Annotated in this window: 56 protein-coding genes (2 of these 56 only partly in view); 39 read left to right on the top strand and 17 right to left on the bottom strand. The window is 68.4% G+C overall.

Annotation, left to right across the window (positions count from 1 at the left end; genetic code table 11):
* From ACODR1_RS15485 to ACODR1_RS15455, 7 genes are all read left to right on the top strand, one after another.
* A protein-coding gene (locus ACODR1_RS15485; RefSeq protein WP_488881244.1) for a ribonuclease J crosses the window boundary here: on the top strand, positions 1-125 show its 3' end. Its footprint begins 1,555 nt before the window's first position; 125 of the gene's 1,680 nt are visible here — the last part of the coding sequence; the start codon falls outside the window, past its left edge; its stop codon occupies positions 123-125.
* A 7-nt stretch (positions 126-132) separates the two neighbouring features.
* On the top strand, positions 133-867 hold the full coding sequence (locus tag ACODR1_RS15480; protein ID WP_488881243.1) for a rhomboid family intramembrane serine protease: 735 nt from the start codon (positions 133-135) through the stop codon (positions 865-867).
* Between the two features lie 62 nt (positions 868-929).
* On the top strand, positions 930-1,349 hold the full coding sequence (mce, locus tag ACODR1_RS15475; protein WP_101719833.1) for a methylmalonyl-CoA epimerase: 420 nt from the start codon (positions 930-932) through the stop codon (positions 1,347-1,349).
* Positions 1,349-1,609 (top strand): DUF1467 family protein, encoded by a 261-nt coding sequence (locus ACODR1_RS15470; RefSeq protein WP_488881242.1) that lies wholly within the window; start codon positions 1,349-1,351, stop codon positions 1,607-1,609. The genes mce and ACODR1_RS15470 overlap by 1 nt, the downstream gene beginning before the upstream one ends.
* A 416-nt stretch (positions 1,610-2,025) precedes the next feature.
* Entirely contained in the window at positions 2,026-3,351 is a 1,326-nt protein-coding gene (gene proS / locus ACODR1_RS15465; RefSeq protein ID WP_101719831.1) for a proline--tRNA ligase, read from the top strand.
* Positions 3,351-4,625: a lipoprotein-releasing ABC transporter permease subunit gene (locus ACODR1_RS15460; RefSeq protein WP_488881241.1), complete on the top strand. Its 1,275-nt coding sequence runs from the start codon at positions 3,351-3,353 to the stop codon at positions 4,623-4,625. Before proS ends, ACODR1_RS15460 begins: the two co-directional genes overlap by 1 nt.
* The gene (locus tag ACODR1_RS15455; protein ID WP_488881240.1) at positions 4,618-5,304 is read left to right on the top strand and encodes an ABC transporter ATP-binding protein; all 687 of its coding nucleotides are present in this window, start codon (positions 4,618-4,620) and stop codon (positions 5,302-5,304) included. Before ACODR1_RS15460 ends, ACODR1_RS15455 begins: the two co-directional genes overlap by 8 nt.
* Positions 5,305-5,516: 212 nt before the next feature.
* Here ACODR1_RS15455 and ACODR1_RS15450 read toward each other — a convergent pair whose 3' ends face one another.
* The gene (locus ACODR1_RS15450; RefSeq protein WP_488881239.1) at positions 5,517-6,473 is read right to left on the bottom strand and encodes a nucleoside hydrolase; all 957 of its coding nucleotides are present in this window, start codon (positions 6,471-6,473) and stop codon (positions 5,517-5,519) included.
* On the opposite strand from ACODR1_RS15450, the gene sidA reads away from it, so the two are divergent.
* The 3 genes from sidA to ACODR1_RS15435 all read left to right on the top strand — a co-directional run bounded on the left by sidA (position 6,376) and on the right by ACODR1_RS15435 (position 10,869).
* Positions 6,376-6,735 (top strand): cell division inhibitor SidA, encoded by a 360-nt coding sequence (sidA, locus tag ACODR1_RS15445; RefSeq protein WP_488881238.1) that lies wholly within the window; start codon positions 6,376-6,378, stop codon positions 6,733-6,735. The genes ACODR1_RS15450 and sidA overlap by 98 nt on opposite strands.
* 25 nt (positions 6,736-6,760) lie before the next feature.
* On the top strand, positions 6,761-10,192 hold the full coding sequence (dnaE, locus tag ACODR1_RS15440) for a DNA polymerase III subunit alpha (protein ID WP_488881237.1): 3,432 nt from the start codon (positions 6,761-6,763) through the stop codon (positions 10,190-10,192).
* Between the two features lie 326 nt (positions 10,193-10,518).
* Positions 10,519-10,869: a GFA family protein gene (locus ACODR1_RS15435; RefSeq protein WP_116489572.1), complete on the top strand. Its 351-nt coding sequence runs from the start codon at positions 10,519-10,521 to the stop codon at positions 10,867-10,869.
* 434 nt (positions 10,870-11,303) lie between these two features.
* Here ACODR1_RS15435 and ACODR1_RS15430 read toward each other — a convergent pair whose 3' ends face one another.
* On the bottom strand, positions 11,304-12,059 hold the full coding sequence (locus ACODR1_RS15430) for a sigma factor-like helix-turn-helix DNA-binding protein (protein ID WP_488881236.1): 756 nt from the start codon (positions 12,057-12,059) through the stop codon (positions 11,304-11,306).
* Positions 12,060-12,519: 460 nt separating this feature from the next.
* Between ACODR1_RS15430 and rpsB the strand changes: the two genes are divergently transcribed.
* The 19 genes from rpsB to ACODR1_RS15335 all read left to right on the top strand — a co-directional run bounded on the left by rpsB (position 12,520) and on the right by ACODR1_RS15335 (position 30,934).
* Positions 12,520-13,353 (top strand): 30S ribosomal protein S2, encoded by an 834-nt coding sequence (gene rpsB / locus ACODR1_RS15425; protein WP_488881235.1) that lies wholly within the window; start codon positions 12,520-12,522, stop codon positions 13,351-13,353.
* Between the two features lie 112 nt (positions 13,354-13,465).
* Positions 13,466-14,407, top strand: a complete 942-nt coding sequence (gene tsf, locus ACODR1_RS15420; RefSeq protein WP_488881234.1) for a translation elongation factor Ts — start codon at positions 13,466-13,468, stop codon at positions 14,405-14,407.
* 202 nt (positions 14,408-14,609) lie between these two features.
* Positions 14,610-15,341 (top strand): UMP kinase, encoded by a 732-nt coding sequence (pyrH, locus tag ACODR1_RS15415; RefSeq protein ID WP_488881233.1) that lies wholly within the window; start codon positions 14,610-14,612, stop codon positions 15,339-15,341.
* Between the two features lie 27 nt (positions 15,342-15,368).
* Entirely contained in the window at positions 15,369-15,935 is a 567-nt protein-coding gene (gene frr, locus ACODR1_RS15410; protein ID WP_109455051.1) for a ribosome recycling factor, read from the top strand.
* Between the two features lie 51 nt (positions 15,936-15,986).
* Positions 15,987-16,763, top strand: a complete 777-nt coding sequence (gene uppS / locus ACODR1_RS15405) for a polyprenyl diphosphate synthase (RefSeq protein WP_488881232.1) — start codon at positions 15,987-15,989, stop codon at positions 16,761-16,763.
* Positions 16,741-17,589 (top strand): phosphatidate cytidylyltransferase, encoded by an 849-nt coding sequence (locus ACODR1_RS15400; protein WP_488881231.1) that lies wholly within the window; start codon positions 16,741-16,743, stop codon positions 17,587-17,589. Before uppS ends, ACODR1_RS15400 begins: the two co-directional genes overlap by 23 nt.
* Positions 17,577-18,767, top strand: a complete 1,191-nt coding sequence (gene dxr / locus ACODR1_RS15395; protein ID WP_488881230.1) for a 1-deoxy-D-xylulose-5-phosphate reductoisomerase — start codon at positions 17,577-17,579, stop codon at positions 18,765-18,767. Before ACODR1_RS15400 ends, dxr begins: the two co-directional genes overlap by 13 nt.
* A 31-nt stretch (positions 18,768-18,798) precedes the next feature.
* Positions 18,799-19,995 (top strand): M50 family metallopeptidase, encoded by a 1,197-nt coding sequence (locus ACODR1_RS15390; protein ID WP_488881229.1) that lies wholly within the window; start codon positions 18,799-18,801, stop codon positions 19,993-19,995.
* A 17-nt stretch (positions 19,996-20,012) separates the two neighbouring features.
* A complete protein-coding gene (gene bamA, locus ACODR1_RS15385) occupies positions 20,013-22,379 on the top strand; it encodes an outer membrane protein assembly factor BamA (RefSeq protein WP_488881257.1) in 2,367 nt (788 codons plus the stop codon).
* Between the two features lie 22 nt (positions 22,380-22,401).
* Positions 22,402-23,070, top strand: a complete 669-nt coding sequence (locus ACODR1_RS15380) for an OmpH family outer membrane protein (RefSeq protein WP_488881228.1) — start codon at positions 22,402-22,404, stop codon at positions 23,068-23,070.
* 138 nt (positions 23,071-23,208) lie between these two features.
* Entirely contained in the window at positions 23,209-24,234 is a 1,026-nt protein-coding gene (lpxD, locus tag ACODR1_RS15375; protein ID WP_488881227.1) for a UDP-3-O-(3-hydroxymyristoyl)glucosamine N-acyltransferase, read from the top strand.
* Entirely contained in the window at positions 24,231-24,707 is a 477-nt protein-coding gene (gene fabZ, locus ACODR1_RS15370) for a 3-hydroxyacyl-ACP dehydratase FabZ (RefSeq protein WP_101712959.1), read from the top strand. The genes lpxD and fabZ overlap by 4 nt, the downstream gene beginning before the upstream one ends.
* Complete coding sequence (lpxA, locus tag ACODR1_RS15365; RefSeq protein WP_488881226.1) at positions 24,704-25,498, top strand: acyl-ACP--UDP-N-acetylglucosamine O-acyltransferase; 795 nt, start codon at positions 24,704-24,706, stop codon at positions 25,496-25,498. The genes fabZ and lpxA overlap by 4 nt, the downstream gene beginning before the upstream one ends.
* A 2-nt stretch (positions 25,499-25,500) precedes the next feature.
* Positions 25,501-26,334, top strand: coding sequence for a UDP-2,3-diacylglucosamine diphosphatase (gene lpxI, locus ACODR1_RS15360; RefSeq protein ID WP_488881225.1), 834 nt, complete (start codon positions 25,501-25,503; stop codon positions 26,332-26,334).
* Positions 26,334-27,518, top strand: a complete 1,185-nt coding sequence (gene lpxB / locus ACODR1_RS15355) for a lipid-A-disaccharide synthase (protein ID WP_488881224.1) — start codon at positions 26,334-26,336, stop codon at positions 27,516-27,518. The genes lpxI and lpxB overlap by 1 nt, the downstream gene beginning before the upstream one ends.
* 70 nt (positions 27,519-27,588) lie before the next feature.
* Entirely contained in the window at positions 27,589-29,244 is a 1,656-nt protein-coding gene (gene fliK, locus ACODR1_RS15350) for a flagellar hook-length control protein FliK (RefSeq protein ID WP_488881223.1), read from the top strand.
* A complete protein-coding gene (locus ACODR1_RS15345; RefSeq protein ID WP_488881222.1) occupies positions 29,241-29,504 on the top strand; it encodes an EscU/YscU/HrcU family type III secretion system export apparatus switch protein in 264 nt (87 codons plus the stop codon). The genes fliK and ACODR1_RS15345 overlap by 4 nt, the downstream gene beginning before the upstream one ends.
* 79 nt (positions 29,505-29,583) lie before the next feature.
* Positions 29,584-30,288, top strand: a complete 705-nt coding sequence (locus tag ACODR1_RS15340) for a glutathione S-transferase N-terminal domain-containing protein (protein WP_488881221.1) — start codon at positions 29,584-29,586, stop codon at positions 30,286-30,288.
* A gap of 76 nt (positions 30,289-30,364) precedes the next feature.
* The gene (locus tag ACODR1_RS15335; RefSeq protein ID WP_488881220.1) at positions 30,365-30,934 is read left to right on the top strand and encodes a 2'-5' RNA ligase family protein; all 570 of its coding nucleotides are present in this window, start codon (positions 30,365-30,367) and stop codon (positions 30,932-30,934) included.
* A 1-nt stretch (position 30,935) separates the two neighbouring features.
* Here ACODR1_RS15335 and ACODR1_RS15330 read toward each other — a convergent pair whose 3' ends face one another.
* The 3 genes from ACODR1_RS15330 to ACODR1_RS15320 form a co-directional block, all read right to left on the bottom strand.
* Positions 30,936-31,130, bottom strand: a complete 195-nt coding sequence (locus ACODR1_RS15330; protein WP_058346397.1) for a hypothetical protein — start codon at positions 31,128-31,130, stop codon at positions 30,936-30,938.
* Positions 31,131-31,201: 71 nt separating this feature from the next.
* The gene (locus ACODR1_RS15325; protein ID WP_488881219.1) at positions 31,202-31,648 is read right to left on the bottom strand and encodes a YbaN family protein; all 447 of its coding nucleotides are present in this window, start codon (positions 31,646-31,648) and stop codon (positions 31,202-31,204) included.
* Positions 31,626-32,225: a biliverdin-producing heme oxygenase gene (locus ACODR1_RS15320; protein ID WP_488881218.1), complete on the bottom strand. Its 600-nt coding sequence runs from the start codon at positions 32,223-32,225 to the stop codon at positions 31,626-31,628. The genes ACODR1_RS15325 and ACODR1_RS15320 overlap by 23 nt, the downstream gene beginning before the upstream one ends.
* Positions 32,226-32,354: 129 nt before the next feature.
* Between ACODR1_RS15320 and ACODR1_RS15315 the strand changes: the two genes are divergently transcribed.
* From ACODR1_RS15315 to der, 9 genes are all read left to right on the top strand, one after another.
* Entirely contained in the window at positions 32,355-32,702 is a 348-nt protein-coding gene (locus ACODR1_RS15315) for an ArsC family reductase (RefSeq protein ID WP_488881217.1), read from the top strand.
* A gap of 123 nt (positions 32,703-32,825) precedes the next feature.
* Positions 32,826-33,497: an HAD hydrolase-like protein gene (locus ACODR1_RS15310; protein ID WP_488881216.1), complete on the top strand. Its 672-nt coding sequence runs from the start codon at positions 32,826-32,828 to the stop codon at positions 33,495-33,497.
* Between the two features lie 117 nt (positions 33,498-33,614).
* The gene (locus tag ACODR1_RS15305; RefSeq protein ID WP_116564607.1) at positions 33,615-34,013 is read left to right on the top strand and encodes a DUF6249 domain-containing protein; all 399 of its coding nucleotides are present in this window, start codon (positions 33,615-33,617) and stop codon (positions 34,011-34,013) included.
* Positions 34,014-34,046: 33 nt separating this feature from the next.
* On the top strand, positions 34,047-34,622 hold the full coding sequence (locus ACODR1_RS15300; protein WP_488881215.1) for an RNA polymerase sigma factor: 576 nt from the start codon (positions 34,047-34,049) through the stop codon (positions 34,620-34,622).
* The gene (locus tag ACODR1_RS15295) at positions 34,615-34,995 is read left to right on the top strand and encodes a hypothetical protein (RefSeq protein WP_488881214.1); all 381 of its coding nucleotides are present in this window, start codon (positions 34,615-34,617) and stop codon (positions 34,993-34,995) included. The genes ACODR1_RS15300 and ACODR1_RS15295 overlap by 8 nt, the downstream gene beginning before the upstream one ends.
* Before the next feature lie 55 nt (positions 34,996-35,050).
* Entirely contained in the window at positions 35,051-35,878 is an 828-nt protein-coding gene (panB, locus tag ACODR1_RS15290; protein ID WP_488881213.1) for a 3-methyl-2-oxobutanoate hydroxymethyltransferase, read from the top strand.
* A 299-nt stretch (positions 35,879-36,177) separates the two neighbouring features.
* Positions 36,178-36,927 (top strand): tetratricopeptide repeat protein, encoded by a 750-nt coding sequence (locus ACODR1_RS15285; protein WP_488881212.1) that lies wholly within the window; start codon positions 36,178-36,180, stop codon positions 36,925-36,927.
* A gap of 11 nt (positions 36,928-36,938) precedes the next feature.
* Positions 36,939-38,351: a PQQ-like beta-propeller repeat protein gene (locus tag ACODR1_RS15280; RefSeq protein WP_488881211.1), complete on the top strand. Its 1,413-nt coding sequence runs from the start codon at positions 36,939-36,941 to the stop codon at positions 38,349-38,351.
* Positions 38,352-38,473: 122 nt separating this feature from the next.
* On the top strand, positions 38,474-40,261 hold the full coding sequence (der, locus tag ACODR1_RS15275) for a ribosome biogenesis GTPase Der (RefSeq protein ID WP_488881210.1): 1,788 nt from the start codon (positions 38,474-38,476) through the stop codon (positions 40,259-40,261).
* Positions 40,262-40,279: 18 nt separating this feature from the next.
* On the opposite strand, the gene ACODR1_RS15270 is transcribed toward der, so the two are convergent.
* From ACODR1_RS15270 to radA, 6 genes are all read right to left on the bottom strand, one after another.
* Positions 40,280-41,779, bottom strand: coding sequence for a methyl-accepting chemotaxis protein (locus ACODR1_RS15270; RefSeq protein WP_488881209.1), 1,500 nt, complete (start codon positions 41,777-41,779; stop codon positions 40,280-40,282).
* 267 nt (positions 41,780-42,046) lie between these two features.
* Positions 42,047-42,799 carry an SDR family NAD(P)-dependent oxidoreductase gene (locus ACODR1_RS15265; RefSeq protein WP_488881208.1) on the bottom strand — a complete coding sequence of 251 codons (753 nt, stop codon included), beginning with the start codon at positions 42,797-42,799 and terminating at the stop codon, positions 42,047-42,049.
* 43 nt (positions 42,800-42,842) lie between these two features.
* Positions 42,843-43,829, bottom strand: a complete 987-nt coding sequence (locus ACODR1_RS15260) for a bile acid:sodium symporter family protein (protein ID WP_488881207.1) — start codon at positions 43,827-43,829, stop codon at positions 42,843-42,845.
* Between the two features lie 139 nt (positions 43,830-43,968).
* Positions 43,969-45,474, bottom strand: a complete 1,506-nt coding sequence (purF, locus tag ACODR1_RS15255; RefSeq protein ID WP_488881206.1) for an amidophosphoribosyltransferase — start codon at positions 45,472-45,474, stop codon at positions 43,969-43,971.
* Positions 45,471-46,094, bottom strand: a complete 624-nt coding sequence (locus ACODR1_RS15250) for a CvpA family protein (protein ID WP_488881205.1) — start codon at positions 46,092-46,094, stop codon at positions 45,471-45,473. The genes purF and ACODR1_RS15250 overlap by 4 nt, the downstream gene beginning before the upstream one ends.
* Entirely contained in the window at positions 46,091-47,473 is a 1,383-nt protein-coding gene (gene radA, locus ACODR1_RS15245; protein WP_488881204.1) for a DNA repair protein RadA, read from the bottom strand. Before radA ends, ACODR1_RS15250 begins: the two co-directional genes overlap by 4 nt.
* Positions 47,474-47,644: 171 nt before the next feature.
* On the opposite strand from radA, the gene ACODR1_RS15240 reads away from it, so the two are divergent.
* Positions 47,645-48,835 (top strand): Yip1 family protein, encoded by a 1,191-nt coding sequence (locus tag ACODR1_RS15240; protein WP_488881203.1) that lies wholly within the window; start codon positions 47,645-47,647, stop codon positions 48,833-48,835.
* Positions 48,836-48,854: 19 nt separating this feature from the next.
* Here ACODR1_RS15240 and alr read toward each other — a convergent pair whose 3' ends face one another.
* The 6 genes from alr to rpsR all read right to left on the bottom strand — a co-directional run.
* Positions 48,855-49,937, bottom strand: a complete 1,083-nt coding sequence (alr, locus tag ACODR1_RS15235) for an alanine racemase (RefSeq protein WP_488881202.1) — start codon at positions 49,935-49,937, stop codon at positions 48,855-48,857.
* Positions 49,938-49,997: 60 nt separating this feature from the next.
* Positions 49,998-50,684: a MarC family protein gene (locus tag ACODR1_RS15230; protein ID WP_488881201.1), complete on the bottom strand. Its 687-nt coding sequence runs from the start codon at positions 50,682-50,684 to the stop codon at positions 49,998-50,000.
* 72 nt (positions 50,685-50,756) lie between these two features.
* Entirely contained in the window at positions 50,757-52,277 is a 1,521-nt protein-coding gene (locus ACODR1_RS15225; RefSeq protein ID WP_488881200.1) for a replicative DNA helicase, read from the bottom strand.
* A gap of 146 nt (positions 52,278-52,423) precedes the next feature.
* Positions 52,424-54,832, bottom strand: a complete 2,409-nt coding sequence (locus ACODR1_RS15220) for a TonB-dependent receptor plug domain-containing protein (protein WP_488881199.1) — start codon at positions 54,830-54,832, stop codon at positions 52,424-52,426.
* Positions 54,833-55,025: 193 nt separating this feature from the next.
* A complete protein-coding gene (rplI, locus tag ACODR1_RS15215) occupies positions 55,026-55,607 on the bottom strand; it encodes a 50S ribosomal protein L9 (RefSeq protein ID WP_058346419.1) in 582 nt (193 codons plus the stop codon).
* Between the two features lie 13 nt (positions 55,608-55,620).
* On the bottom strand, positions 55,621-55,807 hold the 3' portion of the coding sequence (gene rpsR / locus ACODR1_RS15210; RefSeq protein WP_109101895.1) for a 30S ribosomal protein S18. It continues 95 nt past the right edge of the window; only the last 187 of its 282 coding nucleotides appear in the window; its start codon lies off the right edge, out of view; it ends in the stop codon at positions 55,621-55,623.

Here is a 55,807-nt window from a genome sequence, read left to right as displayed (position 1 = left end):
TGTCGGGCGACGATCGCGAGATCGACGAGACGATCGAGAACGCCATCTCGCGCGCGGTGAAGAAGGCCGCTTTCCGCATCTGGGAACGCAAGCCGGTCGTCGAGACGACCGTCCTGCGGCTCTGACGCCCGCATGAGCATCGACGACCAGGTCCCTACCGAGCCCCCCGAGCCGCCGCCTGCGCGGCGCGAGGGGATCTTCGGCCAGGGCCCGGCCGTGATCTGGTTCGAGGCCTGGCCGGTCCTGGTGACCCTGGGCCTGATCTGGATCGTCTTCGCCGCCCAGCTGGCCAGTGCGCCGCTGGGGCTGGAGGAGCGGATGCTCAGCTACGGCGCCTTTCACCCCGGCAATTTCCGGGACGGTCTCTGGTGGACGCCGCTGACCTCGATGTTCCTGCATGCGGGCTGGCTGCACGTGGTCATGAACTCGGCGGCCCTGGTCGCCCTGGGGCCGGGCATCGCCCAGCGCCTGGGACGCGACGCGTTCGGCGGCCTGCTGTTCGGCGGTCTCTATGTCGGCTGCGGCCTGGCCGGCGTGGCGCTGGCCGGGCTGCTGATGCCCGACGCCTGGCTGCTGGGGGCGTCCGGCGCCATCTGCGGCCTGTGGGGCGCGGGCGCGCGCCTGGTCGGGCCGGGCAGGGACGAGCTTCATCCGATCCTGTCCAAGGCCGTGGGCCGGTCGGCCCTGTCCTTCGGCGTGATGAACCTGATCGTCGTGGTCGCCGCCGGCGCCTACGGCCTAGCCAGCCAGCAGGGCCTGATCCTCGTTTCCTGGCAGGCGCATCTGGGCGGCTTCGTGCTGGGCCTGCTGCTGATCGGCGTGCTGCCGGCGCGCTTCCACTGGCTCAAGGGCCTTCGCGGCGCTTGACTGCCGTGACCGGAGGCGCGGTTAGTTGGGCTCCAACTCCGCACCAGCCCGGGACAGGAACCATGATCGGCAGGCTCAATCACATCGGCGTCGCCACGCCCTCCATCGACGAGTCGGTGAAGATGTACCGCGAGCTGCTGGGCGCCACCTCGGTGACCGAGAAGTGGGCCATGCCCGAGCAGGGCGTCTGGGTCTGCTTCGTCAACCTGCCCAACAGCCAGATCGAGCTGATCGAGCCCTATGGCGAGAAATCCCCGATCCACGCCTTCCTGGCCAAGAACCCCAAGGGCGGCCAGCATCACGTCTGCTTCGAGGTCGAGAACATCTACGAGGCCCGCGACGCTCTGGTCGCCAAGGGCGCGACCGTGCTAGGCGAGCCCAGGATCGGCGCCCATGGAACGCTGATCATCTTCGTTCACCCCAAGGACATGGGCGGCATGCTCGTGGAATTGATGGAAAGCCCCAAGGACGCGCATCACTGATGGGACCGATCACCAGCGTCGCGATCTTCCTGACCATCTGGTGGACGGTGCTGTTCGCCGTGCTGCCTCTGGGCGTTCGCAGCTATCACGAAATGGGGATCGAGCCGCCGGCGGGGGCCGATCCCGGCGCGCCGGTGAACCCGAACCTGAAGCGCAAGTTCTTCACCACCACCTGGATCACGGCGGTGCTGTTCTTGATTCTGTGGCTGGTGGTGAAGTTCCAGCTGGTGAGCCTGCCGGACCTGCCTTCGACCTACTGAAAACTTTTGCAGCCGGAGGCTGGGCGCCCAAGACATGGGCGACCTGCGATCTCCTGCCCGTCAAACGCCCATGTCTTGGGCGAAACGCGCTGAGCTTGTACGCCATCGGCAATCGCATGCCCCAACAGTCGTTCGACGGTCGTACATTGTCATGACGAGGCCGGGTTCGGCCTTGCTCTGTGGCGTCTTCCCCGACGATGAACTTGAACGGCCGCGCGATTGAACCGCGCGGCCTTCTTTTCGTTTAGCTTGGCCAGAAGGCGTCGGGCGAAGGAGAGGGCGGGCTCATGGCCCAACTCTTTCGACAGTCAGGCGCCCTCGACACTCAAAACGTCATCTTTTCGCCGCGCGCGTTGCCAAGCTGAACGGCGAGCGGCTATCTCAACGCCTCGAATACTCCCGGAGACGTCTCGTCCATGCGCCTGTCGCGCTACTTCCTGCCCGTCCTGAAAGAAGCTCCCTCCGACGCCCAAATCGTGTCGCATCAGCTGATGCTGCGCGCGGGCATGATCCGCCAGGAGGCCGCCGGCATCTATGCCTGGCTGCCACTGGGCCTGCGGGTGCTCAACAAGGTGGAGCAGATCGTCCGTGAGGAAATGGATCGCGCCGGCGCCGTCGAGCTCCTGATGCCGACCCTGCAACTGGCCGACCTGTGGCGCGAGTCGGGCCGCTATGACGCCTACGGCCCGGAGATGCTGCGCATCACCGACCGTCACGAGCGCGAGCTGCTGTACGGGCCCACCAACGAGGAGATGGTCACCGAGATCTTCCGCGCCTCGGTGCGGAGCTACAAGGACCTGCCCAAGAACCTCTACCATGTGCAGTGGAAGTTCCGCGACGAGCGCCGTCCGCGCTTTGGCGTAATGCGCGGCCGCGAGTTCCTGATGAAGGACGCCTACAGCTTCGACCTCGACGCCGAGGGCGCGCGCAAGTCGTACAACCGCATGTTCGTGGCCTATCTGAACCTCTATGCCCGCATGGGCCTGAAGGCCGTGCCGATGCGCGCCGACACCGGCCCGATCGGCGGCGACCTGTCCCACGAGTTCATCGTGCTGGCCGAAACGGGCGAAAGCGCCGTGTTCTGCCACAAGGACCTGGTCGAGATGGATCCGCCCGGCGCCGACGTCGACTGGTACGGCGACCTGCAGCCGCTGGTCGACCAGCGCACGGCCCTCTACGCCGCCACCGAGGAAATGCACGACGAGGCCGCCTTCGACGCGATCCCCGAGGGCGATCGCCTTTCGGCCCGCGGCATCGAGGTCGGCCACATCTTCTCGTTCGGCACGAAGTATTCCGAGCCGATGAAGGCCTACGTCATGGGCCCGGACGGCAAGGAAACGCCGGCCCAGATGGGCAGCTACGGCGTCGGCGTCTCGCGCCTGCTGGGCGCGATCATCGAGGCCAGCCATGACGAGGGCGGCATCATCTGGCCCGAAAGCGTCGCGCCGTTCCACGTCGGCATCGTCAACATGCGCCAGGGCGACGCGGCTTGCGACGCGGCCTGCGACAGCGCCTACAAGGCCCTGCAGGCCGCCGGCGTCGACGTGCTCTATGACGACACCGACGCTCGCGGCGGCGCCAAGTTCGCCACCATGGACCTGATCGGCCTGCCTTGGCAGCTGATCGTCGGGCCCAAGGGCGTGGCCGAAGGCGTGGTCGAGCTGAAGAACCGCAAGACCGGCGAGCGCGTCTCCGAGCCGCTCGACGCCGTTCTGGCCCGCCTGACCGGCAAGGCCGCCTGATGGCGTTCGGCGCGGGGCCTTTCGGGATCTGGGAACGGACGGTCGCCTGGCGTTACCTGCGCACCAAGCGCAAGAACGGCGGCGTCGCCCTGATCTCGGTGATCTCGTTCAGCGCGGTGATGCTGGCGGTGTTCGCCCTCATCACCGTGATGAGCGTCATGAACGGCTTCCGCGCCGAGTTGCTCGGCCGGTTGCTGGGTTTCAACGGCCACATCTACGCCCAGGGGCCGCTGGTCAACGGCCCTGACCGCGAGGGCGTGATCGCCCGCATCAAGGCCAGCCCCGGCGTGGTCCAGGCCGCGCCGCTGGTCGAGGCCCAGGCCATGGTGATCGGTCCCAACCAGGTGACCGGCGCCATCGTGCGGGGGGTGAACCCCGCCGACCTGCGCGGCATGACCCTGATCTCCAAGAACATCAAGCAGGGCTCGCTCGACGGCTTCGGCGAGGGCGAGTACGGCGGCGACATGGTGCTGATCGGCGATCGCATGGCCCGCAACCTGGGCCTTTCGGTCGGCGATCCGATCACCCTGATCTCCCCCTCCGGTCCCGCCACGGCCTTCGGGACCTCGACGCGCGAGAAGGACTATGTGGTCGGCGGCGTCTTCAGTGTCGGCATGAGCCAGTTCGACGAGAGCTACGTGATGATGCCGCTGGCCCAGGCGCAGCTGTTCTTCGGGCGCGATACGGCCATCGACTATGTCGAGGTCAAGCTGACCGATCCCGACGACGCCAAGCAGGCCAAGGCCGCCATCGAGCAGGCCGTCGGCCCCGGCGCCTTCATCACCGACTGGATGGATAAGAACAGCAGCTATTTCAATGCGCTGCAGGTCGAGCGTAAGGTCATGCGCCTGATCCTGTTCTTCATCGTCGCCATCGCCACCCTGAACATCATCTCCGGCCTCGTCATGCTGGTGAAGAACAAGGGCCGCGACATCGCCATCCTGCGCACCATGGGCGCCAGCCAGTCGTCTATCCTGCGCATCTTCATCATGGCCGGCGCCTCGATCGGCTTGGCCGGCACCCTGACGGGGCTGCTGCTGGGCGTCTTGTTCTGCGCCAACATCTCGGCGATCCAGAACTTCGTCGAATGGGCCACAGGCACGGCGGTGTTCAGCGCCGACATCTATTTCCTGGCCCACATCCCGGCCAAGATCGACTGGGTCGAGGTGGGCGGCGTGGTCTCGATCTCCACCCTGATGAGCGTGCTGGCGACCCTGCCGCCGGCGCTGCGGGCCTCGCGCCTCGATCCCGTTGAGGCCCTTCGCTATGAGTAGTCCGGTCCTGTCTCTGCGCGGCGTCGAGCGCACCTACGTCACCGAGGCCGGCAAGCTGACCGTGCTGCGCGGCGCGGATCTCGACGTCTATCCGGGCGAGGTCGTGGGCCTGATCGGCCCGTCGGGCTCGGGCAAGTCGTCGCTGCTGCACGCCGCGGGCCTGCTGGAGCGCCCCGACGCCGGCATCATCGCCGTCGACGGCAAGGACTGCTCCAAGCTCTCCGAGCGCCAGCGCACCAAGGTGCGGCTGTCGACCGTGGGCTTCGTCTATCAGTTCCACCACCTGCTGCCGGAGTTCACCGCGGCCGAGAACGTGGAGCTGCCGCAGATGATCGCCGGCCGTCGCCGGGCCGAGGCGCGCGAGCGCGCGGTCGGCCTGCTGGGGCAACTGGGTCTCTCGGCCCGCGTCGATCACCAGCCCGGCCAGATGTCGGGCGGCGAGCAGCAGCGCGTGGCCATTGCCCGCGCCCTGGCCAATTCGCCGAAACTCCTGCTGGCCGACGAGCCGACGGGCAATCTCGATCCGGCGACCTCGGCCGCCACCTTCCAGGCGCTGTATGACCTGGCGCGCGGGCAGGGTGTCGCCGCCCTGATCGCCACCCACAACATGGAACTGGCCCGCTACATGGACCGGGTCTTCGCCCTGCGCGACGGCCACCTGGAGCCCCAGACGTTCTAGGTTTCCTGTTCCGGCGAGGTTGGCGTTTCAAGTCAACAGTCGCCTCCCTCGCCCTTGTGGCGAGGGCCCATGCCGGCGACCGCTCAGACCTTGGCCGTCCTCCGAAGGTCTGAGACGTTGAGCCATGGATCCTGGGCACGAGGCCCAGGAAGACGAACGTTTACACCGCAACAAGCGGTGGAAGAGCGCCAGTCCTCGAATGGCGATCCGGTCTAGAGCAGCGCCTGCCGCATCGCCGCGAAGAACCCGGCCTGGTCGATCTTCTTGATGACCCGGGCGTTGGGCTCGCGGCGCTTGAGGGCCGGGTCGGCGATCTCGATGTCGGGCAGGATCGAGTGCGAGACGCTGAGATAGCCGCGGGTCAACTCGCCCATGGTCTCCACGTCGATAACGCAGCGCTCGGCTTCCAGCACCAGGGCCTCGTCGAGCATGGCCGCGCAGGTCAGGGCGTCGGGGTGCAGGCTGCCGTCCAGGCCCTCGGTGTCGCGGGCGAAGGCCAGCGAGGCCTCGTTGACCTTGGTGAAGAACTTGGCGCGCGGCGTGCCCAGGGCGTCCAGCTCGTTCAGTTGCGCCGTTGTCAGCAGGCCATCGCGCAGGGTTTCGGTCCACGTGACCACGTGCAGGTCGAAGCCGGCGTTGACGACGATCTTGGCCGCCTCGGGGTCGACATAGAAGTTGTATTCGGCCGCCGGCGTGACGTTGCCCACGCCGTTGTCGGTGCCGCCCATCACCCACAGGGCCTTGGCCGCCTTCGCAATCGCCGGCTCGCGCAGCACGGCCAGGGCGATGTTGGTCAGCGGCGCCTGGGCCAGCAGGGTGATCTCGCCGGGCGCCGCCATCACCCGTCGCACGATCTCGTCTGCCGCATGGCCGGGGGAGGGGCGCTGGACGGTCTTGGGAAAGCCCGCGTCGCTCATGCCGTCCTCGCCGAACACGTAGGCGGCGTCCAGCGGGCTGCGGCTGAACGGCTTGCCCGCGCCCAGATAGACAGGAACCCCGGCCGCCTCGCAGGCTTCCAGCGTCACCAGGGCGTTCTCTGCGTGCTGCGTAAAGCCGACATTGCCGTGGCTGATGGTGATGGCCTCGACGCTGACCCCTGGGCGGCGCAGGGCGAGCATCAGGGAGAAGACGTCGTCTCCGGCGGTGTCGGTGTCGATGATCAGGCGCATGGCGGGCTTCTGCCGCGTTCCGGGCGGGAAGGCCAGAGCCGCCCGGTTGATCCGCGGCGATCGGCCCCGCGCGACAAAAAAGCTCGCAACTTGCCTGTGGACTATTGTGGCGGGAACGAAAGGGGAATATAGAACAAAAAGGCAACTAGCCAACGAGCTGTGGAGGGATGTTATGGTCCGGATCGCGCGTGAGTCTTTGGCGCTTGTATCTGTCGCCGGCTTCGTCTGGATGATGTGTTCGGTCGCCCAGTTGGTGACCTGAGTCGAATAGCAGTGAGGGTCTGGTCATGTCGGGTGTGGAAGGTCAGGGTTTCGTCCACCTCCGCGTCCGGTCTGCCTATTCGCTGCTGGAAGGGGCCATCAAGGCCGACAAGATCCCGGGCATGGCCGCCGCCGGCGGCATGCCCGCCGCGGGGATCACCGACCGGGCCAACCTGTTCGGGGCTCTGGAGTTCTCCGTCTACTCCAAGGACAACGGCGTCCAGCCGATCATCGGCTGCGCCCTGCCGGTCAAGGGCATCGGCGCCAAGCCGTCCGAGCGCTGGTCGCGCGAGCCCACCATCACCCTGCTGGTGCAGAACGAGCGGGGCTATCTGAACCTGTCGGAACTGTCGTCGCTCGCCTATCTGGAAAGCGGCGAACTGGCCGAGCCGGTCGTGCCGTGGGCCAAGGTGGTCGAATACTCCGAAGGACTGATCCTGCTGTCGGGCGGAACCGACGGCCCGGTCGACAACCTGTTCGCGGCCGGCAAGACGGCCGAGGGCAATGCGGCCCTGGTCGAGATGCAGAAGGTGTTCGGCGACCGCTTCTATGTCGAGCTCCAGCGCCACGGCCTGCCGCAGCAGGCGGCCGCCGAGCCCGGCCTGGTGGATTGGGCCTACGACCACGACGCACCGCTGGTGGCGACCAACGATTGCTATTACGCCAAGCCCAATCTCTATGACGCCCACGATGCGCTGCTGTGTATCGCCGACGGTTCGTTCGTCGGCCAGGACGAGCGTCGCCGGGTGACGCCCGAGCACTGGTTCAAGCCGGCCGAGGACATGCGCAAGCTGTTCGCCGACCTGCCGGAAGCCTGCGACAACACCCTCGACATCGCCCGCCGCTGCGCCTTCATGGTCAAGAAGCGCGACCCCATCCTGCCCAGCTTCCCCACCGGCGACGGCCGCAACGAAGCCGAGGAACTGGCGCACCAGGCGCGCGAAGGGCTGCGCATGCGCCTCGAGGGCCTGACCCTGGCGATGGAAGAGCACGTCTACTGGGAGCGGCTCGACTTCGAACTCGGCATCATCGTCAAGATGGGCTTCCCCGGCTACTTCCTGATCGTTTCCGACTTCATCAAGTGGGGCAAGGATCACGGCATCCCGGTCGGTCCGGGACGGGGCTCGGGCGCCGGCTCGCTGGTCGCCTGGGTGCTGACCATCACCGATCTCGACCCGCTGCGCTTTGGCCTGCTGTTCGAGCGTTTCCTCAATCCCGAGCGGGTCTCCATGCCCGACTTCGACGTCGACTTCTGCCAGGAGCGACGCGAAGAGGTCATCGCCTACGTGCAGGACAAGTACGGCCGCGACCGCGTGGCCCAGATCATCACCTTCGGTTCGCTGCAGGCCCGCGCCGTATTGCGCGACGTCGGCCGGGTCATGCAGCTGCCGCTGGGCCTGGTCGATCGTCTGTGCAAGATGGTGCCCAACAATCCGGCCGCGCCGGTGACCCTGGCCCAGGCCATCGACATCGAGCCGCGCCTGAAGCAGGCCAAGAACGAGGACGCCAACGTCTCCAACTGCCTGGACGTGGCCCTGCAGCTGGAAGGCCTGTTCCGCAACGCCTCGACCCACGCTGCCGGCGTGGTGATCGGCGACCGGCCGCTGACCCAGCTGACGCCGCTCTACAAGGATCCGCGCTCGGACTTCCCGGCCACCCAGTTCAACATGAAGTGGGTCGAGAGCGCGGGCCTGGTGAAGTTCGACTTCCTGGGTCTGAAGACGCTGACGGTGCTCGACCGCGCGGTGAAGCACCTGCGCAAGCGCGGCATGGAGGTGGATCTTGGCCGCCTGCCGTTCGACGACGCCAAGAGCTACGAACTGCTCGCCTCGGGCCAGACGGTCGGCGTGTTCCAGCTGGAAAGCCAGGGCATGCGCGACACCCTGCGCAAGATGCGCTGCGGCTCGATCGAGGAGATCACCGCACTGATCTCGCTCTATCGCCCGGGCCCGATGGACAACATCGACACCTTCGTCGACTGCAAGTTCGGCCGAAAGCCCGTCGACACCCTGCACCCGTCGCTGGAAGGCGTGCTTCGCGAGACCTACGGGGTCATCGTGTACCAGGAGCAGGTGATGCAGATCGCCCAGATCCTGGCCGGCTACAGCCTGGGCGAGGCCGACCTGCTGCGTCGCGCCATGGGTAAGAAGAAGAAGGAGGAGATGGATCTCCAGAAGATCCGTTTCGTCTCCGGGGCCAAGGAAAAGGGCGTGCCCGAGGATCAGTCGGGCTCGATCTTCGAACTGGTGGCCAAGTTCGCCGGCTACGGCTTCAACAAGAGCCACGCGGCCGCCTATGCCCTGATCGCCTACCAGACGGCTTGGCTGAAGGCCAACACGCCGGTCGAGTTCCTCGCCGCGTCGATGAGCCTGGATATCTCCAACACCGACAAGCTGGCGGTCTTCCACCAGGACGCCCGCCGCTTCAGCATCACGGTGCGGGCCCCGGACGTGAACCGCTCGGGCGCCGACTTCGAGGTCGAGAACGGCGAGGTGCTCTACGCGCTGGGCGCGGTGCGCAACGTCGGCCTGGAAGCCATGAAGCACCTCGTCGCCGTTCGCGAGGAGGGCGGGCCGTTCCGTGACATCTTCGACTTCGTCGAGCGGGTGGATCCCAAGCAGGTCAACAAGCGCGCCATCGAAAACCTGGCGCGGGCAGGGGCCTTCGACTCCTTCAACAAGAACCGCGCCCAGGTGTTCGCCAACGCCGACGTGCTGATCGCCCACGGCCAGAGCGTCGCGGCCGACCGCCAGGGCGGCCAGCACGCGCTGTTCGGCGGCGACGCGGCAGCCAGCCGCCCGCGTTTGAAGAAGGTTGAGCCCTGGACGCAGGTCGACCTGCTGGACGAGGAACTGTCGGCCGTCGGCTTCTACCTGACCGGCCACCCGCTGGAGGACATGGTCGGCATGTTGCGCCGCCGGCGCACCGTGATGCTGACCGAGGCCATGGCCCAGGCCGAGGCGGGAGCCGAAGCCCTGCGCATGTGCGGCATCGTCCGTCGCCGCCAGGAGCGCGCCTCGCAGAGCGGCGAGCGCTTCGCCTTCGTGTCGCTGTCGGACCCGTCCGGCGAGTACGAGGTGCTGTTCCCGCCGGAATCGCTGCGCAAGTGCCGCGACGTGCTCGAGCCTGGCAAGGGCGTGGTCATCAAGGTCCGCTCCAAGGCCCGTGACGGCGAGGTGCGCTTCTTCGGCGACGACGCCGAGCCGATCGAGAAGGCCATCGAGAACGTGGTGGCCGGCCTGCGCGTGCACCTGTCGCCGGCGGCCACCGAGATCGAGGCCCTCAAGCGCCGCATCGAGCCGGCCATGACCCAGAAGGGCGGCGAGATCAGTTTCGTTGCGGCCCTGGGCGGCGGGCGCGAGATCGAGCTTAAGCTGCCGGGACGCTATACGCTCGACGCCTCGCTGCGCGGCGCGCTGAAGACGGCGCCGGGCGTGGCGCTGCTGGAAGATATCTAGAAGCCGCGGCGGGAGGCGACGGCCGAAGCCGCTCGACGCCTTGACTGGACCGGGATTGGAGTAGCCACGCCGCTGAGGGCCAGGGCCAGGGCCAGGGCCCAAGTCATGGGCGTGGGCCTGGGTTGAAGCCGGGCGCCGCGTTCGCAGCTTTTGGCGCGGACTTCAGTGCGACGCGGCTCGTTGGTCGAGCAGCGACATTGGGCCACGACGGCGACCCGCGGTGCGGCGCAGGCCATTTCAGGAGCGCATGGCGGCGTGGCGCTCATGCGCGCGTTGAACCATCGAAGGGCGCCGGGGCAGGACGCCGGCGGTACTGGGAGGAAGCCATGAGCAAGCACACCGGCGGCTGCCAATGCGGCAGGGTCCGTTTCGAGGTCGAGGCCGACCTGTCCCAGACCATCACCTGCAACTGTTCGCGATGTGGCAAGCTGGGGTCGGTCCTGGCCTTCGCGCCGATCGACGACTTCACCCTGTTGTCCGGCGAGGACGCCCTGACCGAGTACCGGTTCAACACCGGCAAGATCCAGCATCTGTTCTGCGCTGATTGCGGCATCGAATCCTTCGCTCGGGGCGAGGCTCCCAACGGCGCCAAGATGGCGGCGATCAATGTTCGCTGCATCGACGGCGTCGACGTCTTCGGGCTCGAGCCGCAGCAGGTCGACGGAAAGTCGTTCTGAGTACGAGGGGGCGGGGCGCCCGCCGCGCGCCTTGAAGGATAGGCCGGCAAGGTCGTTCGCGGGAACTGCGCCGGCTGCGTCGGCCGGGGCTGGGATCGATGCATAGTCCCAGTTCTCGCGCGCAGCCGATGGCGAGGTGGCGGAAAACGAAGCCGGCGTGGCCCGCGGCAAGCGGGCGCGGGGAGACGCTGTTGCTAAACGGCGGCGCTTCCGGGGAGATCGGTTGGACACCTGGGCTAGACCACCTTCAGTAACCAGACTCCCTTCGACAATTCGGGCTGTTCCTCACCGAGCTTCCCCCCACGTTGCCGGGGACCAGGCCAGGCTCCCAGGAGAGGCCCGGCTGGGCACGATCTCCAGGCTCCACCTAGGTTCTGGCCGTTCGCGTGAGGAACGGATCTTTGCGAGGCGTCTCGAGTGAATGCCGCTCCGCCCTAGCGCGCCGTGAACCTCACCAGGGCCGGGATCGCCGGGACGCCGGCTTCGGAGGCGAAGTTGCGATGGCCCGCGCTGTTGAAGCCGACCTCGTAGCCGCGCCCGGCGTGCACCGTGCACAGCAGGGTGAAACTGCGGCGGTCGGCCGACTGCGTGGGGGTGGGTGCGCAGTCTGGATAGGTGGCGGGGTCGCGGACGATGAACGACCAGCCGGCCTGCATCGGCTGGTCGAAGGTGACGGTCAGGGCGAGGTGGCCGGCCGGCACGACGGCGCCGGGTGCGGGCGAGACCGCCACGACGCGCGGCGAAGAGGGCCGGACGCCAGGCGCGGCCGGCGTACCAGCGGCCGTGGTCGGGGCAGGATGATGGACGACGGCGAGGGCGGCGAAGGCGCCGATCGTGGCGGCGAGCGCGATCATGGTCGTGGCTCCGGCGAGGACGGGCCAGGCGGCCCGCGGGTTGAAGTCGCGCCGTCCCTCCTGGACCTGCCCGGCGAGCGGGGCGACCCCGATTTTCCCGTCCCGATTTTCCTGGGGCGCGGTTGGCAGGGCCTGGGCCGGCGCTTCGGCGGCCACGATGCGCGCCAGTTGACGGCTGCTGCCGACGCCGGTCTTGCGTCTTGCCTCGCGTAGCCGCTCGTTGACCGAGCCTTCGCTTACCCCAAGTTCGGCCGCCGCGGTCTTGGCCGTGTGGCCGTGGGCCAGCAGCAGGAGGGCGCGGCGTTCGGGGGCGGACAGGCGCGAGAGATCAGGCATCGGAATCCGGGGCGCGTTGAGGTAGGCGCTTGCGGATTGAACTCAATCCTGCCGGCTGCGGCTAGGCAATGGGCGTGGGAAGCTTTGAGGACGGCGTGCTATCCGCTCGAACCTTGTACGCGCGCCGTTGCGACAGGTCGTTGCATCGCCATCCCGGTCCGGGGCCCAGGGGTTTCAATGAGACTCAAGTCCTGGGCGGGGACCTGGCGTCGCGGATGGTCATCAAGGCACGGGGCGTGCGCGCGGCCGCGAATGTTCGGGAAGAACGGCCCGCCGGGCCGGTGAGCGTCGGGAAAGGCTTGCATTCTCCGCGTTTCGCGACTATCTGCGCGCCATTCCACACGTGGACGTTCGGCTGCGCCGGGGAGACATCCCGTCGTCGCCGTTCCGGTCCCGCCTCCAGAATGGTCTGGAGCGGGGGTGTCCACGGAGGTTCAACCGGAAAAAGGATAAAGGCCCGATGGCTCTTCCCGAATTCTCCATGCGTCAGCTCCTGGAAGCCGGCGCCCACTTCGGTCACCAGACGCACCGCTGGAACCCGAAGATGGACCGCTACATCTTCGGTTCGCGCTCGAACATCCACATCATCGACCTGTCGCAGACCATCCCGCTGCTGCACCAGGCGCTGGTGAAGGTCCGTGAAGTCGCCGCCGCCGGCGGCCGCGTGCTGTTCGTCGGCACCAAGCGCCAGGCTTCGGATCCGGTCGCCACGGCCGCCAAGCGCTGCGCCCAGTATTACGTCAACCACCGCTGGCTCGGCGGCACCCTGACCAACTGGCGCACCGTCTCGGGCTCGATCGCTCGTCTGCGCGAACTCGAAGGCATCATGGGCGGCGAAGGCGCCGGCCGTTCCAAGAAGGAACTGCTGCAGCTGACCCGCGAGCGCGACAAGCTGGAACTGTCGCTGGGCGGCATCAAGGACATGGGCGGCATCCCCGACATCATGTTCGTGATCGACACCAACAAGGAAGCGATCGCGATCCTCGAAGCCCGCAAGCTGAACATCCCGGTCGTCGCCATCCTCGACACCAACTGCGATCCGGACGGCATCACCTATCCGATCCCGGGTAACGACGACGCCGCCCGCGCCCTGCAGTTGTATTGCGACCTGATCGCCGACGCCGTCCTCGACGGCCTGGCCGCCGGTCAAGCCGCCTCGGGCGTCGACCTGGGCGCTTCGGTCGCTCCGATCGAGCCGGCCCTGGCCCGCGAACTGACCCCGGAAGCCGCCGCTCCCGAAGTCGCCGCCGAGGAAGTCGCCGCTCCGGCCGCCGACGAATCGGCCGCCGGCTGATTTCTCTTCGACCGCCGGCTCTCCCCTTGGGAGCGCCGGCGGTCGTCGCGCTACCGACACGCGACCGGGCTATCAAGCCCGGTCGCTAAACGTTTGAATCTGGAGATTTTCCATGGCTGAGATCACGGCTGCGCTGGTCAAGGAACTGCGCGAAAAGTCCGGCGTCGGCATGATGGACTGCAAGAAGGCCCTGGCCGAGAACAACGGCGACATCGAGGCCTCCATCGACTGGCTGCGCGCCAAGGGCCTGTCCAAGGCCGCCAAGAAGGCCGATCGCGCCGCCGCCGAAGGCCTGGTGGCCATCGCCGTGTCGGAAAGCGGCGCGGGTGAAACCGCCACCGCCGTCGAAGTGAACGCCGAAACCGACTTCGTGTCGCGCAACGACCTGTTCCAGGTCGCCGCTCGTCAGATCGCCGGCGCCGCCCTGGGCACCGACGGTTCGATCGACGCCATCACCAGCGCCAAGCTGGCCGGCGGCGAGACCGTGCAGGACCACCTGACCAACCTGATCGCCACGATCGGCGAGAACATGATGGTCCGTCGCGCCGCCAAGCACAGCGTCGAGAACGGCGTCGTCGCCTCGTACGTCCACAACGCCACCGCGCCGGACCTCGGCCGCATCGGCGTGCTGGTCGCCCTCGAGTCGACCGCTGGCGACAAGGCCGCCCTGCGCGAGCTGGGCCGCAAGATCGCCATGCACGTGGCCGCGACCGCTCCGCTGTCGCTGTCGCCTGAGGATCTGGACCCGGCCGCCATCGAGCGTGAAAAGGCCGTGTTCACCGAGCAGGCTCTGGAGTCGGGCAAGCCGGCTTCGGTCATCGAGAAGATGATCGAAGGCCGCATCCGCAAGTTCCTGGAAGAAGTCGTGCTGCTGAAGCAAGCCTTCGTCATGAACCCGGATCAGACCGTCGAGCAGTTGGTCGCCGAATCCGGCAAGACCCTCGGCGCGCCGATCACCGTGAAGGGCTTCACCCGTCTCGCCCTGGGCGAAGGCGTGGAAAAGAAGCAGGACGACTTCGCCGCCGAAGTCGCCTCGATGACCGGTCAGGCCTAAGGCCGATCAAGACAATGAAGGCGGCGGGCCCTGGGTTCGCCGCTTTCAAGGTCGATAAAGGAAGGGCGCGGCGCGGATCGAACGCGCGCCGCGCCCTTTTTTTGCGCTTGTACGGCGTCACGCCGCCACGGCGCAAAACCGATCCCACTTTTGTGTAACGCGCACTATGGTGCGTGCCGACGACTCAGGAAGAGCCCGGTTCATGTCTGATCCCACCCCCGCCAAGCCGTATCGTCGCCTTCTGCTCAAGGTTTCCGGCGAAGTGCTAATGGGCGACACGCCCTATGGGATCGACACCAACACCGTCCAATCCGTCGCCCAGGACATCGCCGAGATCGTCAAGTCGGGCGTCGAGCTGTGCCTGGTGATCGGCGGCGGCAACATCTTCCGCGGCATGGCCGGCGCGGCCAAGGGCATGGAGCGCTCCAGCGCCGACTACATGGGCATGCTGGCCACCGTGATGAACGCCTTGGCCATGCAGGACGCTCTCGAGCGCATCGGCGTCGAGACGCGCGTGCAGTCGGCCATTCCGATGGCCACCGTCTGCGAGCCCTACATTCGCCGCCGCGCCCAGCGCCACCTCGAGAAGGGCCGCGTGGTGATCTTCGCCGCCGGCACCGGCAACCCGTTCTTCACCACCGACACCGCCGCCGCCCTGCGCGCCGCCGAAATGCAGTGCGACGCCCTGTTCAAGGGCACCAGCGTCGACGGCGTCTACACCGCCGATCCCAAGAAGGATCCGACCGCCCAGCGCTACGACCGCCTGAGCTATATGGACGTGCTGGCCAAGGACCTGCGCGTCATGGACGCCTCGGCGGTCGCGCTGATGCGCGACAGCAACATCCCGATCGTGGTGTTCTCGATCAAGGGGCGGGGCAACCTGCTCAGCGTGCTGCGTGGCGAAGGCACGCACACCGTCGTCGCGAACGCCTGATTTCATAAAGCGAAGAGAGCCCACGCCATGGCCGCCGCCGAAAAACCCGTCCTTTCCCGCTACAAAGACCGCATGGACAAGGCCGTGCTCGCCCTGAAGGACGAGTTCGGCTCCCTGCGCACCGGCCGCGCCTCGGCCAGCCTGCTCGACCAGGTGATGGTCGAAGCCTACGGCTCGACCACGCCGCTGAACGCCGTGGCCTCGGTCAGCGTCCCCGAGCCGCGCCAGATCAACGTCAGCGTCTGGGATCGCGGCGTCGTCGTCTCGGTCGAGAAGGCCATCCGCGCCTCGGGCCTGGGCCTGAACCCGGTGGTCGAAGGCCAGAACCTGCGTATCCCGATCCCGCCGCTGACCGAGGAGCGCCGCAAGGACCTCTCGAAGATCGCCGGCAAGTACGCCGAGCAGCAGAAGATCGCCGTGCGCAACATTCGTCGCGACGCCAACGACGACCTGAAGAAGGCCGAGAAGGACAGCGTCATCAACGAAGACGACCGCAAGAAGATGGAAACCGAGGTCCAGAAGCTGACCGACGAGGCCGTCAAGCGCATCGACGAGGCCTTGAAAATCAAGGAACAAGAGATCATGCAGGTCTGATCGTCCTCTAAGGTGGACGCCTGGGGGATGAGAAGGGAAGGCTAAGAGCGCATGTCGCCGAAGACCGGCCTGCAGACCAAGACCGCGCGCCCCGGGGGCGAGGCCGGCGCGGGACTGCATGCGGCCATCATCATGGACGGCAACGGCCGGTGGGCCAAGCGTCGCGGCATGCCGCGCGCGCTGGGTCACCGGGCCGGCGTCAATGCGCTGAAGCGCACGGTCGAGGGCGCGCCCGCGGCCGGCGTCGGCGTGCTGACGGTGTTCGGCTTCTCGACCGAGAACTGGCGTCGCCCGGCGCAGGAGGTCTCCGAACTGATGGGCCTGCTCAAGGCCTATGTCGAATCGGACCTCGAACGTCTCAGTCGCGAAGGTGTCCGTGTTCGGATCATTGGTCGGCGCACGGGCCTGTCGCCCGACGTGCTGGAAGTGATCGAGCGCGCCGAGCGCCGCACCGCCCATAACGACAGCTTTCTGCTGCAGGTGGCCTTCAACTACGGCGGCCAGGCCGATATCGCCGACGCCGCGCGCCGGTTTGCCGAGCGTGTAGAGCGGGGCGAGGCGAGGGCGGCCGACCTGGACGAGGCGATGTTCGGCTCGTTCCTGTCGACCTCGGCCGCGCCGGCGCCCGACCTGATCGTGCGCACCAGCGGCGAGCACCGGATCTCGAACTTCCTGCTTTGGGAATGCGCCTACGCCGAACTGGTGTTCCAGGACGTGCTGTGGCCCGACTACGGCCCCGAGCACCTGGCCGCCGCCGTCGCGGAATATCGTAGCCGTGACCGGCGCTATGGAGGCATTGCGGCCGATGACGTCGCCGTCGCCGGCTAAGCGCTTCAACTGGAGCAATCTTGGGACGCGCGTGGCTTCGGCCACGGTGCTCGTGCCCACGGTCGTGGCCGCCGTGTGGTTCGGCGGCGTGTGGTTCCTGCTGCTGCTGGCCGTCTGCACCGCGCTGCTGGCGCGCGAGTGGGGCATGATGAGCGCGCCCAAGGCTCCGGTCGGCGTCGCCGTCGCCGTCGGCGTGGCGGTGCTGATCTCGCTCGTCGCGGCCTTCCGCGGCCACTACATCCTGACCTGGCCGCTGGCCGCCGCCGGCGCTGTCGCCGCGGCCCTGCTGGCCCGCGGCGCGGTGGAGCGCCGGGCCGACGCGGCCTATGGCGTGATCTATATCGCGCCGGCCTGCATCACCCTTCTGTGGCTGCGCCTCAGCCCGGCCGGCCTGTCGTGGACGCTGCTGCTGTTCGCGGTGACCTGGTTCGCCGACATCTTCGCCTACGTCACCGGCAGCATCTTCAAGGGCCCCAAGCTCTGGCCCCGGTTTTCGCCCAACAAGACCTGGTCGGGCTTCTTCGGCGGCCTGCTGGCCGCAGCCCTGGCGGCGATCGGCGTCGACCTGCTGGCCGAAGCCCTGCCGCGACTGCCCGACATGGACCTGACCTGGCCCGTCGCCGCCGTGATCGGCTTCCTCGGCGGGCTGGCCACCATGACCGGCGACCTCTGGGAATCGATGCTCAAGCGCCGGTTCGGCGTGAAGGACTCCGGCGATCTGATCCCCGGCCACGGCGGCCTGCTCGACCGGGTCGACGGCCTGATGTTCGCCGCCATTGTCGTGGCCGCCGTGCGCCTGTTCGACCAGTGGGGATGGCTGCCTTGACCACACGTAAGGTGGTGGTGCTGGGTTCGACCGGCTCCATCGGCGTTTCCACCCTCGATCTCTTCGAGCAGTCCAAGGTTCCGGTCGAGATCCTGGCCCTGGCGGCCGGCCGCAATGTCGAGCGCCTGGCGCAGCAGGCGCTGCGCTGGCGGCCGAAGCTGGCGGTGATCGAGGACGAGGCCCTGCTGGGCGACCTGCGCGAGCGCCTGGCCGGTTCCGGCGTCGAGGCCGCGGCCGGACCCGCCGCCGTCGCCGACGCTGCGGCCATGGGCGCCGACTGGGTGATGTCGGCGATCGTCGGCGCGGCGGGCCTGGCCCCGACCCTGGCGGCCGCCCGCACCGGCGCCGTGGTGGCCCTGGCCAACAAGGAAAGCCTGGTCTGCGCCGGCCCCGAACTGCTGCGCATCTCCCGCGCCGCCGGTGGAACGGTGATCCCGGTCGATTCCGAGCATTCGGCGATCTTCCAGGTGCTGCAGCCGGCCTGCCTGGATCGCGTGGCGCGCCTGATCCTCACGGCCTCGGGCGGTCCGTTCCGCACCTGGACCCGCGAGCAGATGGCCCTGGCCACGCCCGAGCAGGCCATCGCCCATCCCAACTGGTCGATGGGCGCCAAGATCTCGGTCGATTCCGCCTCGATGATGAACAAGGGGCTCGAGATGATCGAGGCTTCCTACCTGTTCGACACTCCGGAAGACCGCATCGGCGTCGTCATTCACCCGCAGTCGGTGATTCACAGCCTGGTGGAATACACCGACGGCTCGACCTTGGCGCAACTGGGCCCGCCCGACATGCGCAGCCCGATCTCCTACGCCTATTCCTGGCCCGAGCGCCTGGCCTGGCCGGCCAAACCCCTGGATCTTGGGGCCTATGGCCAGCTGACCTTCGAGGATCCGGACCTTTCGCGCTTCCCGTTGCTGGGCGTCGCGCGCGAGGCGCTGCGCCTGGGCGGGGGGGCGCCGACGGCGATGAACGCGGCGAATGAAATCGCCGTCGCGGCTTTCCTTGACCGGCAGATCGGCTTTCTCGATATTGCCGCGTCGGTTGAGGGGACGCTTGAACGCATGAACGGGGTAGGGGACCTCGCCGTAACGGCAGGTGACGTTCTTGATACAGCCGTCATGATCGACGGTTCCGCTCGCCGTATTGCGGCCGAGGTTGTCGCTCACAAGCGGCATTAGGAAGTGACCGGGGAGCTCTGATTCCAAGCCGATGATCGGTCTTCTGATCGCGATCGTGTCCATGGTCATCGTGCTGTCCGTCGTCGTGACGGTGCACGAGTTGGGACACTATTGGGCCGCGCGGGCCTGCGGGGTGGCGATCGATCGCTTCTCCATCGGCTTTGGCGCGCCCCTGGTTTCCTGGCGCGACAAGCGTGGCGTGGAATGGCGGATCGCCGCGATCCCGCTGGGCGGCTATGTGCGCTTCGCCGGCGACGAGAACGCCGCCAGCGTGCCCGACCAGAACGACCTGGACGCGATGAAGCGCGAGATCGCCGATCGCGAAGGCGCCGCGGCGCTCAAGCAGTATTTCCATTTCAAGCCGGTCTGGCAGCGGGCGATCATCGCCGCCGCCGGTCCGATCGCCAATTTCATCCTGGCCATCCTGGTCTTCGCCGTGATGCAGGTAGCCATCGGCGACCTGAAGACCCAGGTCATCGTGCAGGGCGTCGAGCCCAAGAGCGCTGCGGCCGCCGCGGGCTTCAAGCCCGCCGACGTGATCGTGAAGATGGATGGCAAGTCCGTCGAAAGCTATCGCGACGTCGCCGCCTATGTGAGCCTGCGCGCCAAGCTGCCGGTGCAGTTCACGGTGCAGCGCGCCCAGCAGACGCTTGAGCTCACCGCCACGCCGACGCTGGTCGAGCAGAAGGACGAGATCGCCGGCCGGGTTAAGGTCGGCCGTCTGGGCGTATCGCTCGGCGGCCGCGGCTATTTCGAACGGTCCTCGGTCTGGATGGCTGTCCCCCGCGCCACTGTGCAGGTCTGGGACATGCTCAAGACCATCGGCTTCTATCTGGGCCGCCTGGTCACCGGCCAACTTCCGGCCGACCAGATCAGCGGCATTATCGGCATCGGCAAGACCGCCGGCGCGGTGACGCAGGCAAGCGTCGAGGGCGCCCCCGACCTGAAGACAATGATCGTTCGCACGGTCGCCAGCCAGGCGATCCTGATCGCCAGCCTGTCGGTCAGCATCGGCTTCATGAACCTGCTGCCGATCCCGGTGCTGGATGGCGGCCATCTGCTGCTCTACGCCTACGAGGCCGTCTTCCGGCGGCCCCTGCGGGCCGACTTCCAGGCCGCCGGGTTCCGCGCCGGCCTTGCCTTGATCCTCTGTTTCATGCTGTTCGCGGCCTGGAACGATCTCAACCGCTACGACGTGTTCAAATTCATCGGCGGCCTGTTCACGTGAACGACCGCCGCCCGTCCATGATTGGTCCCATGAGCAAAATTCGCGCCCATAGCGCCGCGTTCGCCACCGGCGTTGCGCTTCTCTTCGGCTCCACCGCCCTGATCGCGCCCCAGGTGGCGTTCGCCCAGGCCCAGACCTCGGGCGTGGTGCAGCGCATCGTAGTGCAGGGCAACGAGCGGATCGAGGCGGGCACGGTGCTCTCCTACCTGCCGATCCAGCCGGGCGAGACGGTCGATCCCGCGCGCCTCGACCTGGCGCTGAAGACCCTGGCCCGCACCGACCTGTTCGCCGACGTCTCGATCGAACTGGTGGGCGGCGACCTGGTGGTCAAGGTCGTCGAGAACCCGATCATCAACCAGGTGGTCTTCGAGGGGAACTCGGCCCTCAAGGAAGACAAGCTGAAGGACGAGGTGCAGATCCGCCCGCGCGGCATCTTCACCCGCGCCAAGGTGCAGGCCGACGTCCAGCGCATCATCGAACTCTATCGTCGCTCGGGCCGCATCTCGGCGACCGTGACGCCCAAGGTGGTCGAACTGCCGCAGAAGCGCGTCGACCTGGTGTTCGAGATCAACGAAGGCCCCAAGAGCGGCGTCCTGGGCGTCAACTTCCTGGGCAACAAGGAGTTCTCGGACAACGAGCTCTCCGACGTCATCGTCACCAAGGAGTCGCACTGGTACAAGTTCCTGACCAGCAACGACAACTACGACCCTGACCGGATCGAGTACGACCGCGAACAACTGCGCAAGTATTATCGCAACCGTGGCTTCTTCGACTTCCGCGTCGTGGCGACCACGGCCGAACTGGCTACCGACAAGAACGGCTTCGCGGTCACCTACACGATCGACGAAGGCCCCAAATACAAGTTCGGCAAGGTCACCGTCGAAACCGAACTGAAGAAGCTGGACGGCAACCTGCTGGCCCAGATCCTGCCGATCAAGACCGGCCAGATCTACGAGGACGAACGCATCGAGCAGGCCACCGACGCCCTGACCTTCGCGGCGGGTGCGGCCGGCTTCGCCTTCGTGGACGTGCGCCCGCGCTACGTGCCCAACCGCGAGACCCAGACGGTCGACGTCGTGTTCTCGGTGCGTGAAGGCCCGCGCGTCTACGTCGATCGCATCGACATCGTCGGCAACACCGCCACGCTCGACTACGTCCTGCGCCGCGAGATGGAAGTCGCCGAGGGCGACGCCTACAACCGCGTTCTGGTCGACCGTTCGCGCAACAACATGCGCCGCCTGGGCTTCTTCAAGGACGTGACCATCGAGGAAGTGCCCAGCAGCGCTCCCGACCGCACCGCTCTGCGGGTGAAGGTCGAAGAGCAGCCGACGGGCGAACTGTCGTTCAGCGCCGGCTACAGCTCGGTCGACCAGCTGGTGCTCGACGTCGGCGTCACCCAGCGCAACTTCCGCGGACGCGGCCAGAACCTGCGCGCCCGCGTGTCGGTGGGCTCGCTGCGCCAACAGGTCGACTTCGCGTTCACCGAGCCGCGCTTCCTGGGCCGCAATTTGGCCGCGGGCGTGAACCTCTATTCGTACCGATATGACCTCAGCGAGTTCGCGGCCTACGACACCAAGTCGTTGGGCGGCGGCTTTACCTTGGGCTTCGGCTTGACCCAGAACACCTCGATGAGCTTGCGCTACACCCTGCGTCAGGACGAGGTGGACGTGGCCGACAGCTACTGCATCCCCGGCCAGAACACGGTTTCGACCGTGCTCTGCGCTCAGCGCGGCGCCTACATGACCTCACTGGTCGGCTACGGCCTGCGCCTGGACAAGCGGAACGACCCGCTGCGTCCGACCCGCGGCTTCTTCGCCGACCTCAACCAGGACCTGGCCGGCTTCGGCGGCGACGTGAACTACCTCAAGACCGAGGTCGACGGCGGCTGGTACTGGGGCTTCAACAAGGACTTCGTGTTCAGCGCCACCGGTTCGGCGGGCTACATCGAAGGCTGGGGCGGCGACAGCGTCCGCATCAACGACCGCTTCTACAAGGGCGGCCAGTCGTTCCGCGGCTTCGAGACCGCCGGTATCGGCCCGCGCGACACGCTGACCGACAACAGCGCCCTGGGCGCCAAGCTGTACGCGATCGGTTCGCTGGAGCTGACTATCCCGACCTTCCTGCCTGAGCAGTACGGCATCAAGGCCGCGCTGTTCTCCGACTTCGGCACCGCCGGCCAGCTGGACGACGTTGACCGCCAAGTTTCGCCCGGCAAGTTCAGCGAGACCATCAGGGACAACCTGGGTCTGCGCGCTTCCGCCGGCGTCAGCATCGACTGGAAGTCGCCGATGGGACCGATCCGGTTCGACATCAGCCGCATCCTGGCGAAGGAAGACTACGACCGGACGGAAACCTTCCGTTTCTCCACCTCCACTCGTTTCTAATCTCCACAAGGCTTTAGACGACATGTCCTCCAAGTTCTTCGCCGCCGCCGCTTCGGGCCTGGCCGCGTTCGCCGTGGCCTCGGGCGCCTTCGCTCAAGCCGCCGCCCCGCTGGCCAAGGCCCCGGCCGCTCCGGCCGCTCCGGCGATCACCCATGGCACCCCGATCGCCAGCCTGTGCGTGTTCTCGGCCGGCGCCGTGCGCGGCACCTCGGCCACCGGCAAGGCGCTCGACGCCCGCCTGAAGGCCCTGCAGACCACTGCCGAAGCCCCGCTGTCGGCCCGCGAGAAGGCTCTGCAGACCAAGATCGACACCTTCAACGCCGCGGCCAAGACCCCGGCCGCGGACATCAACGCCCGTGAAAAGCAGAAGTCGGACCTGGAACTGGAGCAGAGCGCCCTGCAGCGCGACGCCGCCCACACCCAGATGGAACTGGTCGCCACCGCCGACGCCGCCCAGCAGACCTACTCGGTCGAGCTGCAACCGGCTGTGATCTCGGCCTACCAGTCCAAGCAATGCGGCGTGCTGCTCGAGCGCAGCGCCGTGGCCATCTTCAACCCGGCCATGGACATCACCCCGCAGATCGTCAGCGCCCTGGACGCCCGCGGCAAGGCCGGCGCCTTCCAGGCCCTGGAACGCACCAAGCTGACGCCGCAGCAAGCCGCCCAGCTGGCCGCCCAGCTGCAGCGCTAAGCACGTAGAGAGCGCCCGCCTGGCCTTTGCGGCTGGGCGGGCGCTTTCCGTTACGGCATTGACTCGGGACGGCTTTGGGCCGCCTACACTTCGTCCGTATCGGGCGATTCCCGGGACGGCCGTCGTCGAGAGGTTTCCATGCCGGACCCCCGCTTTTTCGAGACCCTGGGTCCGGTTTCCGTGTCCGCCCTGGCCAAGGCTGGTGGTGCGGAGTTGGCCGATCCGGGCCAGGGCGAGCGCCTGATCGCCACCGTTGCGCCGCTGGACGGCGCTGGGCCCGACGCCGTTTCTTTCCTTTCCGATCCCCGTCGCGCCAAGGGCCTCGCCGCCTGCGAGGCCGGGGCGATCTTCATGCGTCCGCAGCATCGCGAGTTCGCGCCGGAAGGCTGCGCCGTACTGCTGACCCCGCATCCGCAGGCCGCCTGGGCCGCCGCGACGGCCTTGCTTCACAGGCCGCGCCGCCACGAGGCCGGCGCGTCCTCCATCCATCCTTCCGCTGTTCTGGAGGAGGGCGTCATGCTTTCCCCTGGGGTCGTCATCGGCCAGGACGCCCGTGTCGGTCGAGGCACGACGATCAGCCCCGGCGCCGTCATCGGCCCTGGCGTCGCCATCGGCCGCGACTGCTTCATCGGCGCCAACGCCGTGGTCGGCTTCGCCCTGGTCGGCGATCGCGTCAGCCTGCACGCCGGCTCCGTGATCGGCGAGGCCGGCTTCGGCGCCGCGCCCGGCGCCGGGGGCGTTGTCGACCTTCCGCAGCTGGGCCGCGTGGTCCTGCAGGACGGCGTGACGCTCGGCGCGAACAGCTGCATCGATCGCGGCGCGTTCGACGACACGACGGTTGGCGAGAACACCAAGATCGACAATCTGGTCCATGTTGCGCACAACGTGCAGCTGGGCCGTAACTGCGTGCTCGCGGCCTATACCGGGCTGTCGGGCACCACCGTCGTCGGCGACGGCGTCGCCTTTGGCGGCAAGGCCGGCGTCGCCGACCACTTGACGATCGGCCCCGGCGCCAGCATCGGGGCGTCCGCCTCGGTGTTCAAGGACGTGCCGGCGGGCGAGACATGGACAGGGTTTCCCGCTCGACCGATCAAACGGTGGCTGCGAGAAACCGCATGGCTGTCGCGCAGCGCGCGCAGCCGGGGGATGAAAGACGAGGCATGAGCCAGACCGAAACCGCGGCCCCGCAGACCGACATCGACATCGCCGAGATCCTCGCCCGGATCCCGCACCGCTACCCGTTCCTGCTGGTCGACCGGGCCGAAGCCTACGAGCCGCACAAGTCGATCGTCGGCATCAAGTGCGTGACCGTGAACGAGCCGTTCTTCCAGGGCCACTTCCCGGGCAATCCGGTGATGCCGGGCGTGCTGATCATCGAGGCCCTGGCCCAGACGGGCGCGGTGCTGATGAGCAAGTCGCTGGAAGTCGACACCGCCGGCAAGACGATCTTCTTCATGTCGGTCGACAACGCCCGCTTCCGCAACCCCGTGCGCCCGGGCGACGTCCTGCGCATGGAGGTCGAGGTCCTGCGCGCGCGGTCGAGCATCTTCAAGTTCAAGGGCGTGGCCAAGATCGGCGACAAGGTCGCCGCCGAGGTCGAGTTCGCCGCCATGGTCGTGGAGACCCCGACGAAATGACCAAGATCCATCCGACCGCCATCGTCGACGCCGGCGCCAAGCTCGGTGACGACGTCGAAATCGGGCCGTTCTGCATCGTCGGCCCGGACGTGACCCTGCAGGCGCGCGTGCGCCTGCTGTCGCACGTGGTGGTCGATGGCGTCACCACCATCGGCGAGGACACCGTCGTCCACGCCTTCTCGGCGCTGGGCGGTCCGCCTCAGCACCTGGGCTACAAGGGCGAGCGCACGCAACTTGTCATCGGCCCGCGCAACACGATCCGCGAGCAGGTGACGATGAACACCGGCACGGCCTCGGGGCGCGGCGTGACCACGATCGGCGCCGACGGCTTCTTCATGGCCGAGGCCCACGTGGCCCACGACTGCGCGGTCGGCGACAACGTGGTGCTGGCCAAGGGCGCGACCCTGGGCGGCCACGTCGACGTCGGCAACTTCGTGTTCGTCGGCGGCCTGGCGGCCATCCACCAGTTCTCGCGCGTGGGCCGCTACAGCTTCATCGGCGGCCTGGCCGCGGTGACCAAGGACGTCATTCCCTACGGGTCGGTGTGGGGCAACCACGCCCACCTGGAGGGCCTGAACCTCGTCGGCCTCAAGCGCCGGGGCTTCTCGCGCGAGACGATCAACGCCCTGCGCGCGGCCTATCGCCTGATGTTTGCCGACGAAGGCACCTTCCAGGAGCGCCTGGACGACGTGGTCGAGACCTATTCGGCCACGCCCGAGGTGATGGAGATCGTCGACTTCATCCGCGCCGACGGCAACCGTCCGCTGTGCCTGCCCGAGCGCGAGGTCTGATCTTGCGCAAGCTTGGACTGATCGCCGGCGGCGGGGCTCTCCCGATCGAGCTGGCGGCGCACTGCGAGCGCGCCGGTCGGCCGTTTTCGGTGATGCGGGTGCGAGGTTTCGCCGATCCGTCGCTGGAGCAGTATCCCGGCGCAGAGGTCGGCATCGCCGAGTTCGGCAAGGCCTTCAAGGCGCTGAAGGACGAGGGCTGCGAGGCCGTCTGCTTCGCCGGCGTCGTCGACCGCCCGGATTTCTCGGCCCTGATCCCAGACTTCCGGGGCGTGAAGGTGCTGCCGGGCCTGATCAAGGCTGCGCGCGAGGGCGACGACGCCCTTCTGCGTCGCGTGCTGACCGAGTTCGAGAAGGAGGGCTTCGTCGTCGAGGGCGCCCACGAGGTGCGCGGCGAGATGACCCTGCCGGTCGGCCCGCTGGGCCGCTATGCGCCGCGTGAACAGCACGGCGCCGACATCGACCGCGCCCTGACCGTGGCCCGCGCCATCGGCGGGCTGGACGTGGGGCAGGGGGCCGTGGTCTGCGACGGCCTGGTTTTGGCCGTCGAGGCCCAGGAAGGCACCGACGCCATGCTGCGCCGGGTCGCCGACCTGCCGCAGGCCGTCCGCGGCTGTCCCGAGGCGCCCAAGGGCGTCCTGGCCAAGGCGCCCAAGCCGATCCAGGAAACCAAGGTCGACCTGCCCACCATTGGCGTCGCCACCATTCAGCGCGCGGCGCGCGCGGGCCTGGCCGGCGTGGTCGGCGAAGCCGGCCGCCTGCTGATCGTCGACCGTGACCAGGTCATCGCCTGCGCCGACGACCTGGGCCTCTTCGTCTACGGCGTCGAGCCACGCTGATGCCTTTCCTCCGGCCGCTGACGGTCATGCTGATCGCGGCCGAGGCCTCGGGAGACAATCTCGGTGCCGGTTTGGCCAAGGCTTTGCGGGCGCGACTGGGCGACAAGGTGCGTTTCGTCGGCGTCGGCGGCGCGCGCATGGCGGCCGAGGGGGTGCAAAGCCCCTTCGACATTTCCGAACTGTCGATCCTGGGCCTGTTCGAGGGGCTGAAAGCCTATCCGCGCGTCGTGCGCCGCCTGAAGGACGTCGAGGCCCTGGCCGCCCGCGAGAAGCCCGACGTAGCCGTGCTGATCGACTCCTGGGGGTTCAACATCCGCCTGGCCAAGCGCCTGCGGGCGCTGGATCCGTCGATGGCGCTGGTCAAGTACGTCGCGCCCCAGGTCTGGGCCTCGCGTCCGGGGCGGGCCAAGGTCCTGGCCCAGGCCGTCGACCTGCTGCTGGCCACCCAGCCGATGGACAAGCCGTTCTTCGACGCGGTGGGCCTGCCCAGCGTCTTCGTCGGTAATCCGGCCCTGGCGCGCGATTTCAGCGGCGCTGACGCCGCCCGGGCGCGGGCCGCGATCGGGGCCGGTCCTGATGATCCGATCCTCGCCGTCCTGCCCGGCAGCCGGCCGTCCGAGATCGAACGCGTGCTGCCGGCCTTCGAGGACGCGGTGCGCATCCTCAAGGCCGCCCGTCCCGGCCTGCACGTCGTCGTGCCCGCCGCCCAGACCGTCGCGACAGCGGTCAAGGCGCGCGTGGCCGGCTGGCCGTTCCGCGCCCATGTCATCGAGGACGACCAGGCCAAGGACGACGCCATGAAGGCCGCCACGGTCGGCTTGGCCTGCAGCGGCACGGTGACGCTCGAGCTGGCCCTGGCCGGTGTTCCGATGGTGGTCGGCTACAAGATCGGTGCGATCACCTACGCGCTGCTCAAGCGCCTGATGACGCCGCGCTGGGTGACGCTGTTCAACATCGCCGCCGACAAGGAGATCGCGCCCGAACTCCTGCAGCACGACTGCACGGGTGAACGCCTGGCCGTGGCGCTGGCCGAGCGGCTCGACGACCCGGCCCTGCGTCGGCGGCAGGTGGCCGAGCAGTATGCGGCGCTCGAGCGCCTTGGGCGCGGCATGCCCGATCCGGCCGAGGCGGCGGCCGACGCCATGCTCTCGTTCCTGGAAAAGCGAAGCGCTAAAACGGCTTAAGACCCGCTTCACGCCTGTGGATTAATCTTGCGGCAACCTTGTGCGCCTTGCGCCGCCGTGGAGTCCGCCTGTGTCGGTCCTGCCGATTGGAGCTGTCATCCCGAACCTCGCCTCGGTGCAGCCGACGGCGACGATCGCGCCCGCCGGTCCGCAGGGCGGCCAGACAGGGCAGTCGGGCCTGCCGCCGCCGGCCATGTTGGCGCAGATGGCCATGGCCGAGGCGACCGAGGCGCTGGGCAAGATCGCCGCTCAGCCCGGCGCCGCGCCAGAAGCTCCCGATACGGTGGAAAGTCTGCTGAAGGGCGGGGCCACGGGGCAGGCGCGCGAGATCCTGCTCGCGAGCTTAACCGTCCAGGCCAAGGTGGTTTCCGACATGGTCGGCCGCGCCGCGCCGGCCCAGGGCGGCATGGCGCCGTTGCTGGCCGATCTGGAACGGGTCTCGACCTCGCCCCAGGCGCCGGCCCTGGTGCGTCAGGCCGCCGCCAACATGCTGGCCCTGCGGTCGCCCATCGACGGGGCGGTGACCGCCGGCGAGATCCGCCAGGCCTTCGGCCGCTCGGGCCTGTTCATGGAAAGCCGTCTGGCCGAGGAGGCGCCCGCGCCGGGCGCCGCGCCCCTGGCCGCCAAGGACCTGAAGGCTGCCATGCTGGTGCTGCGCGCCGCCGTGGCCAGCTGGAGCGCCCAGGCGGGCCCGGCGACGCCGACGGCTGCATCCGCGCCTTCGACGACTTCGCAAGTCGTAGGGGCCGCGCCGCAGCAGGCTCCGACGCCGCAGGGGGCGGTTTCGGGCCCGCTGGGCCAGCAGGCTTCGCCCCAACTCGCCGCGTCGACCGCCGCTGCGCTTCCAACCGCGAACCAGGCCCACACCTTGTCGCCGGCCCCCGTCGCGCCCGAAGCCGAAGCGCCGCCGCCCGCCATGGTCGCACCGGTTCCGACGGACGACGCCGCAGCCGAGTCGCCGGTCGCCCGCTTCCTGGCCGCCGTGGCGCCGCCGCCGGCGCCGCGACAGGCGGCCCAGCCCGCCGCCGCGCTGCTGGTCCTGGCGCAGGAAGCCGCCGCGGGCTTCGAGGACGTTCCGGTCGTTCGCCAACCGGCCTCCACCCTGGTTCCCCTCGCCCCGCCACCCGGCAAGGGACCGCCGCCGCCGTTCGCGGGCGGGCCCGTGGTCGCTCAGCCGGCAGCGGCGTCCACCCTGGCGCCCGACGCTCATCCGGCCCTGGTCGCCCAGCAGCTCTCCAAGGGCGTCGACGCCGCCTTGGCCCGCCAGGAACTGCTGCAGGCCGCCTCGCTGCCGGAGCGCGCCGATGTCGCGCGTCCCGCCGACGGCCGCTTGGTCGACGACAAGCCCGGTCCGCGCTGGGTGTTCGACGTGCCCTTCGCAACGCCGCAGGGCTCGGCCGTGGCCCAGTTCGAGATCAGCCGCGACGGCGGCGGGGGCGGGGCCGCGGGCGGCGTCGCCGAGGCCCGCACCTGGAAGGTCCGGTTCTCGCTCGACGTCGAGCCCATGGGCCGCATCGACGCCCAGTTGGCCTTGACCGGCGAGCGGGCCCGCGTCTCGCTGTGGGCCGAGCGTCCCGAGGCCATGGCCCGCCTGCGCGGCGGCGAGGAGATGCTGAACGCCGCCCTGCGCGAGGCCGCGCTTGAGCCGGAGGTGGCGTTCCACGCCGCCGCTCCGCCGCCTGCGCCGCCGGCCGCGCCCGGTCGCTTCCTGGACCAGGCCACATGACCCGCGTCTCTGGCCCCCGCATCGCCGTCGCCCTGCGCTACGACGAGCCCAACGCCCCGCGCGTGGTCGCCAGCGGCCGCGGCTGGGTGGGCGACAAGATCGTCGAGACCGCCCGCGAGCACGGCGTGCCGCTGGAGGAAAACCCGGCCCTGGCCCAGGCCCTGTCGGCCATTCCGATGGAGGAAGAGATCCCCGAGGCGCTCTATGTCGCCGTCGCCGAGATCCTGGGCTTCATCCTGCGCTCGGCCAATCGTAACTGACACCAAGAAAGTTACGGTAGGGGGCTGGGTCTCGCCCACGCGGCGCCTATATCGGCCTGGACCCCTTCGAGGAGCTTCCATGACCGACCTCTCGGCCTTCCCGATCGCCCGCCGCTGGCCCGCCGCCCATCCCGACCGCATCCAGCTCTATTCGCTGCCCACGCCCAACGGCGTGAAGGTGTCGATCATGCTGGAGGAGGTGGGCCTGCCGTACGAGCCGCACCTGATCGACATCGGCAAGAACGAGACCTGGACGCCGGAATTCCTCAGCCTCAACCCCAACGGCAAGATCCCGGCGATCATCGATCCCGACGGTCCCGGCGGAAAGCCGTTCGGCCTTTTCGAGAGCGGCGCGATCCTGGTCTATCTGGCCGAGAAGACCGGCAAGCTGCTGCCCACCGATCCGGCCGCGCGCTACGAAACCCTGCAGTGGGTGTTCTTTCAGATGGCCGCCGTCGGCCCGATGTTCGGCCAGCTGGGATTCTTCCACAAGTTCGCGGGCCGCGAGTACGAGGACAAGCGCCCGCTGGAGCGCTATCGCGCCGAGAGCCAGCGTCTGCTGGGCGTGCTGGAGACCCGCCTGGAAGGCCGCGACTGGCTGATGGGCGACGACTACACCATCGCCGATGTCGCCACCCTGGGGTGGGTGCGCAACCTCGTCGGCTTCTACGAGGCGGCCGAGCTCGTCGACTTCAAGAGCCTGAAGAACGTGCCGGCCTGGCTGGAGCGGGGTCTCGCCCGTCCGGCGGTTCAGCGCGGCCTCAACATCCCGGCGCGTTCCTGACCGATCAGGAGCGGGCGGCGACAGCCGTCCGCTCCGGCGCCATAAGCAGGCCAGCTCTCAACGGCGGTCGATTCTGATGTCGCTCTTTCCCGAACTCGACGGCCCGCCGTCCGACCGCCTGTTCTTCGGGATCTTCCCCGAGGACCCGGTGGCCGAGGCCATCGCCGGCCGGGCTCGCGACCTGAAGGGGCGCCTGGGCCTTTCGGGCGCGCCGCTGACGCCTGAGCGCTTCCACGTCACCCTGCACCACATCGGAGACTATGCCGGACTGCCGCGCGGCATCGTCGCCCAGGCGATGGAGGCCGGCGGGGCGGCGTCCTCGGCCGCGCCGTTCGAGGTGAGCTTCGACAAGGCCGCCAGCTTCAACAACCGCGGCAACAACCCGTTCGTCCTGCAGGGCGGGGAGGGGTTATCCAGCCTTCATGCCTTCCAGAAGGCCCTGGGCCTTTCTATGGCGCATGCAGGCTTGGGCAAGCAGGTCGCCAAGCAGTTCAACCCGCACGTGACGCTGCTGTACGATCGCGCCCTGGCGCCCGAGGCGCCGGTCGAGCCGGTGTCGTGGACCGTCTCCGAGTTCGTGCTGATCCACAGCCTGCTGGGCCAGACCCGTCACATCGTGCTCGGGCGCTGGCCCCTCAGGGGGTGATCTAGCGGTCCTGCACGTTGCCTGAATGGGTCGTGTTCTGGCGCAGGTTCCCGTGCCGGCCCTGTTCGGACAGGTTGACGTCCGCGTTGCCGGGATCGGGCGACTGCAGGCCCTCGCGACTGGCGTGGCCCTCAATGTCGGGCTTCTGGCCCTTGAAGGCGCGCTGTTCTGGCGGGATGGGCGGGGCCTTGGACATGGCTTCCTCCTTATGGTTGTCGGGAGAAAACCGTTGGGACGGCGGGGCCGTTCCCAGCGCCAAGCTCGTTGTCAGGCCGTCGGCGGCGCCGGTCGCGAGACCACGAAGGCCGCGCAACCCGCCATGATCGCGCCGACCAGCAGGCCCAGCCACAGCTTGGGCCGCGCGGCGAGCAGGAACACCGCCATGCCGCCGGCCATGCCCAGGCAGGCGAAGACCTTGGCCTTTCGCGGGATCGCGCCGTTGGCTCGCCAGGCGCGCACCGAGGGGCCGAAGCGCGGATGGTTCAGCAGCCAGGCCTCGAGTTTCGGCGAGGAGCGCCCAAAGCAGCCGGCGGCCAGGATCAGGAAGATCGTCGTCGGCATCAGCGGCAGGAAGGCGCCGATGATCCCGAGCGCCGTAAACGCGAAACCCGCGATCAGGTAGCCGGTCCGCACGCTGCGAGAGGCCGGCAGGACCGGCGCTTCCGGGGTGTCCAGTTCGATGGCCGGCGGTTCAGCCGAAGGCGGCGTCGACATAGGCCTGCACCCGTGAGAAGGCGGCTTGCGCGCCCGCGATGGCGCGCGCTTCGCCCGCTTCGTCCAGTCCGGCCGCGTCGAGGGCGGCGGTGAACTGCCGCCAATGGGCGGCGCGACCGTCAGGATGGCCCGCAAGGTGGCGCGCGCCGAGGTTTTCGTCGAGCCCTAGCTTGGCCGCGGCCTTGAACAGAAACGCTGCGCCCAGGTTCGAGCCCTCGGCCACGTAGAGCCAGCCCAGCGCGGTGGCGAGGTCGGGCTCGCTGTCGACCGTGAACGCCGGCGGCGGCAAGTCGGCTGGGAAGGGAAGGCCCAGGTCCGCCCGGTCGGCGGCGATCTGCGCCAGGCGTCGGCGGCCATCGAGGTCGGGCAGGTGATGGGCCAGTTCCGGACGCTGGTAGAGGCCGTCGATGTCGCGATGGAACCGGTACTGCACCTCCAGGAAACGTCCATAGCGCTCTCGGTCGGCGAAGGGCCGGCCGGCCATGATGCTCTTGTCGAGGTGCTCGTGCGTCGCTTCGGTGCCGGCCTTGAGCCGCTTAGCGAGGGACGGGGCTTGGGCGAGAGCGAGATCGGTCATGAAGGTCATGTTGTCATGTCGCGACTGAGACGCAACTGCTCCAGGTCAAATCCGACCGCGGCCGGTGCGAAAATGCTAATCGGGTGGGGAAGGGGCCGACTCGCGGCCGAAAGTTCTGGAGCGCGCCCGGTGACGGTGACGATCTACGGCATCAAGGCCTGCGACACGATGAAGAAGGCCCGCACCTGGCTCGACGAGCACGGCGTGACCTATGCTTTCCACGACTACAAGGTCTCGGGCGCGGTTCGCGCCGACGTCGAGCGCTGGGTCGAGGCCCTGGGCTGGGAAACCGTCCTGAACCGCGCCGGCACGACCTTCCGCAAGCTGGCCGACGCCGACAAGACCGGGATCGACGCCAAGAAAGCCGTCGACCTGATGCTGGCCCAGCCTTCGATGATCAAGCGGCCGATGCTGGACGTCGACGGCAAGCTGCTGGCGGGCTTCAAACCCGATCAGTATACGGCCATTCTCGCCTGACGAGCGAAACGCCGCTTGCGCGATTGACGCGAGTTGGCGAACTTTGGGGCGACAAGCGCCGCGTCCAGCGGCTAAGTCTAGGGGAAACAGCCGGTTCGTCCGGCGGCAGGGCATTGAGTGGGCGTGACTTCGGGGCTTCCCTACGATCTGGCGATCTTTGATTTCGACGGCACGCTGGCCGACAGCGGCGCCGTGGTGCTGAAGCTCGTCAACCCGATGGCCAGGATGTACGGCTTCAAGAGCGTCACCGACGAGGAAGTCGAGATGCTGCGCGGTCGTCCGAACCGCGAGATCATCAAGTATCTGGGCGTCTCGGCCTGGAAGATCCCGATCATCGCCGCCCACGGCAAGAAGCTGATGGCCGCCGAGATCGGTTCGATCGGTCTGTTCCCGGGCGTTCCCGACATGCTCAAGGCGCTGTCGGCCGGCGGCGTGCGCCTGGCCGTGGTCAGTTCCAACAGCGAAGCCACGATCCGCACCGTGCTTGGGCCGGACCTAGCCAAGCTGATCGACCACTACGGCTGCGGCGCCTCGCTGTTCGGCAAGGCCAAGAAGTTCACCAAGGTCATCAAGACCGCCCGGGTGAAGCCTGGCCGGGTGATCTCGATCGGCGACGAGACCCGCGACATCGACGCGGCCAACGCCCTGGGCCTGGCGTCCGGCGCGGTGACCTGGGGTTATGCGACCCGCCAGCTGTTGGTCGATCATGCGCCGACCGTGCTGCTCGACGCCGTTGACGACATCGTCGCCAGCCTGACCCGGCAGCCCGCCGCGCCGGCCGTCGCCACGGCCTGATCCGCCTTACGAAAGTTTCATCTCGGCCGGCGCCTCCAAACGGCGCCGTCAAAGCCTCTTCCCTGTACGAGACGAAAGCGACAGGCTCTCGTCGACACAATTCGAGGGGAACAGGTCATGGAACTTGGAATCCTGGTGCCGTTGGCGCCGTTCATCATGGTCGTCTGCATCGTCGTCATCCCGATGTGGCTCAAGAGCCGCGATCGCCGGGAGATGCAGGCCACCGTCCGCGCGGCCATCGAGAAGGGCCAGGCGCTGCCGCCCGAGCTGATCGAGGCGATGACCAAGGAGGTCAAGCCGGCCAAGGTCTCGTCGGCCCTACGCGACATGCGCACCGGCGTGATCCTGATCGCCGTCGGCGCCGGCATCGCCGTGCTCGGCTTCATGATCGGCCAGATCGAAGGCGATGCGCTGCACCCGCTGCTGGGCGTGTCGGCCATTCCCGCCCTGATCGGCGTCGCCTACGTCGTCCTCAGCTTCTTCAACCCCAACAAGGGCCACCAGTCGGACGTCTGACGCAGGCGCTTGGGGGAAGAGGGGACTTTCATCATGGGCAGCGAACGCCCACCCACCACCGGTCACGACGTCGAGCTGGCGGCCCTGGCCGCCACCGGCGATCGCCGGGCCTACGGGGAGCTGGTGCGCAGGCACGGCTCGTCCGTCAGAGGCCTGCTGCGTCGCCTGGGCGCCGATCCGGCCACCGCCGACGATGTCGCCCAGGACGCGTTCCTGGTCGGCTTCGAGCAGATCGCCGACTATCGCGGCGAGGGGGCCTTCGGCGGCTGGATCAAGAAGACCGCCGCGCGGCTCTATCTGCGCAAGGTCAAGCGCGACGCGCGGCTGATCTTCTCGGACACCGCGCCGGAGGAGGCTCCGCCGCCCGCCTCGGCCGACGCGCCGGGCGATCGGCTGGATCTCGACGAGGCGCTCAAGGGGCTGTCGCGCGGCGAGCGCTTGTGCGTCTCGCTCTGCTACGGTGCGGACTGGTCTCATGCGGAGGCTGCGGAAGCCTTGAACATCCCGATCGGCACGGTCAAATCCCATGTCAAACGTGGTCTGGATAAACTCAGGGCCAGGCTGGCCCCGCCCACGGACGCCTCGGCGCGGAGGGAAGGTCATGGTTGATCGCGATTTCGACGCCCAGCTCTCGCGGCTGTTCGCCGATCCGCCGGCGTTTTCCGACGCCGAGGCCTTCCGCGCCCGCGTGGAGAGCCGTCTCGACCGGGGGTGGACGCTGCGCCGACTGGCGATCGGCGCGACCGGCGGAGTCGCCGGCCTGTTCGCCGTGGGGCAACTGATCACCAGCCGTTTCGCGACCGACCTGCGTCATGCGTCCAGCGAAGGCGTTTCGGGCGTCGACCTCGGCGTCGACAAGGTGATGGCCCAGGTGAATCAGTTCGTCTCCACGCCTGCCAGCGTAGAAACCCTTTGGCTCGGCGCCGCCCTTGCGGCTATCGCTCTGACCTTCGCCATCACCCGACTGGTCGAAGAGTTCTAATCCGGAGGGCGGCCCGCGCCGCGCTCCGGTCGTCGTCACAGAGCCGGAGCGAGTTTTGTCCGCCCATCGCCAGGAGACGGTCCGCCGTCTCGCCGCCCCCGATATCGCCGCCCGCAAGGGCGGCGTTCCGATTGTCTGCCTCACCGCCTACACCGCCCCGGTGGCCGCCGCCCTCGACGACGCCTGCGACGTCCTGCTGGTCGGCGACTCGCTGGGCATGGTCGTCCACGGCCTGCCCAACACCGTCGGCGTGACCATGGAAATGATGATCCTGCACGGCCAGGCGGTCATGCGCGGCTCCAGGAAGGCCATGGTCGTCGTCGACATGCCGTTCGGCTCGTACGAGGGCGCGCCCGAAGAGGCCTACGCCAACGCCGTCCGTATCATGAAGGAAACCGGCGCCCAGGCGGTGAAGGTCGAGAGCGGCCCCACCGTGCCCGACACCATCCGCTATCTCGTCGACCGCGGCGTGCCGGTGATGGGCCATGTGGGCCTGCGTCCGCAGGCGGTGCTGGTCGACGGCGGCTTCAAGGCCAAGGGCCGTGACGAGGAAGGCCGCCAGAAGATCCTGGCCGAGGCCCGCGCCACCGCCGACGCCGGCGCCTTCGCCGTGGTCATCGAGGGCGTCGCCGAGGCCCTGGCCCGCGAGATCACGCAAGCCATCGCCCCGCCGACCATCGGCATCGGCGCCTCGGCCGGGTGCGACGGCCAGGTGCTGGTCAGCGACGACATGTTGGGGCTGTTCGACTGGACCCCCAAGTTCGTCCGCCGCTACGCCGACCTGAAGGGCGCGATCGAGAAGGCCGCCGCCGACTACGCCCGCGACGTGCAGGACCGCAGCTTCCCCGGTCCGGCCGAGACGTACTACGCCAAGAAGGATTGAGGGCGGACGACCCCCTCAGTCGCTCCGCGACAGCTCCCCCAGAGGGGGAGCATCTGGGCCCGAAATCCTCCCCCTCTGGGGGAGGTGGCCCAGAGGGCCGGAGGGGGTCTGCGCCGGCAGTTGTCGATACCCTTCCAAACCAGGGTTCCCCGCCGTTGCGGCGGCGGCGGACACGCTATAGGTTCGCCGCCTGCGTCGCGGCCAGAGCCCCGACTCCTGATGTTTCAACCTTGCGTCGTCCGGAACCGCCCGGGCAGCGACGCCCCGGCGCCCCCGGCGCCCGTACTGGAGCCTCGTTCGTGGTCGATGTGTTTGACGAGGTCGAAGAGCAGCTTCGCTCCGACCGCTACAAGACCTTCGCGCTGAAGTCGCTGCCCGTCCTGGGCGCGGTCGCGGCGGTCGCGGTTCTGGGCGTGGGCGGCTGGTGGGGCTGGACCGCCTACGAAAGCAGCCGCGCCAACAAGGCCTCCGAAGCCGTGCAGGCCACCCTCGAAGCCTACGAGAAGGAAGGGCCCGCCAAGGCCTTCACCGAGTTCGAAAAGCTGTCGAAGGAAGGCAACGCCGGCTATCGCGCGCTGGCCTTCATGCAGATGGGCGGCATCCGCCTGGACGAGGGCAAGACCAAGGAAGCTGTCGGTTATTTCGACGAAGCGGCCAAGATTGCTCCCGATCCTGTCATGGGTGACATAGCGCGCCTCAAATCCGCCTTCGCGCTCATGGACACGGCTCCTTATCAGGAGATCGAGTCGAGGCTGACCCCGTTGACCGGCGAGAAGAGCCCTTACCGCGTGCAGGCCAAGGAAGCCCTGGCGTTCGCCAAGCTCCAGGCCGGCAAGACGGCCGAGGCGCGCGGCGATTTCGTCGTGCTCTCGCTGCTATCTGACGGTTCGGACGACACCCGCCAGCGTGCCCAGGCGGCGATCCAGATGATCGACTCCGGCTCGGCCAAGGCCCTGCCGGCCGCCGTCAAGGCCGCGGCAGCGCTGCCGCCGCCGATTCAACTCGCGCCCGGCCAACTGCCGCCGGGCCTGCAACCCCAAGCTCAATGAGCCGCCGACCCATGACTCTGAAGCGTTCCCTGCTGCTCGCCGCGATGATGTCGGCCGCGGTGTCGGTGACCGGTTGCTCGACGGTGTCGAAGCTCAACCCCTTCGGCAAGGACGACAAGAACAAGGCCACCGCCAGCCAAGGCCAGCGGATCTCGGTCATCGCCTTCGACCAGAAGGTCGAGGCGGCCGACGGCCTGAAGGGCGTCGACTTCTTCCTGCCCGAACCCCAACCCCAGGCCGACTGGCGCCTGCCGGGCGGCACTCCCGAGCAATCGGTCGAGCACGTCGCCGCCGGCAAGGACTTCGAGATCGCCTGGCGCAAGGGCTTCGGCCAGAAGGCCAATCGCACCTTCCACATCACGGCCAACCCCGTTTCGGCCGAGGGCAAGATCTTCGTGCTCGACGGCGAGGCCAAGGTCTCGGCGCTTGACGCCGTCACTGGCGAGACGCTGTGGCGCAAGGACCTGCGTCCTGCTCGCCAGCCGGGCAAGCGCGGCTTCCTGGGGATCGGCGGCCGCAAGGACGACACGCGCGGCTTCGGCGGCGGCGTGGCCTATGCCGACGGCAAGCTCTACGTCTCGTCGGGCTTCCGATTCGTGGCCCAGCTCGATGCGGCCACCGGCAAGGAAAACTGGCGCCAGGCGACCAGCACGCCTGTCCACGCCGCCCCGACCGTGGCCGACGGCCGCGTCTTCGTGGTCTCGACCGACAACGAACTGCTGACCTATGCGGCCGCCGACGGCGCGCCGGGCTGGACCTACCAGGCCCTGATCGAGCCGGCCCGCATCCTGGGCGGTTCGAGCCCGGCCATCAGCGGCGACACCGTCGTCGCCGGCTTCGCCTCGGGCGAACTGGTGGCCCTGCGCACCGGCAACGGCAACGACCTGTGGAGCGAGGCCCTCAGCCGCGCCAGCCGCACCAACGCCCTATCGGAACTCCGCGACATCGCCGGCCGCCCGGTGATCTACAAGGGCGACGTCTACGCCGTCAGCCACTCGGGCGTGTTCTCCGCCACGGACCTGCGCACGGGCCAGGCCCGCTGGACCCTGCCGGTCACCGCCATCACCACGCCCTGGCCCGCCGGCGACGTGGTCTACGTGGTCGACAAGGCCGGCCAGGTGATCTGCGCTTCCCGCGACGGCGGCCAGGTCCACTGGATCCGCGACCTGAACGAGACCGACAAGCTCTCCAAGAAGCAGAAGAAGAAGCTGGCCAAGCGTCCGCGCATCTGGTCCAGCCCGATCCTGGCTTCGGGCCGCCTGATCACGGTGTCCAGCTATGGCGAGGCCGTGGCCCTGAACCCCAAGACCGGCGCCACGGAAAGGACCCTGAAGATCGGCGCGCCGGTGCTGCTGGCCCCGATCGCCGTGGGCGACAAGATCTACGTCACCACCGACGACGCCGATCTGATCGCCATCCGCTGATCCGATCCGGGGTCCTTCGGGACCCCGGTTGAACTCGTAACCCGTCCCGGGCCCGGGCTGGCGAATCGCCGGCCCGGGCTTGTTGCTTTGCCGGGACCCGAAAAATCGACTACTGACCGCCTATGCCTTTGAAACTCGCCATCGTCGGCCGCCCCAATGTGGGCAAGTCCACGCTGTTCAACCGTCTTGCCGGCAAGAAGCTGGCCCTGGTCGACGACCAGCCGGGGGTCACCCGTGACCGCCGGTTCGCGCACGGCCGCCTCGGCGACCTCGATCTGGAGCTGATCGACACCGCCGGCTTCGAGGACGTCACCGACGAAAGCCTCGAGTCGCGCATGCGCGCCCAGACCGAACTGGCGATCGACGAGGCCGACGTGGCCCTCTTCGTGTTCGACGCCCGCGAGGGCCTGACGCCGCTCGACCGGATTTTCGCCGAGATGCTGCGCCGCCGGAACAAGCCGGTCGTGGTCGCGGCGAACAAGTCCGAGGGCAAGCAGGCCGAGATCGGCGCCGCCGAAGCCCACCAGCTGGGCCTGGGCGAGCCGATCCCGATCAGCGGCGAGCACGGCGAGGGCATGGCCGATCTCTATGCGGCGCTTCTGGCGGTGACGCCCGAGGAGCTGCAGGAAGAGTTCGAGGACTACGACGACGACACCAAGCCGATCAAGATCGCCATCATCGGCCGTCCGAACGCCGGCAAGTCGACCCTGGTCAACCGCCTGATCGGCGAGCAGCGCCTGCTGACCGGCCCCGAGGCCGGCATCACCCGCGATTCGATCTCGGTCGACTGGACCTGGGACGGCCGCAAGATCCGCCTCGTCGACACCGCCGGCCTGCGCAAGAAGGCCAAGGTCAACGAGAAGCTCGAGAAGCTCTCGACCCAGGACACCATCCGCTCGATGACCTTCGCCGAGGTCGTGCTGCTGGTGATGGACGCCACCCATCCGTTCGAGACCCAGGACCTGCAGATCGCCGACCTGGCCGAGCGGGAAGGGCGCTGTGTCGTCTTCGTGCTGGCCAAGTGGGACCTGATCGAGGACCCTGGCCAGATCCTCAAGGAATTCAACGAGCACGCCGAGCGCATGCTGCCTCAGCTGCGCGGGGCGCCGGTCGTGGCGCTGTCGGGCGAGACCGGCCGCGGCGTCGAGCGCCTGATGCCGGCCGTGATCAAGACGCACCGCGACTGGTCGACCAAGGTCAAGACCCGCGACCTGAACGACTGGCTGCAGCTGGCCATGCAGAGGCATCCGCCGCCGGCCGTCAACGGCAAGCGCGTGAAGCCCAAATACATGGCGCAGACCAAGGCCCGTCCGCCGACGTTCGTGCTGTTCTCCAGCCGCGCCGACCAGATGCCCGATCACTATCGCCGCTATCTGGTCAACAGCCTGCGGGAAAGCTTCGACCTGCCGGGCGTGCCGCTGCGCATCACCATCAAGTCGGGCGCCAACCCCTATGCCGACGCCGACCAGGGGTATGTTGTTAAGGGCAAGCGCGCCTTCGAGAAGAAGGAAGCCGAGAAGGCCCGCCTGAAGGCCTCGCGCAACACGGTCAAGAAATCGGCCCAGAGGGCCGCGATCCTGGCCGAAGCGTCGGCGGACGCCGGCGCGGTCGCCGCGGGCAAGGCTGCTTCGACCAAGGCTGTCTCGGCCAAGGCCGCCTCCGGCAAGGCTGGGGCGATCAAGGCCGATGCCGGCAAGGGCGAGGCGACCAAGTCCGATCCCGGCAAGGCGGCCGTCAAGTCGGTGAAGCCGCAGGGGCCCAAGACCCAGAAGAAGGTCTCGACCACCCCGAGCTACAAGGTCGGGACCAAGACGGCCGGCGGCAAGGCCGGTGGTCCGCGCCGTCCGGTGGCCGGCTCGCGCGTGGTGCGGGGCAACAAGGCGCCTGGCGGCAAGCCCAAGGGGCGCTAGCTCGAGGCGGGGAGGAGCCTAGAACTCCTCCCAGTCCTGGCCGACGGCGACGCCCGGACGGAACGACTGGGCGATGCGGCTCTGGGCCGCGGCGACCGGGTTTTCGGCTGCGGGGCGGTGCTGGGCCGGCGACGCCGGGCGGGCGATCGCCTGGGCGGGCGCCGCGCCGGTCTCGAAGCGCGAGACCAGTTCGGCCAGCGACGAGGCCTCGTTGCGCAGGCAGGCGGCCGCGGCCGTGGCCTCCTCGACCATGGCGGCGTTGCGCTGGGTCACCTGGTCCATCTGATTGATGGCGGTGTTGACCTGGTTTAGGCCCGTGGCCTGTTCGTGGGCCGACTGGGCGATCTCGGAAATCAGGGTGTCGATCTCGGCGATGCGGCCGACGATGCCGGTCAGCGACTGGCCGGTGTCGCTCACCAGCTTGGCGCCGCGATCGACCTGGCTGCTGCTGTTGGCGATCAGGCTCTTGATCTCCTTGGCCGCCTCGGCCGAGCGCTGGGCGAGCGCCCGCACCTCCTGGGCGACCACGGCGAACCCTCGGCCGGCCTCGCCGGCGCGAGCCGCCTCGACGCCGGCGTTGAGGGCCAGGAGGTTGGTCTGAAAGGCGATCTCGTCGATGACGCCGATGATCTGGCCGATCTTGCCCGAGCTTTGCTCGATCTCACCCATGGCGGCGATGGCGTCGCGCATGATCTCGCCCGAGCGGGTGACCTCCTGCCGCGTGGTCGAGGCCGCGGTCGAGGCCGCGCGGGCCCCCTCGGCGCTGCGGCGCACGGTGGCGGTGATCTCGTCGAGCGCCGCGGCGGTCTCCTCCAGGGCAGCAGCCTGCTGCTCGGTGCGCTTGGAGAGGTCCTCGGAGGCCCCGGTGATCTCGTTGGAGCCGTTGTGCACGCCCTGCGTCGACTGGCCGATCTCGGTCATCGCCTGGCGCAGCGACTGGAGGGCGGCGTTGTAGTCGCTCTTGATCGAAGCGAAGCGGCCGTCGAAGGCGGCGGTGATGTCGGCGGTCAGGTCGCCGCCGGCCAGGCGCTTGAGGTTGTCGGCCAGGGTCAGCACCACCGCGCCCTGTTCGGCCTCGGTGCGGCGCAGGGCCTCGTTGGCCATCCGCTCCTGCTCGGCCTGGGTGATGTCGGTGCAGAACTTGATGACCTTGCAGGGCTTGCCCGCGGCGTCGAACACTGGGTTGTATGCGCCCTGGATCCAGATCTCGACGCCGCCCTTGCCCTGGCGCTGGAACTTGCCGGCGAAGAACTCGCCGCGGCCCAGGTTCAGCCAGAACTGCTTGTATTCGTTGCTACGGGCGAAGTCGGGGTCGGCGAACATGCTGTGATGGCGGCCGCGGATCTCGTCCAGCGAATAGCCCACCGTCTTCAGGAAGTTGGTGTTGGCCGTCAGGATGGTGCCATCGAGCTGGAACTCGATGACGGCCTGCGAGCGGTGGATCGCCGCGACGGTGGCTTCCAACTCGGCGAGACGCTCGTCGGCCGCGGCGCGGCCACGCTTGAACGCAAACGGCATTGTCCAAACCCCCGAGGGATCGCGCCCAGGCAGCGCTGCATCCTTAGGGTGAGACTTCGAGTCTTATTCCATGCTTAACGAGCGTCGGTTTCCGAAAGCGTCATCTGCGTCAGGTTGTCGCAGTTTAGTGTTTTTGGGTCTTGTGTCGTGGAGTCGACCACCAGCTTGACCGCAGAAAATCCGTATTTTCCGTCAGTTGCGAAAGTTTCTGGATTAATCTGTATTGTATACGGTTCAACTAAACCTGCGAATGTTTACGGGGTTCAGTTAGGCGCTGACGCTTGCTGACTCTTGACCTCGTTCCTTGAAGCGAATCACGCCCTTGGGCGGCTCGCGGCCAGGGCGAGCCAGGTCGACGACGAAGGGAGCGATCTCGGCCGGGTCCTGCACGGTCATCGGGTCCTCGCCCGGGAAGGCGCCGGCCCGCATCTTGGTGCGCATGGCGCCAGGGTCGATGCTGAAGGCGCGGACCTTGGTGTTCTCCATCTCGTCGGCATAGCAGTCGACGATGGCCTCCAGGCCCGCCTTGGAGGCGGCGTAGGCGCCCCAGAAGGCCCGGTGGCTCTTGGCGACGCTGCTGGTCAGGAAGATGGCCCGGCCGGCGTCCGAGGCGCGCAGCAGCGGGTCCATGGCCCGGATCAGCCGCCAGTTGGCCGTCAGGTTGGTCGACAGGATCATGTCCCAGCCCTTTGGGTCCAGGTGGCCCACGGGGGTCAGGGCGCCCAGCACGCCGGCCGCGCCGACCAGGATGTCGAGCCTGCCGAACCGCTGGTGCAGGGCCGCGCCCAGGTGATCCAGGCCGTCGGCCTCGCGCAGGTCCAGCGGCACGAGGGTGGCGTGCTCGCCGGTGGCGGCGAAGATCGCGTCGTCCAGGGCCTCCAGCGCGCCCTGGGTGCGGCCGATGGCGATGACGTGGGCGCCGGCCTTGGCCAGGCCCAGGGCGATGGCGTTGCCGATGCCGCGCGTGGCGCCGGTGACGAGGGCGATGCGGCCGGCCAGCGGCGTGTCGGTGGTGGTCATGAGCGTTTCCTGCGCCTCTCGCGGGCGTTTATCTGTCGGGGGATCAGGCGTCTTCGTCGGCCGGCCGCGCCGCATAGCGCTGCGCCAGGACCGAACAGGCCATCAACTGGATCTGGTGGAAGATCATCAGGGGCAGCACCAGCACGCCGGCCGTGGCCCCCGGGAACAGGATGCCGGCCATGGGCACGCCGGTCGCCAGGCTCTTCTTCGAGCCGCAGAACACGATCGCCACCTCGTCGGCCTTGGAGAAGCCCAGGAGACGCGCGCCCCACATGGTGGCCAGCATGACCAGCGTCAGCAGCACGCCGCAGACCAGCAGCAGCACGATCAGCTCCAGCGGCGAGACCTTGCGCCACAGGCCTTCGACGACGGCGGCGCTGAAGGCCGAATAGACCACCAGCAGGATCGAGCCGCGGTCGACGCGGCCGACCAGGGTCTTGTGCTTCTCGATCCACTTGCCGACCAGCGGCCGGGCGATCTGGCCGGCGACGAACGGCAGCAGCAGCTGGATGACGATCGACTTGATCGAGTCCCAGCCGCCGACGTCGCCGTGGGCGTTCATCAGCAGGCCGACCAGCACCGGCGTCAGGAAGATGCCGAACAGGTTCGAGGCCGAGGCCGCGCAGACGGCGGCGGCGACGTTGCCGCGCCCGATCGAGGTGAAAGCGATCGACGACTGCACCGTCGAGGGCAGGCAGGCCAGGAACACCATCCCCGCCGCCATGGTCGGCGTCAGCACGCCCACCTTGCTGATCGCCAGGCCCAGGATCGGGAACAGCACGAAGGTGAAGGCCAGGATCGTCAGGTGCAGGCGCCAATGGGTGACGCCGGCGACCACGGCCTCGCGAGACAGCTTGGCGCCGTGCAGGAAGAACAGCAGGGCGATGGCCAGCTTGACCACCCAGCCGGTGATCACGGCCGCCTGTCCCTGGACCGGCAGGAACGAGGCCAGCACCACCATGCCGAACAGGGCGATGATGTAGGCGTCGATCTTCAGCTTGGAGAGGACGGCGGAAACGGGATTGGCCAAGAAGCGACTCTCAAATGGATCGTCGCCCGGTCCGTCCGGGCGATCCGAGCGGCCGAAGATCAGCGTGGGCGGGCCGCATACCGGGGGTAGCGCAGCTTGGGTCCTCCGAACAAGTCGAAGGACCCTTGAAAGGCGCTGATTAGGCGCTGACCAGCAGCGACAGCTGCTTTTCGGCCTGGTCGTTGCGGCCTTCGGCGATCTCGCGATCGGTCAGGCGGGTGGGGTAGTCGCCGGTGAAGTAGTGGTCGGTGAACTGCGGGGCGGCCGGATCGCGCGGGGCGCATTCCAGGGCCTCGTACAGACCTTCCACCGACAGGAAGCCGAGCGAGTCCACTTCGAGGAACTTGGCCATCTCTTCCAGCGACTTGGTGGCGGCCAGCAGCTGTTCGCGCTCGGGCATGTCGATGCCGTAGAAGTCGGGCCACTTGATCGGCGGAGAGGCCGAGCGCAGGTGCACTTCCTTGGCGCCGGCCTCGCGGACCATGCGGACGATCTTCAGCGAGGTGGTGCCGCGCACGATCGAGTCGTCGATCAGGATGACGCGCTTGCCTTCCAGCACGGCGCGGTTGGGGCTGTGCTTCATGCGCACGCCCAGTTCGCGCACGCCTTGCGTCGGCTGAATGAAGGTGCGGCCCACATAGTGGTTGCGGATAATGCCCAGGTCGAAGGGCAGGCCGCTTTCGGCCGCATAGCCGATCGCCGCCGGCACGCCCGAGTCCGGCACCGGCACCACGACGTCGGCCTCGACGCCGGTCTCGATCGCCAGGCGGCGACCCATGCGCTTGCGCACTTCATAGACCGAGCGGCCGTTCACCACGCTGTCGGGACGGGCGAAGTAGACGTACTCGAACACGCAGGGGCGGGCGGCTGGGGCAGCGAACGGGCGCAGCGACTTCACGCCGGTGTCGCTGATCACCACCATCTCGCCGTGTTCGACGTCGCGCACGAAGCGGGCGCCGATCATGTCGAGGGCGCAGGTCTCGGACGCCAGGACCGGCTTGCCGTCCAGGTCGCCCAGCACCAGCGGACGGATGCCCAGCGGATCGCGCACGCCGATCATCTTCTTGTTGGTGATGGCCACCAGGGCGTAGCCGCCCTCGATCTGGCCGATGGCGTCGATGAAGCGGTCGACGATCTTGGCTTTGCGCGAGCGGGCGATGAGGTGAAGGATGACTTCGGAGTCCGAGGTCGACTGGAAGATCGCGCCTTCCTGCACCAGACGTTCGCGCAGGGTCAGGAAGTTGGTCAGGTTGCCGTTGTGGGCGAGGGCCAGGCCGCCGGTCTCGAGATCGGCGAACATCGGCTGGACGTTGCGGATGCCGCTGCCGCCGGCCGTCGAATAGCGCGTGTGGCCGATCGCCATGTTGCCCGGCAGGCGCTGGACCAGGTCGGCGCCGGTGAAGGCGTCGCCGACATGGCCCTTGTGGCGTTCGGTGTGGAAGCGGGCGCCGTCGAAGGCGGCGATGCCGCAGGCTTCCTGGCCGCGGTGCTGCAGGGCGTGCAGGCCCAGCGCCGCGATGGCGGCGGCGTCACGGGCGCCGAACACGCCGAACACGCCGCATTCCAGGCGCAGCGTGTCGTCCTCTGGGTCGCGCCAGGGCGCGGACGAGAAGCGGTCGGTCGACTGGCCGATAGACGTCGTCATTGCGATTTCTCCACCAGGTCGTCGAGCTTCCGACGCTGGTCCTTATCATAGCCTTCTTCGCCGCGTTCGGCGCTGGACGGTTTGTCGCTGGTCCCGTCGCGGACGGCGTCCTCGATGGCGGGGGCCAGCTTGCCGGCCAGGCCCGCGCCCTTGGGGGCGAACACCTTCAGCACCTGGGCGCTGGCGTTGGACAGCGGATAGAACATCGACTCCGACACCCAGGCCGGCACGCGGTCGCGCGGCGTGGCCATGTGGAAGACGAGGTTGAAGACGCCCAGCACCACCAGGGCGCGCAGCAGGCCGAAACCCAGGCCGACCAGGCGGTCCAGCAGACCCAGCGCGCCGTCGGCGTGCAGGGTCTTGGTCAATTGGCCGCCGATCAGGCGCAGGGCGACGAAGGCGATGACGAAGGTGACCAGGATGGCGGCGGCGGTCGCCGCCCAGTCCGGGTCCATGAATTCGCGGAAGAGGGGGCCTGTCAGGCGCAGGCCCAGCAGGGCGACGACGGCGGCGACGATGAACGACAGCGCCGAGGTCAGCTCCCGCGAGGCGCCGCGGAAGAAGCCGACGGCGCCGGAAACCAGCAGGATCAGTCCGGCGATGATGTCGAACGGCGTCACGCGTGCGAGCTCCAGATGTCATTCTCGATTCGGCGGACCGCATCGGCCAGTCGCGCCGCGCCGGCCACCGGCAGGGCGCCGCCGCCTTCGGGCAGGCCCGACAGCGGTCCCAGCGCGCGGCCGAACCCGAGCTTGGCGGCTTCCTTCAAACGCGACTCCATTCGGCTCACGGGCCGGATCTCGCCGGAGAGGCTGACCTCGCCGAACACCACGCAGTCCTGCGGCAGGGCGACATCCATGGCCGAAGAGGCCAAAGCGGCCGCCGCCGCGAGGTCGGCGGCGGGTTCGGTGATCCTCAGCCCGCCGGCGACGTTCAGATAGACGTCCTTGTCGCCAAAACCAAGGCCGCAGCGCGATTCCAGCACCGCCAGCACCATGGCCAGGCGTCCGGAATCCCATCCGACCACGGCGCGCCTGGGCGTTCCGTACGCGGAAGGCGCGACCAGGGCCTGGAATTCCACCAGGACGGGCCGCGATCCTTCGATGCCGGCGAACACCGCCGCCCCCGCCGCCCGCTCGCCGCCCTCGTTGAGGAAAAGGGCCGAGGGGTTCTTCACCTCGCGCAGGCCGACGTCGCCCATCTCGAACACGCCGATCTCGTCGGTGGCTCCGAAACGGTTCTTGGCCCCGCGCAGGATGCGGAATGGATAGCCGCGCTCGCCCTCGAAGCTCAGCACCGCGTCCACCAGGTGTTCGACCACGCGCGGACCGGCGATCTGGCCGTCCTTGGTGACGTGGCCGACCAGCAGGATGGCCACGCCCTTCTGCTTGGCCAGGCGGACCAGCTCGGTGGCGCAGGCGCGCACCTGGGTCACCGTGCCGGGGCCGGCCTCGTGGGCGTCGCTCCACATGGTCTGGATCGAGTCGATGACCACCAGGTCGAACCTGTCGCGCTTCAGCCCGTCGAGGATGTCGCGCAGGCTGCTTTCGGCGGCCAGCTTCACTGGGGCGCCGGCCAGGCCCATGCGGTCGGCGCGGCCGCGGATCTGCTCGACGGCCTCTTCGCCCGAGATGTAGGCGCACGAGACGCCGCGGCTCGAGGCGTTGGCGCAGACCTGCAGCAGCAGGGTGGACTTGCCCACGCCCGGGTCGCCGCCGATCAGGATCGCCGAGCCGGGCACCACGCCGCCGCCGCAGACCCGGTCGAACTCGTCGACGCCGGTCAGGATGCGCGGCGGGGCGGGGGTGTCGCTCTCCAGGCCGGTGAACTGCAGGCCGCGCGAGCGCGTGGCCTTGGTGGTGGCCATCGCGCCGGGCGGGCGTACGCCGACCTCTTCGACGAGGGTGTTCCAGCTCTGGCAGGCGGGGCATTGCCCGGCCCACTTGGTCTGGACCGCGCCGCAGGACTGGCAGGCGTAGGCGGCGCTGTCGCGGGCCATGGGGGCTCCTGATTCTCGAATGGGTGCAGGTTACAGGCTGGGCCCGCCCTGCGCCAAAGCCGGACGCAGGGGGCTGAGGCTATGTCGCCGAACCTTGTTCCCGTTTTTGGTGTGTTCGGTGTAGATAAGTATCGGGGGGCGCAGATTCAGGATCTTGCTGGAGGCGCCTAGATGTCCGTGGTCGAACCCGGAGCCGTTTCTTCCGATCTCGTGGGCCGCGTGAAGCGGATCCTGCTGACGCCGTCGCCCGAGTGGGAGCGCATCGACACCGAGCCCGCCACGATCAAGGGCCTCTATGTCGGCTATGCCTGTATCCTGGCGGCGATCCCGCCCGTGGCGAACTTGATCGGCGGGCAACTGTTCGGCGTCGGCGTGCCCGGCGTTGTGACAGTGAAGCCGCAGCTGTTCACGGCGATCTTCGGCGCGGTGCTGACCTACGGCCTGTCGCTGCTGTCGGTCTTCATCGTCGCCCTGATTATCGACGCTCTGGCGCCCACCTTCGATGGCCAGAAGAACCGGCTGCAGGCCTTCAAGGTCTCGGTCTACGCCAGCACGGCGGGCTGGGTCGCCGGGGTGTTCGGCCTGTTTCCGCCGCTGGGGATCATCGGCGGCCTGCTGGCGCTGTATGGGCTCTACCTCCTCTATACGGGCCTGCCGCGCCTGATGAAGGCGCCCAAGGAGAAGGCCATCGGCTACACCGCGCTCACCGTGGTCTGCGCTATCGTGCTGTCCTTCATCATCGGCTTCGTCACCGCGGCGGTCACTGGCGGCGCGATCCTGGGCGGCAGCTATACGGCGTCGAAGGCCTCGACCGACAGCGGTTCGGTGACGCTGGGCGGCCAGACCTACGACCTGGGCAAGATGGACGAAGCCAGCAAGAAGATGGAGGCGGCCGCCGCCTCGATCGAGGCCGGCAAGGACATCCCTCTGACCTCGCCGGACGTGCTCAAGGGCCTGCTGCCCGGCGCGGCCGGCGGCTACGCCCGCACCTCCGTCGAATCCAGCTCTGGCGGCGCCGGCGGCATGGGCATGTCGGTGGCGCGCGGCGACTACGAGAAGGACGGCAAGCGCTTCACCCTGGCGGTCACCGACCTGGGCGCGCTGGGCGGCATGACGGCGATGGCCTCGGCGATGAACGCCCAGAGCACCTCGGAAACCGAGACCGGCTATGAAAAGACCAGCACCGCCGGAGGCCAGCTGACCACCGAGAAGTGGGACCGCGAGGCCAAGTCGGGCGGCTACACCGTCGTGATCGGCAACCGCTTTTCGGTCGAGGCCAATGGCGACGCCGAGAGCATCGACGACCTCAAGCGCGCGGTGGCCTCGGTCGACGCCGGCAAGCTGAAGAGCCTGGCGCGCTAGGCGGGGAAGGGCGGGGCCTTTAGGCCTCGCCCAGCACCACGCGGCGGGCGCGGCCGGCCAGGCGCACGAGCAGTTCGTAGGCCGTGGTGCCAGCGGCGGCGGCGGCCTCGTCGACCGGCAGGTTGGGGCCGATCAGTTCGACCAGGGCGCCGGGACGCGCCGCGTCGCAGTCGGTGACGTCGATGGCGATCAGGTCCATCGACACCCGGCCCAAGAGGCGCCGACGCGCGCCGTCGAACCACACGTGGCCGGCGGGGCTGGAGCCGCGCAGCACGCCGTCGGCATAGCCGCAGGCCAGCACCGCCACCCGTGTCGTCTCGTCGGCGGTGAAGGCCGCGCCGTAGCCGATCGACTCGCCGCGCGGCACGACCCGCACCTGCAGGATCGGCGCTTCCAGCGTCGCCACGGCCTTGAGGCGCGTGTCGGTCACGTCGCGCGGACCGCCGCCGTAGAGGGCGATGCCCGGCCGGCACTGGTCGAAATGATAGTCTCCGCCCAGGAACACCCCGGCCGAGTTGGCCAGGCTCCTGCGGGCGTTCGGAAACAGCGCCGCGGCGTCCTTGAAGCGCGTCAGCTGGCGGGCGTTGAGCGGATGCTGCGGCTCGCCGGCGCAGGCCAGGTGGCTGACCACCAGTGAGACGTTCAGATGCTTGAGCCGGTCCATTGAGGCGGTCAGGACTGCCGCCTCTTCATGGCGCAGGCCAAGCCGGTTCATGCCGGTGTCGACATGGATCGCCGCCTCGAGCACGCCCTTGCCGGCCTGGCTGTTCCAGGCCTCGACCTGCGGCAGGCTGTTGAGCACCGGGATCAGCCCGGCCTGGACCAGCGTCGGGCCCGAGCCCGGCGTCGCGCCGTCCAGCACGTGGATCCTGGCTTCGCGCTCGCCTAACGCCTTGCGCAGCGCCACGCCTTCCGACAGGCGCGCCACATAGAAGCTGCGCGCGCCTTCGTCCCACAAGCGGCGGGCGACCAGGCCCGCGCCCAGGCCGTAGCCGTCGGCCTTCACCGCCGGGGCCAGCTCGGCGTCGCCGGCCGTCGCCTTCAGCAGGGCGTAGTTGGCCGCGAGGGCGTCGAGGTCGAGTGTCAGGCGGGCGTCGGTCACGGCTGCGGAGGTAGCCGACCCGCGCCCGCAAGGCCAGTGCAGAAGCTGTGGAGATGCGGCCTAGCGCGTGCTCAGGAACTGGCCCACCAGCGCCTCGACGCCGCTGGCGACGATCTGCACGCCGATGCACATCAAAAGGAACGCCATCAGCCGCGACATCACCCGCGCGCCGTTGACGCCGAGCAGCGACAGCACCCGGTCCGAGGCGCGATAGAACACCCAGACCATCAGGGCGATGACGGCGACGGCCAGGCTCGCGCCCATGAAGAACGGAACCACCGAATGGCCCTCGGCCGGGCGTTGGGACGACAGCGCGATGGCCACCGAGATCGCGCCCGGTCCCGTCGTGAACGGCATGGTCAGCGGGAAGAAGGCCATGTCCTCGGCCCGCGCCTTGGCCGGGGAGTTGGCCTGATCGGCCTTGCGTTCCTCATGTTCCTCGGGCGCCATCAGAAGCGCCCAGGCGCGGATCGCGACCACCAGTCCGCCGGCCACCCGCAGGGCGCCCAGGCTCACCCCGAAGAAGTTCAGCACGTAGCCGCCCAGCAGCAGCGAGCCCAGGAGGATGAAGAAGGCGTAGAGCGCGATGGTCGGCGCCAGGCGCTTGCGCGTCTCTGCCGGATGGTCGGCCAGCATCTGGTGGAAGATCAGCGCGGCCCCGACCGGATTGACGATCGAGAACAGGGCCGGAAAGGCCAGCAGGAACGCCCCGACGAAGGTCGAGACGGGCAGGGGGCTGAATTCCATGACGCGCGCGTTCTCCCTGAATCGCGCGCCGAGCGTTGCCCGACGCGCCGATGCAGGTAAAGCGCGAGGCGGCTATTCGTCGTCGCCGCTGCGCATCTGGTGGAAATAGTGGTCGCGCGACAGGTTGCCGAAGCGGGTGGTGTCGCTGTTGAACGACAGGCGCACCGTGCCGATCGGACCGTGACGCTGCTTGGCGATGATCACCTCGGCCAGGCCCTGCAGCTTGTCCATTTCCTCTTGCCAGGTCAGGTGCTCGGGCGTGCCCTCGCGCGGCTCGGCGCGGCCCACGTAGTAGCTTTCGCGGAACACGAACCACACCATGTCGGCGTCCTGCTCGATCGAGCCGGATTCACGAAGGTCAGACAGCTGCGGGCGCTTGTCGTCGCGGCTTTCGACCTGACGCGACAGCTGCGACAGGGCGATGACCGGGCAGGCCAGCTCCTTGGCCAGGGCCTTGAGGCCCATGGTGATCTGCGAGACTTCCTGCACGCGGCTGGCGTTCGAACCGAGGTCCGAGCCGGTCACCAGCTGGAGGTAGTCGACCACGATCAGGTCGAGGCCGACCTGGCGCTTCAGGCGTCGGGCCCGGGCGGTCAGCTTGGCGATCGAGATACCACCGGTGGCGTCGATGTAGAGCGGCGCTTCCTGCAGTTCCATGGCCGCGTCGCGCACGCGCCCGAACTCGCTGGCGTCGATCTCGCCTTTACGCAGCTTGTCGCCCGACACGCCCGAAGCGTCGGCCAGCATACGCAGGGCCAGCTGCTCGGCGCTCATTTCCAGCGAGTAGAAGGCGACCACGCCGCCGTTGACGGTCTTGCGGCTGCCGTCGGGCTGGGGCTCCCAGGCGTATTTCTTGGCGACGTTGAAGGCGATGTTGGTCGCCAGCGCCGTCTTGCCCATCGACGGACGACCGGCCAGCACGATCAAGTCGGAGGGGTGAAGGCCGCCGATCTTCTGGTCGAGGTCGATCAGGTCCGACGCCAGGCCAGACATGCCGCCGTCACGCTGGAAGGCCTCGGCGGTCATCTCGACGGCGCCGCGGAGGGCGTCGCCGAAGCTGACGAAGCCCGAGCTGGCCGTCCCGCTTTCGGCCAGGGTGTAGAGCTGCTGTTCGGCGGCTTCGATCTGGTCGCGGGCCGGGCGCTTCTCGTCGCCGTGGCCGTGGGCGGCGGAGGCGATCTCGCCGCCGATGCGGATCAGGTCGCGGCGCAGGGCCAGGTCGAACACCGCCCGGGCGTAGTCGCCGACATTGGCGGCCGGCGGGGCGCGGTCGACGAGGTCGGCCAGGTAGCGGATGCCGCCCAGTTCCTCGAACGCCGGATCGCGCTTGAATTCGTCGGCCAGCAGGATCGGTTCGGCCAGCTGGCCCTTGCGGATGTGGGTCTCGATCGACTGGAACAGCCGCTGGTGGAAGGGCTCGTAGAAGTGGCGTCCCTGCAGGCTGTCGGTCAGCCGCTCATAGGCCGAGTTGTCGTAAAGCAGCACGCCCAGCAGCGCCTGTTCGGCTTCCAGGTTGTGCGGTGCGACGGTGATTTGAGGAGCATCCTGCGCGGGCGGGCGCAGGTCGAGTGCAGGGACCAGGGACATCGCCATAAGTTAACGCGAACGAGGCCGCGACGCGCGTTCGGAGCGTGGTCAACGGCGCAGATGGATGGGGATGTTCTGTGTATATCTTCGAGGCGACAAAAGGGGACGCAGGCTGATCGCCGCGTCCCCTTCGAGTCTTACCCTAGGTCAACTTACCAGTTGTAGCTGAGGCGGGTGTAGAGGAACCGGCCGTTGAAACCAAACGGCGAGTAGTTGGGGAAGCCGACCACGCCGCTGGTGCTGTTGACGGCCGCCGGCGTGCGGTTGGGATATTCGTCGAACAGGTTGTTGGCGCCCACGGCCCAGGTCAGCTTGTCGGCGAAGGTGCGACGGGCTTCCAGGTCGATCACCGCCTTGCGGCCGGTCCAGTAGTCCAGCGAGGCCGTGGCGTTCGGCTGCAGCACGGTGCCGTAGCCGGTCAGCTTCAGCGTCGCGCCCCAGGGACCCTTGCTCCAGTCGCCGCTGGCCACGAACTTCGTGCGCGGGGTGCCGCGTTCGAAGGTCTGCACGTTGACGCGGGCGAACAGGGCCGGCGGGACCGGCAGCGACGACAGGGTGTTGGTCGTCGGCAGGCGGGTGACCTCGGTCTCGTTGTAGTTGCCCGCCAGGGTCAGGTCGAAGCGCCCGGCCTCGGCCGCGTCGAGGCGATAGCGCACCACCACGTCCACGCCCTTGGTCGTCGTGTCGACGCCGTTGATGAAGAAGCGCGCCGTGGTCACGCCGTAGGGGGCGAGCAGGGCGTAGATCGCCTGCTGGGTCGCCGTGCCGGTGGCGCTGCCCTGGATGTTTTCCGAGAGCACGATGCGGTTGTCGATGTCGATCTGGTAGGCGTCGACCGTCACCTCGAACGGGCCGCGGTGATAGACGAGGCCCAGCGAGTAGTTGGTGCTCTCTTCCGGCTCCAGCGCCTTGGCGCCGAGCACGGCCGAGACCGGGCTGGTGGCCGGGAAGGTGCCGACCTCGGTGGCCGTGCCGCTGATGATGTTGGTCGAGGTGGCGGTGAAATACTGCTGCTGCAGGGCCGGAGCCCGGAAGCCGGTCGACACCGCGCCGCGCACGGCGAAGCCGTCGAGGATGTCGTAGCGGGCGGCGATCTTGCCGGTCGTCTTGGTGCCGAAGTCCGAATAGTCCTCGAAGCGCGCGGCGATATCGACGTCCAGCTTGTCGGTCACCTGGCTGTCGAGGTCGACATAGAAGCTGTAGTTGTCGCGGCTGACGTCGACGGCGTTGCTCGGGCGGAAGCCTGGGAAGCCCTGCGCGCCGGCCGCCAGGCCGTTGTAGCCGCCATTGGCCCACGAGGCCTGCTCGCCGGCGACGATGTCGTAGCTTTCCTTGCGGTACTCGGCGCCGAACGCCAGGGTCGAGGGCTGGGCGAAGGCGGCGATGGTCACCGGGCGTGTGATGTCCAGCGAGGCCACGGCCTGGCGGTAGCGCATCGAGCCGGCCTTGAACGAGGTCGGTGAGGCCGGGCCGTACGAGGCGTTCAGGCTGTCCTTGACCCCGTATTCGATGTCGTTCTGGCCGTAGGTGAAGCTGGCGTCGATCGTGTAGGCGCCGGCCTCGCCCTTGGCGCCGAAGGCGGCGTTGTAGTCGTCGATGTCGGTGGCGATCTTGGGCAGGAAGCCGCTGGGATAGATCGACGGGATGTTGGCGGCGTTGTTGGACAGGCGCGGGAAGGCGGCGCTTTCGCCGTCGCGGTGCTGGTAGCCCAGCCAGCCATAGGCCTTCCAGGTTTCACCGATCGGCACGCCGGCGTTGGCGAACAGCGACTTGCTCTCGATCTCGGCGTCGCCGTAGCGGCCGGTGACGACGCCCGGGCTGAAGGCGGACGAGACGTCGCTGCGGTTGGTGGGGTTGCGCTTGGACCAGTCGGCGGTGACCGTCAGGTAGCCGTCCTCGCCGATGCCGAAGCCCTGCCAGACCGAGGCGGTGTAGGTGACGCCGTCGGTGGCCTTGCGGCCGTCGGTGTCGCGCGAGGTCTTCACCTCGGTGTTGTAGAGCCCGTAGCTGGCGGTCGCGCCGCCGCCGCTGCGGGCCTCGCGCAGGCGCAGGTTGACGACGCCGGCGATGGCGTCCGAGCCGTACTGGGCCGCCGCGCCTTCGCGCAGGATCTCGACGCGGTCGAGAGCGGCGGTCGGGATGGTGTTGAGGTCGAAGGCGGCCGAGCCGCGGCCGACCGAACCGTTGACGTTGACCAGGGCCGCGGCGTGGCCGCGCTTGCCGTTCAGCAGAACCAGGGTCTGGTCGGGCGCCAGGCCGCGCAGCGTGGCCGGACGCACCGAGTCGGTGCCGTCCACGGCCGACGGGCGCGGGAAGTTCAGCGACGGGGCCAGGGTCGACAGCGCCTGGGCCAGTTCGGTCGAGCCCTGGCGGGTCAGCGCCTTGCTGTCGACGACGTCGACCGGCGAGACGGTGTCGAGGCGCGAGCGGCCGGCGGTGCGGGTGCCGGTGACGACGACTTCCTCGACGGCGGTCTGGTCGTCAGTGGTCTGAGCGTTGGCGGTGGAGACGGCCAGGGCCGAAGCCGAGGCGGCGGCGAGCAGCAGCAGTTGAGTACGCATGGTGTAATCCCCTCAAAACGCTGTCGGTCGGGGGCGCTTTCGCGTCTCGTTCTGGCCGACAGGCGGTTAGACAGGTTCAACCTGCGCGAACGCCGCTCGTCCTACAATCTGAGCAATTCTAGGTTTCGGCGCAGAAAAAAACGGCGCGGATTGCTCCGCGCCGTTCTCATTCGTCTGCGAAGGTCCTGAAAAATCAGGCTTCGTAGTCGCCTTCTTGCGAGCCGGCGCCGCCTTCCAGGAGGTCCTGGGCGGCTTCGGCGTCGGCCAGACGCTCTTCCTCGAACTGCGAGGCGATGACGTTTTCGCCGCGCGCTTGGCGCTCGGCTTCGTCGGCGCTGCGCGCGATGTTGAGCGTGACCGTCACGGTCACGTCAGCGTGCAGCTTCACCTTCACTTCGTGGACACCGAGCGTCTTGATCGGCTTGTCCAGCACGATCATCGAGCGGTCGACCTTGCCGCCTTCGGCCTTGATGGCGTCGGCGACGTCGCGGCCCGCGACCGAACCGTACAGCTGGCCGCTTTCGCCAGCTTGACGGATCATCACGTACTGCGTGCCGTCCAGCGCCTCACCGGACTTGCCGGCGGCTTCGCGGTTGCGGACGTTGCGGGCTTCGATCTCGGCGCGTTGCGCTTCGAAAGCCTTCAGGTTGTTCGAGTTGGCGCGGAGAGCCTTGTTGCGCGGCAGCAGGTAGTTACGGGCGAACCCGTCCTTCACCGTCACCACGTCGCCCAGGACGCCCTTGCCTTCGACTCGTTCGAGCAGGATCACTTTCATCGTGGCGTCTCCCTTACTTCACGACGTAGGGGAGCAGAGCCAGGAAGCGAGCGCGCTTGATGGCCTTGGCCAGTTCGCGTTGCTTCTTGGCCGACACCGCGGTGATGCGCGACGGCACGATCTTGCCGCGTTCGGAAACGTAACGCTGCAGCAGCTTCACGTCCTTGTAGTCGATCTTCGGAGCGTTGGCGCCCGAGAAC

Source organism: Caulobacter sp. FG7 (assembly GCF_057808875.1).
The sequence above is the reverse complement of the archived record's forward strand: the minus strand, read 5'-3'. Positions and strand labels throughout refer to the sequence as shown.

Bases quoted from the DNA above. Each gene is read 5' to 3' on its own strand.
- ACODR1_RS15480 (WP_488881243.1), top strand. From the start codon at position 133: ATGAGCATCGACGACCAGGTCCCTACCGAGCCCCCCGAGCCGCCGCCT.
- mce (WP_101719833.1), top strand. From the start codon at position 930: ATGATCGGCAGGCTCAATCACATCGGCGTCGCCACGCCCTCCATCGAC.
- ACODR1_RS15470 (WP_488881242.1), top strand. From the start codon at position 1,349: ATGGGACCGATCACCAGCGTCGCGATCTTCCTGACCATCTGGTGGACG.
- proS (WP_101719831.1), top strand. From the start codon at position 2,026: ATGCGCCTGTCGCGCTACTTCCTGCCCGTCCTGAAAGAAGCTCCCTCC.
- ACODR1_RS15460 (WP_488881241.1), top strand. From the start codon at position 3,351: ATGGCGTTCGGCGCGGGGCCTTTCGGGATCTGGGAACGGACGGTCGCC.
- ACODR1_RS15455 (WP_488881240.1), top strand. From the start codon at position 4,618: ATGAGTAGTCCGGTCCTGTCTCTGCGCGGCGTCGAGCGCACCTACGTC.
- sidA (WP_488881238.1), top strand. From the start codon at position 6,376: ATGGTGATGGCCTCGACGCTGACCCCTGGGCGGCGCAGGGCGAGCATC.
- ACODR1_RS15450 (WP_488881239.1), bottom strand. From the start codon at position 6,473: ATGCGCCTGATCATCGACACCGACACCGCCGGAGACGACGTCTTCTCC.
- dnaE (WP_488881237.1), top strand. From the start codon at position 6,761: ATGTCGGGTGTGGAAGGTCAGGGTTTCGTCCACCTCCGCGTCCGGTCT.
- ACODR1_RS15435 (WP_116489572.1), top strand. From the start codon at position 10,519: ATGAGCAAGCACACCGGCGGCTGCCAATGCGGCAGGGTCCGTTTCGAG.
- ACODR1_RS15430 (WP_488881236.1), bottom strand. From the start codon at position 12,059: ATGCCTGATCTCTCGCGCCTGTCCGCCCCCGAACGCCGCGCCCTCCTG.
- rpsB (WP_488881235.1), top strand. From the start codon at position 12,520: ATGGCTCTTCCCGAATTCTCCATGCGTCAGCTCCTGGAAGCCGGCGCC.
- tsf (WP_488881234.1), top strand. From the start codon at position 13,466: ATGGCTGAGATCACGGCTGCGCTGGTCAAGGAACTGCGCGAAAAGTCC.
- pyrH (WP_488881233.1), top strand. From the start codon at position 14,610: ATGTCTGATCCCACCCCCGCCAAGCCGTATCGTCGCCTTCTGCTCAAG.
- frr (WP_109455051.1), top strand. From the start codon at position 15,369: ATGGCCGCCGCCGAAAAACCCGTCCTTTCCCGCTACAAAGACCGCATG.
- uppS (WP_488881232.1), top strand. From the start codon at position 15,987: ATGTCGCCGAAGACCGGCCTGCAGACCAAGACCGCGCGCCCCGGGGGC.
- ACODR1_RS15400 (WP_488881231.1), top strand. From the start codon at position 16,741: ATGACGTCGCCGTCGCCGGCTAAGCGCTTCAACTGGAGCAATCTTGGG.
- dxr (WP_488881230.1), top strand. From the start codon at position 17,577: ATGGCTGCCTTGACCACACGTAAGGTGGTGGTGCTGGGTTCGACCGGC.
- ACODR1_RS15390 (WP_488881229.1), top strand. From the start codon at position 18,799: ATGATCGGTCTTCTGATCGCGATCGTGTCCATGGTCATCGTGCTGTCC.
- bamA (WP_488881257.1), top strand. From the start codon at position 20,013: ATGATTGGTCCCATGAGCAAAATTCGCGCCCATAGCGCCGCGTTCGCC.
- ACODR1_RS15380 (WP_488881228.1), top strand. From the start codon at position 22,402: ATGTCCTCCAAGTTCTTCGCCGCCGCCGCTTCGGGCCTGGCCGCGTTC.
- lpxD (WP_488881227.1), top strand. From the start codon at position 23,209: ATGCCGGACCCCCGCTTTTTCGAGACCCTGGGTCCGGTTTCCGTGTCC.
- fabZ (WP_101712959.1), top strand. From the start codon at position 24,231: ATGAGCCAGACCGAAACCGCGGCCCCGCAGACCGACATCGACATCGCC.
- lpxA (WP_488881226.1), top strand. From the start codon at position 24,704: ATGACCAAGATCCATCCGACCGCCATCGTCGACGCCGGCGCCAAGCTC.
- lpxB (WP_488881224.1), top strand. From the start codon at position 26,334: ATGCCTTTCCTCCGGCCGCTGACGGTCATGCTGATCGCGGCCGAGGCC.
- ACODR1_RS15345 (WP_488881222.1), top strand. From the start codon at position 29,241: ATGACCCGCGTCTCTGGCCCCCGCATCGCCGTCGCCCTGCGCTACGAC.
- ACODR1_RS15340 (WP_488881221.1), top strand. From the start codon at position 29,584: ATGACCGACCTCTCGGCCTTCCCGATCGCCCGCCGCTGGCCCGCCGCC.
- ACODR1_RS15335 (WP_488881220.1), top strand. From the start codon at position 30,365: ATGTCGCTCTTTCCCGAACTCGACGGCCCGCCGTCCGACCGCCTGTTC.
- ACODR1_RS15330 (WP_058346397.1), bottom strand. From the start codon at position 31,130: ATGTCCAAGGCCCCGCCCATCCCGCCAGAACAGCGCGCCTTCAAGGGC.
- ACODR1_RS15325 (WP_488881219.1), bottom strand. From the start codon at position 31,648: ATGTCGACGCCGCCTTCGGCTGAACCGCCGGCCATCGAACTGGACACC.
- ACODR1_RS15320 (WP_488881218.1), bottom strand. From the start codon at position 32,225: ATGACCGATCTCGCTCTCGCCCAAGCCCCGTCCCTCGCTAAGCGGCTC.
- ACODR1_RS15305 (WP_116564607.1), top strand. From the start codon at position 33,615: ATGGAACTTGGAATCCTGGTGCCGTTGGCGCCGTTCATCATGGTCGTC.
- ACODR1_RS15300 (WP_488881215.1), top strand. From the start codon at position 34,047: ATGGGCAGCGAACGCCCACCCACCACCGGTCACGACGTCGAGCTGGCG.
- ACODR1_RS15295 (WP_488881214.1), top strand. From the start codon at position 34,615: ATGGTTGATCGCGATTTCGACGCCCAGCTCTCGCGGCTGTTCGCCGAT.
- ACODR1_RS15280 (WP_488881211.1), top strand. From the start codon at position 36,939: ATGACTCTGAAGCGTTCCCTGCTGCTCGCCGCGATGATGTCGGCCGCG.
- der (WP_488881210.1), top strand. From the start codon at position 38,474: ATGCCTTTGAAACTCGCCATCGTCGGCCGCCCCAATGTGGGCAAGTCC.
- ACODR1_RS15270 (WP_488881209.1), bottom strand. From the start codon at position 41,779: ATGCCGTTTGCGTTCAAGCGTGGCCGCGCCGCGGCCGACGAGCGTCTC.
- ACODR1_RS15265 (WP_488881208.1), bottom strand. From the start codon at position 42,799: ATGACCACCACCGACACGCCGCTGGCCGGCCGCATCGCCCTCGTCACC.
- purF (WP_488881206.1), bottom strand. From the start codon at position 45,474: ATGACGACGTCTATCGGCCAGTCGACCGACCGCTTCTCGTCCGCGCCC.
- radA (WP_488881204.1), bottom strand. From the start codon at position 47,473: ATGGCCCGCGACAGCGCCGCCTACGCCTGCCAGTCCTGCGGCGCGGTC.
- ACODR1_RS15240 (WP_488881203.1), top strand. From the start codon at position 47,645: ATGTCCGTGGTCGAACCCGGAGCCGTTTCTTCCGATCTCGTGGGCCGC.
- ACODR1_RS15230 (WP_488881201.1), bottom strand. From the start codon at position 50,684: ATGGAATTCAGCCCCCTGCCCGTCTCGACCTTCGTCGGGGCGTTCCTG.
- ACODR1_RS15225 (WP_488881200.1), bottom strand. From the start codon at position 52,277: ATGGCGATGTCCCTGGTCCCTGCACTCGACCTGCGCCCGCCCGCGCAG.
- ACODR1_RS15220 (WP_488881199.1), bottom strand. From the start codon at position 54,832: ATGCGTACTCAACTGCTGCTGCTCGCCGCCGCCTCGGCTTCGGCCCTG.
- rplI (WP_058346419.1), bottom strand. From the start codon at position 55,607: ATGAAAGTGATCCTGCTCGAACGAGTCGAAGGCAAGGGCGTCCTGGGC.